The sequence below is a fragment of the Pseudonocardia alaniniphila genome, from assembly GCF_022524485.1.
In the GTDB taxonomy this organism is placed as follows: Bacteria; Actinomycetota; Actinomycetes; order Mycobacteriales; family Pseudonocardiaceae; genus Pseudonocardia; species Pseudonocardia alaniniphila.
Map to the genome: position 1 here is coordinate 1 of NZ_JAKXMK010000004.1, position 57,671 is coordinate 57,671.

Sequence of the window (57,671 nt, forward strand, 5' to 3'; positions counted from 1 at the left end):
CCCACATCCACACCGCCATGGCCCACCACGGCATCCACCCCGGCCTCAGCAACCACGACCTCAGCCAAGCCGCGCGCACGGACCACAACCGGCTGGTCCGCGCATGATCCACGACGGAGCCGACCGGGGTCTGCTGCGGCAGTTGTGGCAGTTCCGGGCCTATGGCCGCCCGCGCTTGCGGGCACTCTCGCTCGGCGTCGGGCTGCGGATCTGCGAACTGCTCGCCGACCTGGCTCAGCCCTGGCCGCTGGCGCTCGTCGTCGACGGCTTGTTCGCCGCCAACGGACCCCACGGACCGCCTGCGCTCCTCGCCTCGCTGGTCGGTGGTTCCACACGCACACTGCTGTTCGCGGCGGCCGTGGCGCTGCTGGTGGTCACGCTGGCGTCAGGCGCCTTCGACTATCTCGGCGACAGGGTGATGAACGGGGCAGGCGAGAAGATCACCGCCGCCATCCGCACGGACGCCTTCGCGAATCTGCAACGGCTGCCGATGACGTATCACGATCAGCACGCGGTCGGAGAGCTCACCAGCCGGATCTCGACGGACACCGACCGGATCGAGTCCAGCCTGACGGCCGTGTTCTCCACCCTGTTCCCGGGCGTGCTCTCGATCGTCGGGTTCGGCGCGGTGCTGGTCTCGGTCGACTGGCGACTGGGCTTGATCGCCATCGGATGCATTCCGGCCATCTTCCTCAGTTCGGCCCGGTACAGCCGCCTGACTCGCCAGTCGGCCCGCCAGCAACGGGCCGCGGAGGGGCGGCTCGCCGGGTTCGTCGCCGAGTCGTTGCAGGGCATCCGCACCATCCACGCCTTCGGCAGCCACCACCTGCACGACACGCGCTTCGCCGCGGACAACGGCGACACGCTGCGTGCCGGTCTGCGCGCGGTCGAACTGCGGGCGCGGTTCACGCCGCTGCTGGAGGGAATCACCGCGGTAGGGACGGCCGTGCTGCTCTGGGTAGGCGGCCTCGGAGTGCTCAACGGCTGGTGGACTGTGGGTCTGCTCGTCGTCGTCACCAGCTACCTGCGAGACATGATCAAACCGGTGCGGGGGTTGTCGAAGCTCTCGATGACCTTCACCCAGGGTGCGGCGTCCGCAGAACGGGTGGCCGAGGTGCTCGCCCGGACACCCCCGGCGACGCACGGAACGCAGCGACTGCCGGCCCGGGCCGATGGACGCATCGACCTGGACGACGTCGTCCTCGACTACGGACGCGGCCCCGTCCTGCACCACCTCGACCTCACCATCCGACCCGGCGAGCGGGTCGCCCTGCTCGGACCCAACGGAGCAGGCAAATCCACCGTCCTCGCCCTGATCGCCGGGCTCTACCGGCCCACGACAGGCACGATCTTCCTCGACGGCCGAAACACCGCCGACCTACCCAACCAGTGGCTCCACCGCCAGATCGCCGTCGTGCTCCAGGACACCTTCCTGTTCTCCGGAACAATCGCCGAGAACATCCGCTACGCGCGTCCCGACGCGACACCGGAAGAAGTGGCCCGGGCGGCGCAGACCGCACTCGTGTCCGACTTCGCCGACGGCCTCCCCGACGGACTCGACACGCGCCTCGGTGACGGTGGGATCGGGCTGTCCGGCGGCCAGCGTCAACGCGTGGGCGTCGCCCGCGCCCTGCTCCTCGACGCCCCCGTCGTGCTCCTCGACGAACCCACCGCAGGCTTCGACTCCCACGCCGAGCGACTCGTCGTCGAAGCCCTCACCCGCCTCGTCCAGGGCCGCACCGTCGTCATGACGACCCACCGCCCCGCACTCATCCGCCTCGCCACCCGCACCGTCGACATCCACGACGGCGTCGTCCAGCACCTCGCCCTGGCCCCCGGATCCTTCGATGACGACGATGAGGAGGCAGTGCAGTCGTCCGCTCCCGTCAGGAGGAACGGGACCACGGATTGATCACGACGCAGCCGCCGGGTGCGGCGGCAAGGTCGCGCCAAGATCGGCCGCATCCCCGCTAAGGCCGAGCAAGGGAGTGCCCTTCCAGCCGCACCAGCGCGGAGTCTCCACGGCAGATGAACTGCCGAGGGGGTCGGAAGGTGATGATTCAGGCCGGCGCGCTGTTGCTGCTCGCCGCACTCGCTGCTGTGGTGGGTGTGCTCTGCACGATGAGCGCCACCCGGCGTCGCTGATCCCGCCGTCCTCCTCGGTCGCGTCGAGCGGGCTGCCCGGGTCTGGTAGAGCCTGAACGGATGACCGCGGAGCCCGGCGCCCTGTCCCGCGTGGGGCTCCGCCGGCGCCGCCCTCGCCGCAGGCAGCATTCCGGCGCGACCAGCGGCGGAACGGAGCAGCCGGCTCGCTGATCACGGTCGCTTCAGGTTCCGTTCGATGGCTCGCCGGGCCACCTCGAGGACGTCCGCGCGGCTGGGCCGTGGGGCGCCCGGGGCGAGCGCAGCGGGTGGTTCGGGGGCTCGGGAGTGGCCGACAGCGGGGGCGTCGGGGGCGTTGTCGGCCGCGGTGGCGATGAGGGTGGCCGGGCCGTCGTCGCCGAGCCGGCGCAGCAGGTCGGCGAGGTTGCGCAGGGTGGTCCAGAGGTGGGTCCAATTGCTGGTGCGCGCGAAGTAGCCGATCACGTCCCGGTAGCCGCGGAGCGCGTCGTCGACGCGGCCGGCGTCGGCGCGCACCGTCAGCAGCCCCACGGTCGCCACGCCGACGAGGAACGTCGCCCCCGAGGTGCGGGCCAGGTCGATGGCGCGCAGGTAGTGCTGCTCCGCCGATTCGCGACGGCCCGAGGAGCTTTCGATCTCCCCGACCACGTACGCACCCCACGCGAGCATCGTGGGCGAGACGGCGCCGTCGAGTCCCTGGTCGTTCAGGGTCCGCGCCCGGTCGGGATCACCGGCGTAGGCGGCTGCCAGCGCGGCGATTCCGAGGCTCTCGCGGGGTGCGGTCGTGATCGCGGCCGAGGCGAGGGAGTGCTCGATGACCTCGTCGTACGACCCGCGGGCCAGAGCGGCCACCGACAGCGGCAGCAGGCAGTACCACGTGTCGGAGTTCTCGGTGGCCCGCTCGAGCCCGGCACAGGCGAGCCGTTCGGCCCGCGGGTAGTCGCCCCGGTGGTAGGCGGCCTCCGCCGCCGTGCCGAGTACGGCGCCGGCGCGGGGATGGGTGGTGAGCGCGGGGTCCTCGGCCAGTTCCTCGGCCCAGCCGCGGATCTCCACGAGATCGCGGTAGGTGACCGCGTCGAACAGCGCCGTGACCAGCGCTGCGGCGTCGTCGAGAGATCCCCGGTCGCGGACCAGCCGCCACGCGGCTCGCAGGTTCGGGAGCTCGTGGCGCAGGGCGGCGTCGGCCTCGGGTTCGCGCTCGGTGGTCATCGTGGCGGCGATCCAGGCGGTCAGCTCGACTGCCCACCTGATCAGGCTTGCCGTCGCGGTCTCGTCCTCGCCTGCCGCTGCCAGCCGGTCGAGGCCGAATGCGCGCAGCGTCTCCAGCATCCGGTACCGGGTGCGCCCGGTGACGTCGGCCTCGATCATCGAGGTGTCGACGAGTCGGGCCAGTGCGCTTCCCGGGTCACCGTCCACACCCAGGTCCGCGGCGAGCCGCTCGGCGGCGTCCACATCGACGCCGTCGACGAAAACGGCCAGGTGACGGAAAAGGCGGCGTTCGTCCTCGGACAGGAGCTGGTAGGACCACTCGATGGTCGCCCGCAGCGTCCGATGCCGCGCGTCGGCGCTGGGTCGGCCACCGCCCAGCAGGTCGAGCGAGCGGTCGAGCCGATGGTGCAGGTCGGCGAGGGAGAAGGTGGACAGCCGCCCGGCGGCGAGCTCGATGGCCAGGGGCATCCCGTCGAGGCGGCGGACGATGTCGGCGACAGTCCGCAGCTCGGCCGGTGTCGGTGGGGGACCGGGGCGGACCCGGCCGGCCCGGTCGAGGAAGACCGCCACCGATGGGACCTGCGGAAGGTCCCCGTCGGGGCCGGGTAGTGGGAGCGGCGCCAGCCGGAAGGCGTACTCGGCGGGCAGCCCCAGCCGCTCCCGGCTGGTGGTCAGCACGGACAGGTCGGGGCAGCCGGCCAGGACGACCTCGACGGTGTCGCGGACCGCGTCGAGCAGGTGCTCGCAGTTGTCGATCACCAGCGGACCGCGCCGGTCGCTCAGGACGGCGACGCAAGCTGCGAGGACGTCGCCCTGGACGACGGTCAGGTTCAGGGCTGCTGCCAGCGCGTGCGGGATGGCGGCCGGGTCCGTGACCGGTGCGAGCAGCAGGATGGTTGCCGCCTCGCACCGGCGCGCGACCTCGTCCGCGACACGGGTCTTGCCCACCCCGCCGGGCCCGACGAGCGTGACCAGCCGTTCGGCGGTGAGCAGCCGGTGCAGGTCCGAGACCTCGACCTCGCGGCCGATCAGCCGGCTTGCCGGCCGGGCGGGAACCGGAGCACCGCTTCTCCGGCTCGGCGTGCGCGCCGGACCTGCGGCGCCGGCCGCGATGACGCGCTCGAGCTCGCCCAACGCCGGTGACGGGTCGAGGCCGGCCTCCTCGGCCAGTCGGTGCCGGTACTCACGGCCGGTGCGCAGCGCCTCCGGTGCCTGCCCCGTCGTGGCCAGCGCGCGCATCAGCAGCAGGACGGCGGGTTCGCGCAGCGGGTCGTCGGCGTGGGCGGTCGTGGCCAGCGCGAGGACCCCGTGGCCCTGTCCCGCGTCGATCGCGCAGGCGAGCAGTGCGTCGGTCACCTCCCGGTACAGCTGGGCGCACCCCTCGACGGCCGTGGCGATCGGCGCGATGTCGGTGAGGTCGGAGAGAACCGGGCCTCGCCAGAGTGCGTGCGCCTCTCGCAGCAGGGCGCACGCGCCGGCGGCGTCGTCACAGGCGACGGCGCGCGCCCTCTCCACCAGCGACCGCGCGTGCGCGACATCCAGGCCGTCGGCCAGGAGGTCCAGCTGGTAGCCGTCCTGCCGGGTCTGCAATCGGGCCGCTGCATTGCCGAGGTGCGCGCGCAGCCGGGAGATGTGGGTGTGCAGTGCCTGGCGCCCGGACTCCGGCACCTCCGCCGGCCACAGTGCGTCCACCAGGTGGTCGATCGTCACGGTCCGGCCCTCGGCGAGCGCGAGCAGCGCGAGCACCGCTCGCCGCTTCGGTCCGGGCACGTCGACCGCTGTCGTGCCGACGACCAGCCGCAGCGGGCCGAGCACGTCGACGCGCACCGGCGGCGGTGCGTCTCCAGCTCCCATCGGTCCACCCCCGGGTGGACGGGCGGCCCGGCAACGACGGTGCGAGCGGCCGTTCGTCGTGCTGTCAGCCTGACGATAGCGCGTGTCAGAGCCGCGACAGTCCCGTCGCCGACCCTTGCCACCGACCGGCTGACACGTCGGTCGGACCAGGAGGGAGACGGGAGATGGACCAGGACAAGGTGACGGAGTTCCTCGGGCGGTTCGTGAGCGACCTGGCGGCGACCGACGCCGCGGGCTCGGTGGTCGTCGGTCACCGGCTCGGTCTCTACCGGGCGCTTGCACAGGGCCCGGCGACGCCCGAGCAGTTCGCCGAGCGGACCGGATGCCACCTGCGCTATCTCATCGAGTGGCTGCGCGGCCAGGCCGCAGGCGGGTACGTCGGCTACGACCCGGCCACCGGGGAGTTCTCGCTCAGCGAGGAGCAGGCGTTCTGCCTGGCCGACCCGAACGGCCCCAATGTGGCGGCCGCATTCCTCATCTCGCTCGGCATGCTGCGCGCCGAACCACGGATCACGGAGGCGTTCCGCACCGGCGCAGGCGTCGGCTGGCACGAGCACCACGACGACGTCGCCGTCGGCTGCGACGCGTTCTTCCGGCCGGGATACGTGGCCGCGCTGATCCCGAGCTGGATCCCGGCGCTGGACGGGGTCGACGCGAAGCTGACGGCCGGCGCCCGGGTGGCCGATCTCGGCTGTGGGCTCGGCTCCACGTCGATGCTCCTTGCGCAGGCCTACCCGCGCACCACAGTCGTCGGCTCGGACTACCACGCCGAGTCGATCGAGCTGGCCCTCAAGCGGGCCGCCGAGGCCGGTGTCACCGACCGGGTCACCTTCGAGGTGACCACGGCGCAGACCTTCACCGGAGAGAACTACGACCTGGTGACGATGTTCGACTGCCTGCACGACATGGGCGACCCGATCGGCGCGGCCCGCCGGGTGCGGCAGGCGCTGGCGCCGGACGGCACCTGGTTGCTGGTCGAGCCGTACGCGGCCGACGCGGTGGAGGGCAACCTCAACCCGGTCGGGCGGCTGTACTACAGCGCCTCCACATTCCTCTGCGTGCCCAACGGGCTCTCCCAACCAGGCGGCTATGCGCTCGGTGCGCAGGCAGGCGAGAGTGCCGTCCGCCAGGTGATCACCGACGCCGGCTTCACCCGGTTCCGGCGCGCCGCGCAGACCCCGTTCAACCTCGTCTACGAGGTCCGGCCGTAGGACGTCGGTCTGCGCACGATCACACGGTGCGCAGATCCATGTCGATGCGTTCGGCGACGATCCGCTGGAACCGCTCGCACTCCGTGAAGTCCTCGTGGTCGCACTGGAGGGCGCCGTCGACGAGCTCGAGTGATGTCTGGAGGGTGGCGATCCGGCGCGCGAGATCCGTGCGACGGCGGGCCAGGATCGCCCGCCGTTGCGCGGGATCCCGCGCGGTGAGCATCTCGTGGATCTCCGTGAGCTCCATGCCGGCCTCCTTCGCACGGAGGATCACCGCGATCCGATAGAGATCGGTGTCGCGGTAGCGGCGCCGATCACCCGCGGCCCGTGCCGGTTCCAGCAGCCCCATCGACTCCCAGTGCCGCAGGACGTGGGTGGCCAATCCGAAGCGCCCTGCGACCTCGCCGATGCTCATCCCGCCGGTGACGCTTGACTTCATGCCGACATTAAGAAGCACGCTGATCGGCATGTCCACCAGCACCCCGATACAAAGACTCATCGCGGTCCTCGACGTCGTCGACGACCTTCCGGGCGCTTCCGAGGTCAGAGAACGGACCTACGAGTTGCTCGCCGCGGCGCCCGGCGACTGCGTCGTCGACGTCGGATGCGGGACGGGCCGCGCGGTCGGCGAGATGCACCAGCGCGGCGTGCGCGCCGTCGGCGTCGACATCGACGACACGATGCTCGCGGTAGCTCGCGAGCGGTGGCCGGCGTCGCCGTTTCGGCTCGCTGACGCCCCCCACCTGCCGCTCGCTGACGGTGAAGCACAGGGATACCGGGCCGACAAGCTCTACCACGCTCTCGACGACCCTGGCCGAGCACTTCTGGAGGCCCGGCGGGTTCTCACACCCGGTGGACGGATCGTGCTCGCCGGCCAGGACTGGGACACGCTCGTCATCGACTCCGACCAGCCGGAACTGACCCGCCTCCTGGTGGCGGCGCGCGCCGACACCGTTGCGAGTCCGCGGGTGGCGCGTGCCTACCGAACGCTGCTGCTCGACCACGGGTTCGCCGACGTCAGCGTCGAGGTGCACACGGGGATCTTCACCGACTCCCGCATGTTGCCCCTGGTCTCCGGACTGGCCGACGCCGCGGTCGCCGGGGGAGTCCTCACCCGTGCTGAGGTGGACGGCTGGGTCGGCGAGCAGACCGAGCGGGCCCGCAGCGGCAGATTCCTACTCGTGGTCCCGCTGTTCGTAGCGGCGGGAACGCGTCGCTGACACGGTGGCGAGCCGGCGACCCTCGTCGATCAGCTGTGACCGGCCGGTGGCAGCGCTCGAACCGAGCGCTCCACCGCTGCGCGCCTCAGATCCGAGGCGTAGAGCTCGCCGGTCAGCGCGGAGACGACAGCAGCGGCAACGAGTCCGCCGACCACGATCGCGATCAAGAGGCCCGAATAGCCGATCGAATCGGCCACCGAAGCGATGAACTGAATGCGATCACCCATTGTCCGTTCCTTCTCCCGATTCCCCGCGCCCGCGATGGCGCCTGACGCCAACATGCCCGCTCCCACTCGCCGCGGCGATGGGGCGAGCCCCACGGTCCGGGGTCACAACCCCCCTGCCTAGGTGGGGTTTGCCTCGTATCAGGTGGCTGAGGAGATCGCCACTGAGGAGATCGTGTGGATGATCGCTATCCCGAACCCTTGCCGTTCATCATCTTCATCATCATGTTCTGGACGTTCAGAACTGCCGGCGGCATGAGGACCAGCGGCCTCATCATCCCCTCGTCCTCATGGTCGAGGATGTGGCAGTGGTACACGTAGCGGCCGGTCTTGTCGTCGAACCGACCGGCGACCGTGACCATCTCGTTCACCGGCACGCCGACGACGTCCTTCCACCCCGACTCCGAAGCGGCGATCAGCCGGGACGCCCCCAGCCCGATCGGCTTGGTCGTGCCGCCGAGCTCGGTGTCCAGCCCACTGGGGTCGAGGGCCCGGCGTTCGATCAGCTGGAAGTTCATCACGTGGATGTGCATCGGGTGCACGATCTGCCGGTTGGCCTGATCCACATTGAGGAAGTGCCACTTCTCCCAGCTTCCTGACGCGCCGAAGAAGTTGGTGGTCTCCTCGAAGCTCTGGGCCGTGACGCGGAAGGTCCTCGTACCGCCGGGGAGCGCGATCTGGATGATCCCGGCACCGGGCTTCGTGTCCGGATCCGCGTCCACGAGCTCCCACATCTTCGGCATGCCTGTCACGTCGAACGCGAGCATCACGAAGCGCTCGACCGCGTTCTTCGGCACGTCGGCGGCGGTGATCCGCTTGAAGTCGCTGAGCTTCTTCGGCAGCCGGTAGGCCGAGCCGGACCCGCGGGTGGCACCGACCCGGAACTGCATGACGTCGGGGAACGGGATGTTCACGGCCGGAGCCGCTTTACCGGCCGGCACGGAGGGGTCGGTGTTGACCAGCCGGAGCCTCCTGTTCGGGAAGCCGGCGAAGTCGATCACGATGTCGACCCGTTCCCCCGGGTTGATCGTCAGCATCTCGTCAAGCGTGCGAGCGGCGCCCAGCAGCCCGCCGTCGGTGCCGATCACGCGGATGACGTGTCTGAGCGGCCTGCCGGTCTTCTCGTCGAGGACGGCCAGCGCGTAGGCCCGCGTGAGCGAGGTGTTCACCATTCGGAAGCGGTAGGCCCGGGCCTCCACCTGGAGGTGCGGCCAGACCACGCCGTTCACCATGGTGAACGGCCCGGTGGTCCCGACGGCAGCCGGGATGGCCCCGCGCATCGCGGGGCCCAGCTGGACGCGTTTGATCAGGATCTGACCGTTGATCAGGCCTTTGGAGTCCGTGTCGAAGTTGATGTCCGAGAGCATCAGCGGGATCTCGTAGGCGCCGCTCGGCAGGCCGAGACGGTCCTCGCCCGCATCACGGACGATGTAGTTGCCGACCAGCCCGGCAGCCACGTTGACGGCGGTGATCGGCATGGCGTGATCGTGGTAGAAGAGGTGGGCTGCCGGGCTCTCGTTGGTGTATTCGCTGAGCTGCACGTCACCGGGCGTGATCCCGGACTCGGGCAACCCGTCGTACACAGCGTGCTGGCTTCCGCCGTGCACATGCACCGAGGTCCACGGTGTGAGCTCGACGAGCTCACGGCGCGCCGGGGCCCCGTCCGCACCAGGCGCGTTGGCGGCCGCGAGTCCGGGCGGTGGTCCTGAAGGCGGCACGAAGACGCCCTTCACCGGGCTCGTGCCGGTGAGTGCGTTCCGCCACGCGATGCGGATCCTCTGGCCGCGCTGCACCTCGATGGTGGGGCCGGGGTAACTACCTTCGTACGTCCACATCGGCGTCGGCGGCAGCTGGGAGTGCAGCCGAACCTTCTTTGCGACGATGTTGATCTCGTTCGTCCCGATGGTCCTGGGCTTCAGCGTGGGAGGTATCTGCAGAGGGTCCATGAACGGGGTCAGCTTGGAGACCTGCGGGCTGGTCGGCCCGGCTCGCAACGTGCCCGAACCTGGCGTGATGAGCGACGCCTCCGCCGCCGACGCCGTGCTGACGTCGCCGCTCAGCAGCTGTGTTCCTCCGTAAACGGCTGCCGCCGCGGTGCCGGCAAATCCGATGAAACTACGTCGACTGTGTTCATTCACAGTATGCAGACCTCCGCATGCGTCTACCGTATCTGTAGCTGGAAAGTGTTTCGGTGAATTGAGCGCGCTATATGCGACAAGCGGGTCGAAGCTGTGTCATCGAATGCGGCAATGCTGGGGCCCTCGCCGAATCAAGAGCAATCTCCGTTTCCGTCCCTTTGCTTGACTGCCGGGCGCGCAGGCCGCGCCGGAAGCGCCCTGTAGTTCACGTGTCCGAGCCCGTTCGAGTTCATCCGTTGCGCATGCCACGCGTCACAGTGCAGGGGCTGCTCGAGAGACGGACTCGGCGGCTGACGTCGTCTCCTTCATCGGAAGCCGTGGTTCTCCGCGGGGATCATCCGCGCGAACCACGATCTCTCGCGGGTCGTAGCAGGAATCGCCGGCGGCCGGATCACAAGGCGATGTCGTGCAATGGCTCGTCGCCCTCGCGCAAGACCTCGGTGTCGATGCGCCGGCCGGTGACCGGGCAGAGGTACTCGCGGTGGCGGATCGCCCACCCGGCACGGCCTTCGCGGGTTGCGAATTCGGGCCCGAGTTCCCGGATGGGCCGATCGAGCACAGCGCACCGTTCCTTGTAATTGGCAGCGGTCGGGCCGAGCAGTGCCCGGCCGGTGACGGTGACGAACTGGCGGGATTCGCCGTCGTGCTCGGCTGTCGCGAGTTCGCCCCCCAGCAGGCGCAGGGGCGCATCCTCGGGCAGGGTCTCGATCCGGTCCGGCAGGGTCGCCGTGGCCAGGCGGGCAGCGAACAGCGCGTCGCGCCGTGTGGCGGTGGCCGACTCGTCGACCCGGCCTGCTGTGTCGAGGACGACCCCGTAGACGCGCTCGGCGGCCGAGGCGGGCAACGAGCCCGCCGCGATGTCGGCCACGATCAGGTGCGGCTCCCGAGTCAACGGATCGCCGAAGCCGGGCGCGTTGGCGCCAGTCCACTCCCAGACGTCGTCGTCGGCGACCCGCAGCGCGGGGCCTTTGGCCTCGATCGCGGCGTCGGCTCCGGTGATGGCGGCGAAGTCCGTCGGGATCTGACCGTCCTGCATCCTCGTGCGGACGTCGCAGCCGTGTTTGAGCCGGAAGCGCCCGACCGAGCCGGGGTTGGCACCGAAACCGCCGACCGCCTTGGGAAAGGACTCGTCGACGTAGACCGCAGCAACGAGTTCCGGGACTTTCCAGGGGATCGCGGACTCGACGAACCCGCGGCCGCCGCGGTGGCGACCTGCCCCGGCGGCCCCACCCGGCAGGGCCCGCCGGTAGAGGAAGAGCATCGGCCAGAGCAGCTCGAGCTCCTCGATGTTGCTCGCCGTTCCCTCGGGAATCCAGAAATGGCCACCGAAGTCGACGCCGTCACCCGCCGATGAGGCAGCCAGTGACCCGATCATGTTGTCCACGTTGGTCGCGATGAAAGGCGTGCCGTCGGCCGTCGCTCCACCGGTGACCAGGCCGTAGAAGGCCGGATGTGCAGGACCGATCGCCAGCGCGGCGATCTCCGGCTCGGCGCAGGCCAGCATCTTGCCGATCACCGTGCCGGCGAGGCTGATCAGCGTTTCCATGGTGTACATGCCTGCCGGACTCACCGCCGCCGGGAAGTCCGCGCACGACAGCGTGCCGGGCACGGGGTCGAAGTGGACGCGCCGATACACGCCGCCGTAGGCGCCGGCCAGGTCGGCGGTGAGCGACGCCGTCAGCGCCGCGAGGAAAGCGCCGACGAACCCGGCGTAGGCGACGTTGATCGAGCCGGCCTGCGGGTCGGTACCGCGGTTGTCGACGTAGAGATGCTCGCCGGTCTTGCGGAGCGTCATCCGGTAGACGTACGTGGCGTCGTCGCCGGTACGGGCGGCCTCCGCGTAGACCCGATGGCTCCAGACCCCGTCGGGGACCTTGCGCAGGCGTTCGGCGATGGTCCGCTCCCCGGCGTCGAGCACCCGGTTCATCACCGACTTGACGACATCAGCGCCGTAGCGTCCTACCAGCTTCGTGATCTTGTCGGACGCGACCAGGTTGGCCGAGATCGCCGCGCGCAGGTCCATGTGGACGTTGGTCGGCACGCGCGACTGCCGCAGGAACATCTGCTCCAGATCCGTGCGAACAACACCCCGGCTGACCAGCTTGAACGGCGGGAACGCCGGCGGGTCGAGGAACATGTCGGTCGCGTCGACGCAGAAGCTGCCCATGACCGAGCCGCCCACGTCGGTGTGGTGCAGCACGTTCGACACCCAGCAGAACAGCTCGTCGCCGACGAACACCGGGGCGGCCACCACGGCGTCGGGCTGGTGAGGCGAACCGACGAACGGGTCGTTGGACAGGAACATGTCCCCGGGCTCGATGCCTGGGTCCTCCGCCCGGTGCTCCAGGATCCATTTGATCGTCAGCGACTGGGAATTGGAGAAGTACTGCAGGTAGGGGCCGAGGAAGACCAGATCACCCTCCTGCGTGGTGATCGACGGCTGGAAGTCACGCGTGATCATCGTGACCGGCGAGACGCACAGCCGCTGCAGCGTCCGACCGTGCTCCAGGTTGATGTTCATCAGCGAGTATCGGATGACCTCGAACGTCACCGGGTCGACCTCGTCGGACGACGCGGAGTGCAGGCGCAGCGACGAGGGGATGTCCAGCGTCGCGCCCGGAACGTACCCGCGCCGCACACCGTCCCACGCGATCGCGGGTGCATCGGGCAGTGCGTTCATCAGGTCGTCCCCTTCGACGTGGACAGCCGGAGCCGGAGTTCGCCGCGGGATCCGGTGGCAAGGGATGCGCCCGGCGGCACGGCGATGGTCGTGTGCGCGAGCTCGACGAGCGCGGGCCCGGTGACCGTTGCCGCCGGAATGCCGGGATGGACCTCGGTGGCCGTCCATCCCCGGTCCGGCCAGTAGACCTCCGTCGACGCGGGCGTGGACGACCCACCAACGGTGGCCGTGGGCGTCGGGATGGCGGCCGCGACCGAGGCCCGCGCACGGAAGGCGAAGACCTCGACGCTCTGGAACATCGCCGTGCCGCCCGAGCCGTAACGGCGGACGTACTCGGCGTCGAAGTCGGCCGGCAGGTTCGTCCCGGCGTCCGAGCCCGGCAGCGAGACGGGGATCTCCAGGCTGTGCATGAGCTGCTCCCGGAAGCGCATCAGGGCGTCGACCTCCACGACGGCGTCCTCGGCGTCGACCCCGGCCGCCTTCAGGTCGGCTCGAGCGGCCACCTCGACCTCGGCGACCGTCGCCGCGAGCACATCGGCCCGTTCGCCCTCGAACGGCGCGAGCAGCCCGCGCTCCAGCTCCCGATAGATCACGACGTCACTCGAGGCGATCCCGTAGGCCGACAGCGTCGACGCCCCGTCGCCGAGCGGAATCACCGCCTCGTGCACCTCGGACTCGGCGGCGAAGCCGAAGGCGTGCACCGGACCGGCGCCGCCGTAGGCGTAGAGGACGAAGTCCCGCGGGTCGTGCCCGTTCTCGAGAGTCTGCTGCCGGATCATGGCCGCCGCGCGCATGTTGTTGATCCGGAGAATCCCCGCCGCGGTGTCCTCCAGCGGCAGCCCGAGTTGCGTGGCGAGACCGCCGACAGCCGTCACCGCGGCGTCACGGTGAAGCGGCATCCGGCCGTCGAGGAAGGCCTCGGGGCGCAGGAGGCCGAGCACGACATCGGCGTCGGTGACGGTCGGCCGGGTACCCCCGCGGCCGTAGCAGGCGGGCCCGGGCTCCGAGCCCGCGCTCTGCGGACCGACCCGAAGCCCACCTGTCGCCCCGTCGAACCAGGCGAGTGAGCCACCGCCGCAGGCGGCGCTCCGCACGTCCAGGTGCGGCAGCCGGTACGTGTACTGATCGATCACGTTCTCCTGCGCCATCACCGGCTTACCGTCGATGACCAGGCCGATGTCGAACGAGGTGCCGCCCATGTCGGTGGCCACGACCCGGTCGTGGCGATATGTCCGCGCCAGTCCCGCGGCCCCGGCAAGGCCGCCTGCCGGCCCGGAGTCGATGGTGCCCAGCGGGGTGGCGGCCGCAGTCGCGGCCGGCAGCACGCCTCCGTGGGACTGCATGACGAGCAGCGGTTCGGCCAACCCGGCCTCACCGAGCCGCTCCGCGAGCCGGCCCAGGTACCGGGAGCACGCGGGCCCGACGTATCCGTTCATCACCGTCGCCACCGTGCGCTCGTACTCACCCAGGCGCGGCGAGACCACCGCGGAACTGGACACGAACACATCCGGCGCAACGGCAGCGAGCGCCTCCGCGAGAGCCTGCTCGTGCTCGGGGTTGGCGAACGACCAGAGCAGCGCGATCGCGACCGAGTCGAGCCGGTGCTCGGCGATCATCCGTCTGATGTCCTCGACCGCCGCGTCGGTGTCGAGCGAGACGACCACCGCCCCCGACGCGTCGATCCGCTCGTGTACCTCGATCACCGCACCGGGCACCGTGATCGGCTCCGGGAGCCTGCTGCCGTGCACCGAGAAGACCTCGTCGATCGAACGGCCTGCGACCCGGCCCGAGCCGCGCATCATCGTCAGTGCATCACTGTGACCGGCAGTCGCGACCAACCCGACCCGCGCGCCCTGCCGCTCGAGCACCGCGTTGGTGCCGATGGTCGTGCCGTGCCCGAACCGGCTCGTCCGAGCCAGGAGAGTCGGCAGATCGACGCCCGTGGCCTCCGCGAGTCGCTCGAGCGCCGCCATCACACCCGAGACCGGATCGTCCTTCGTGGACAAGGCCTTCGCCGTGCGCTGGTCGCCCCTCCGATCGACCAGTACGCAGTCCGTGAAAGTGCCGCCGATGTCCACGCCGATGAAATAGATGACCAACACTCCCGGATTCACCTCGCGCCAGAAACCGGACGCGCCACCTGTTCGAACGACTTGCTCATCAGTGGTAGGAAACGCCCGTTCGTCGCATCGCTTCAGCGACTCGGCGCCGGGCAACGCAGCCTGGCATAAATCTATTGCGGGCCGCGGACCACGTCTTCCACGGTAGATCTGCATTGAGGGTAACCAGGTGGTTCTCCATCGACAAGCCTGCGTCGGCCGCGAGGGTGGGAAAGGGGGTGCCGAATCGAACGATATATGGGTCGTTCGACCCATCCGCCTGGTTGGGCTGCTGCCGTCCGTCCGCGCGCCACCAGCCCTGAATTTCGTCACCGTCTTGACAGTCACGCGTATGGCGGGGAATTCTCGTCACTTGCAGAACGGCGGCCAGCGGTCGGGACGGGCGGAGAGGAGGTGTGCGTCAGTGGCAGCGCTACGTGCCCCACAGTGTGAACGGTCCGCTCGAGAAGTATGCGCCCGCCGAACGATCCGTACGCTGAGGATCGCCTCAGGAACGGCGCGCAACGGCCCCGATCCGCGCCACCTGCCGGGAGGCTCTGATCTAACTGATGGATCGTTCAATATACTCGTAGACGGTGACGGTCGGTCGTAGCAGCTGTTCGCAGAGGGCTGTTCGATCATTCTCGCGCAATGCCTTCAGAACGCCCATGAGAATGTTATCGTCGATCTGGCTGATCTTCACGGCCGTGAAGGAGAGTGCGCGATATGCAGACGTTCGTGCCCAAAGATCGACGACGGCCTGCACCACGAGCTGTTCGGGTGAGAGGCGGTGGACCGTCAAGAGGAATTGTTCGATCAGCGCCATGTGCTCGGCGCGATCCGCCCGTGCATCCGCAGCTCTTGCTCTGTCCACCAGTTCGGAGAGTTCCGCCATCTTGGCGTCCGACGGCCAGACGGCGGTTGCTGCAGTCTCATTTTCCAGCAGTCTCCGCATCAAGTAGAGCTGACGCATTTCATGGAGACTGATCCTCGCGACGAAATAACCTCTGTTGAGAGAGTGGTCCAAAAGTCCTTCGGATGTGAGCACCTCCAGGGCCTCCCGGATCGGCGGACGGCTCACCTGTGCCTTTTCGGCCCACTCTTGTTGACGAACCTGCTCGCCCGGCAACAGCTCGCCCTTGGCGATCGCATCGCGAATCATGGCGGCCACCCTGCTGGACGTCATGCGTCGCGTCGCACGATCCGGGCTGCGCTCCACGGCGCCGGCCGCAGCGTTCGTCGACACAGCTCACTCCGCTCTTCGCCGGAAACTTACGGCTACAGGATACAGGGGCATGATATCGGGAGGCGACAAAACTGGCGACAGCAAACAAAATCTGACGCTATGCGGCGCACCTCTTGTCGTGGCACTTGCTGTCAAGACAGGATCGTCGGACCTTGAGAAAAGGAGAAGCGGGCAGCGGCTCCGAAATCGGCCCGGCCACGGTCATTTCGGCCGGCCCTTGCCCGTTCGGCGCGCTTCTGGTCGGCTTGGCGGTGTGATGTGGGGCACCTCACCTGAACTGTGTCGAGCCGTCTGCCAGGGTCCGTCGAGCGGGGCCCTATGCGTGGACCACTACACAGGGAGCCCGGCCGGCCACCGGCAACGCGCCATCGCGCATGCCAGGAAGGAATCCGGTTTCTGTGCAAATTACCCCATTGGCCGGCGAAGCGCGCAATCGCACCGGCGTCAGCCCGGGCCATCGCCTTGACACTGGCATCGGCGGATGCCTTCAATATTGTCGGCAATCGGGAGAACGATCAATCCTTCAGGGATCGATCATGAGATGGGTGAGGGCAGCGAGCTTGCTGAGTCGGGAGGGCGTCAGGCTTCTCGCGGAGTCGAGGCCGGGCACGTCGATCGAGTGGGCGTCGTGCACCACAAGAATCATCACCTCGCTGCCGACTGCTACCGCACACGGGAGAGGGGGCGCGGCGGCCCAGGTCCCATACCTACCGGCTGAGGCGGCGTGAGCGCCGACGCTCGACGTCGACAGCTCGGCGACTTCCTCAAGGCGCGGCGCCGGCGGTTGGTCCGTGCCGAGCTGGGCCTGCGCCCTGTCGGGGGGAGAAGCACGGGACTGCGGCGCGAGGAGGTCGCGGTCCTGTCCGGCGTCAGCGTCACCTGGTACGCCTGGCTGGAACAGGGTCGGGGCCGCCAGCCGTCTCGCCACGTGCTCGACGCGATCGCGACCGCCTTGCGCCTCTCAGCTGTCGAGCGTTCGTATCTGCTGTCGTTGGCCGGATACTTGGCTGCTCAACCTGCGGGGGGCGTGATCGCACAGACGTCACCGGAGCCGGTGCTACGGCTGCTGGACCACCTGACGGACCTGCCGGCTTACGTGATCGACGCGGACTGGCAGATCCTCCACTGGACCACCGCGTTTGCGGCGCTGTACCCGAACGTGGCGGCTGTTGCCGAGGAAGAGCGGAACCTGCTGTGGCTCGTCTTCACTGATCCCTCTCTGCGTGAGATGCTGCCCGACTGGGAAATCGTGGCTCAGCATCTCCTCGCCGAGTTCCGGGCCGACGCCGGGCCCCGCCTCGTCGATCCACCACTTGCCGATCTTGCACGGAAGCTTGTCGAAGTCAGCCCCGAGTTCCGCGCTGCCTGGGACAGGCACGACGTCATCGGGTCCACTCCTTCCAAGCGCCTGATCCGACACCCCATCGGCGATCTTCACCTCGAGCGCCATCGCGCCCGGTTCTCTGACCCTCCTTCCATGCATGTGGTGATCTACACGCCGCAATCTCCCGAAACCCGCGAATTGATACGTCAATTGTGTCGCTGCTTCGACCAGTAGTTCGGTGACGGAGGGGATGTCCTGACCGTGTGGGAACAGGTGTCGTCGATGCTCGCGCCGCAACCGGGAGAACGGGTGCTCGACATCGGGTCCGGGCCGGGTCATCTGCTCGTGCCGATTGCGGAGGCGGTGGGCCCGACGGGCGCGGCGCATGGCGTGGATCCGAGTCCGGCGATGAACGCGTTGGCCGCCGCGCGCACCGACGGCATGCCGTGGGTTCGTATCGACGACGGTGATGCGGTCGCGTTGCCATATGCCGACGGTGTGTTCGATGCGGCGGTGTCCACCCAGGTCTATGAGTACGTCGCCGAAATCGCGGTGGCGCTCGGTGAGCTGCGGCGAGTTCTGCGGTCCGGTGCGGGCGTTGATCCTCGACACGGGTGTGGATTCGCCGGTGTGGCACACCGCTGATCGAGAGTTGCACGAGCGCGCTCTCGCGGCGTGGGAGGAACATCTTGTGCACCCGCGTCTGCCGAGGTCACTCGGCGGACTGTTGCGCCGCGCCGGGTTCCGCGTCACGGAGCAGCGGGTGGGCCACCACCTGCACAGCATCAACCGGTACCTGTCCCTGGAGACGGTTGCCTGACCTCCGCGCCTCCCGTCAAGCGCTGACGAGGGGTTGTTGGCGGCTCACGGGTGGGTATAGGCAGGTTTCGCCGACGTCCGGGGCTCCGGCGCGCAGATACCGCCGTTCCCAGGTGTTGTGATGGGCTCTGTCCAGAGAGGGATGATCCATGGCGGCGAAGAAGAATTTGATCGAGGCGAGCGTGGTGATCCGCAAGCCACGTGAGGAGGTCTTCGGGTTCTACCGGGATTTCGGGAACCTGCCCCGTTTCCTGGGGGACGTCATGGCGGTCGAGCAGGTGGGTCCGACGGATTCTCGGTGGACGATACAAGGCCCTCTCGGTGTTCGGCTCGCCTGGACGGTACGAGTGACCGAAGAACGCGCCAACGAGTTGATTCGTTACGAGACTGTCGGTCTGCCCCAACTGACGACCTACTGGGAGATCCACTTCGATCCGGGATCGCGGGCCGGCGAGACAGAGGTCCGTGAAGTGATGAAGGCACCTCTCGGTAGATCAGGACGTGCGCTGCTCGCCGTGATTCGGAAATTTCCCGACAAGGAAGTGGCCGCGAACCTGAACAGGCTGAAGCAGCTGATGGAGACGGGGACCGTGACCGACACCAGTTATGCGGTGGCGGGCAAGTTCGGCCGGCGCGCGCACTGACGGCTGCCGGCGGGGCGAGCACGCCCCGGCCTGGGCGGACTACAGCATTGCCCGCCCGATGTAGTCGTGAGTGTCGATGGTCGGGCGCAGCAACTCCTCGCAGAGCGCGTTCCGGTCGTTCTCATCAAGCGCCTTCAGGATGGCATCCAGGGTGCCGTCTCCTATCCGACCGTGCTCCACGGCACCGAAGGCAAGCGTCCGATACGCCGACGTCCGAGCCCAGAGGTCGATCACGGCCTGCACGATGAGTTGGTTGGAGGAAAGGCGGTGCACCGCTATGAGGAACTGCTCGACGAACGCCCTGTGAGCCGCGTGGTCGTGTCTCTCCTTCGCCGCCCTCGCTTTGGCTGCCAGCTCGGACAGCTCCGCCATCTGCGTGTACGACGGCCACACCACGCTCTCCGCCGTGGCTCTTTCCAGGAGCATGCGCATCACGTAGAGCTGATGCATCTCGTGGAGGCTGATCCTTGCAACGAAATAGCCTCGGTGGGGGGAGTGCTCCAGCAGTCCCTCGAACGCGAGCACTTCCAGTGCCTCCCGTATCGGAGGCCTGCTTACTCTCGCCTTCTCGGCCCACTCCTGTTGACGGACCTGTTCGCCGGGCAACAACGTGCCGTTGACGATGGCATCGCGAATCATGGCAGCTACGTTGCCGGCCACGGCACCGCGTGCTGTGCGCTGCGGGCTCCGCTGCGCTCCGTCGGCAGCAGCATTCGTCGACACAGCTCACTCCACTCGGTTGCGGGGCCGACAGTCAGAAAATCGCGGTTCGAACCTGAAACATCGTAGGGGACACTCGCTCGGCTGCCGGCGGTCGAGGTAATCCTTCCGCATCCCGACGGGCAGCAATGAAAATCCCGGATCGACGGCCATGCCTTCCATCCGGTGCCTCCCGCTTCCGATGCCTCCGAGGATCGTCCGGGGCCCGACGAGGGTCGGCGGGCCCGGGGGTGTGCGCTCGTCGTGGCCGCCGCTTGACACCGCGATGCAGGATAACCTTCAATATTGCCGGCAATCTTGCTGGGTGGGACGGCCCCGCCGAGATCTCGCGTCGGACGGCCAAGGGAGCGAACATGTTGAGCCCGGAGAACAACAGGCTTCTGACCGAGGTGGGGCCCGGCACGCCCATGGGTGACCTCATGAGGCGGTACTGGGTGCCTGCGCTGCTGTCCTCCGAGATCCGTGGCGAGGACGCGGACCCGGTGCGGGTGCGACTGCTGGGGGAGGACCTCATAGCGTTCCGCGACTCGAGCGGGCGCGTGGGCATCCTGCCGGAGAACTGCCCTCATCGTGGGGCCTCGCTCTACCTCGGGCGATGTGAGGGCAACGGGATCCGCTGCGTCTACCACGGGTGGAAGTTCGATGTCTCCGGTGCCTGCGTGGACATGCCGAACGAACCGCGGGGTAGCGACTTCGCGAGGAAGGTCCGGGCGAACGCCTACCGCTGTGTCGAAGCGGGTGGCGTTGTGTGGACCTACATGGGGCTGCGCGAGGAGGCCCCGCCGCTCCCCGACTTCGAGCAGTTCGACACCCCGGCCGACAAGCAGAGCAGTTGGGCTCTGCAACGCGAATGCAATTGGTTGCAGGCCATCGAGGGCGACCTCGACACGAGCCACTTCGGCTTCCTGCACACCGGGCACGCGCGTCCCGAAGACGCGCCACCGGAGACGTTCCTGCGGTACGCGATCGCTGATCGGGCGCCCAAGTACAAGCTTCGTGACACCGCCTTCGGGGTTACCTTCGGGGCGTATCGTCCTACGGAATCGCTCGAGGAGCTGTATTGGCGGATCGGCCACTTCTTGTTCCCGTTCTTCACCATGGTTCCCACCGGGGTGCTCGGCATCCCCGGGCCGGTGCGGGCCTGGGTGCCGATGGATGATTCCCACACGCTGTTCTTCCAATTCGGGTACCGGTCCGAGCTGGCGCCCGCCGAACAGGAGTTGGGGATCACGGAACGTGAGAACGACACGGTAAGGCTGCTACCCAGGACATCCGGTAGTTACGGTCGGTTCAGATTGCGGCAGAACCTCGACAACGACTACTTCATGGACCGGGACAAGAAACGTCGAGGTGAGAGCTTCACCGGAATCGACGGCATCACGGTCGAGGATCAAGCGATCACCGAGAGCATGGGGCCGATCTACGACCGGACACGGGAGCACCTGGGTAGTGCTGACGTGGTGGTCATCCGGGCCCGCCGTCGACTCGCCGCGGCCGCACGTGCGCTCCGGGAGAGCGGATCGACTCCGCCGGGTGTGGACGATCCTGGGGCCTATGCCCAGCGCTCGGGCGGAGTCGTGTTGCCCGTCGAGTCTGACTGGATCGAGGGGACGGAGCACCTTCGGAAAACCGGGGTCGAGCACGTCGGGCTCGACAGAAGTCGGTCGGCCGGTGCGTGAGCGCGCGACGAAGGGGTGTGAGCGGTAGCTGCGATATGGCCTGCAGAACGTCAGGAAACAATGATCCGACGCTGATTCCTCATACGCTCCATGTGGAGGCAGTGCCTGGCCACCATGGCTGCGGTTGGGTGTACCGGGTGGAGTACCTCGAGCTGGACAACTGCGTCGTCGAGGATCGAGACCTTCTGCGGGCGTTGGGTCGGTTGGACTCGGCACGAGAGATGTCCGAAGCGTGCGGCAACGACATGTGGCGCGAGAACGAAAGGCCGAGATGAGCAAGGATATCTACTCTGTCGATCCGAGTGTGCTGCCGTGGATCCCGGTCATCGACGGTGTCGCGGCGAAGCCGTTGCGATTCGCCGGCGGAGGCAGCGGGTGGGCAAGCATCGTGCGGATCGATCCCGGATGCCGCGTCCCGAAGCACCGGCATTCGGGCGAGGTGCAAGGTGTTGTGCTGAGCGGTCGGTGTCGCTACACCGACGGTTCGCCGTGGCTGGAACCCGGTACGTACCTGCACGAAGCGGATGGTGCGGAAGACGAGGTTCTGGCGTGCCCCGATGCCGGCGCCGAGATTCTCTTCATGGTTGCCGGCCCACGAGTCGAGTACCTCGATGCGGATGGGGCGGTGATCCACGTCGATGACCAGCGGTCCAAGGAAGCCGCGTACGGCGCTTTCTGCGCGGAGCGCGGGTTGGTGCCCAGGGATCTGAAGCATTGACGCTTCTCGACGGATGTCGCTGCTGACGCAACGGACCGTCGCCCTTTCAGTTACTCAGCTGGTCCAGCCCCCGAAGAGACCGAGTGGACGTCTACGAAGCCCTGTACACGACAAGGATGATGCGGCGCATGCGGAAGGATCCCATCCCGATCGAGACTCAATCCCGCATCCTCGACGCCGCGATTCGGGCGCCCAACGGAGGTAATACCCAACGGTGGCACTTCATCGCCGTCGACGACCCCGCGATCAAGGGTGAGCTCGCCCAGCTCTACAGGGACTGCCGTCGTCAGGAGTACGCCGACTTCACGGCGGGAGCGCTCGGCAAGCCGATCCACAATGCCGAGGAACACGCGGCGACGATGCGGAAGATCAAGCAGTCGGGTGACTACTTCGCCGAGCACTTCGCTGAGATCCCGCTCCTCCTGTTCGTGTTCTCGATCGACGACCACGGCGGAGCGAACATCTTCCCGGCGATCTGGAGCACTTTGCTCGCTGCCCGGTCGGAGGGCGTCGGCGGCGTGATCACAACCGTGCTCCGGTACGAGGCGGACAGAGTTGCGGAGATGCTCGACGTGCCCAGTGGGGAGGGATGGACGATGAACGCGATGCTCGCACTCGGCTATCCGCTCGGTCGCTGGGGTGTCGCCGCCAATAGGCGCCCGGTACATGAGGTGGCCGGCCGCAACAGCTGGAGCCGGCCCTTCGGGGTCACGATTTCACGCCCATTATGGGGCACCGAGAGCAGCTGATCCCTGCATCTCGACCAGTCATCGGGTGGATGTCACGTCGATCTCCCCCACCGCATCGCCAACATGGGGACGTCATCATGGACAGCACGCAGAGTCTGATAGAGCGCAGCATTCCGTTCCTCGCCGAGATAAAAAACCGTACGGCGGGTGAGGAGCTGGAGGTCTGGTTGAACGAGAATCGCGGACCAGGCACGGGGGTGTGGGACGACCTCGCCCGCATCACCAGAGGCGGCGTCGCCGACGGTTGGGCCGCGAACATCGAGGTGGACGGCCCCAACTACCGTCGCAGTCGCATCGCCGAGCCGAGCGAGCAGCTGAGCTACTTCAGCATCACCGCGGTCTACATGAACAGCGTTCCTGTCTACCGCGGGCAATACCACCAGCACCCCTACGGCGAGCTCAACATGGTTGTGCCGCTGGACCCTGATGCCCTTCTGGGCGGGCCGCGCGGCTGGCAGGGGGCGGGATGGACGGCCCCCGATCCCGGAAGCCACCACTACCCCGAGGTCAAGGGTGGAGCTGTGATCGCCCTGTTCTACTTGCCCGCGGGGCGCATCTCCTACGACATCACCCCGCCGGACCAGCAGTAGGCGGCTACCCCGCTCCTGAATGGTGCCGACGTCGGCACCACTGGCGTGACCACGGCAAGGACGCCGAGTACGCCGACGTCGCCCATCGAGATGCCGGGCGGTTACACGAGCTCGGACCGGAGCATGTCGGCGGTCTCCAGCAGCACGGGCAGGACACGCTCGTGCATCTCCGGTTCCGAGATCCGCTCCACGTTGGTGCCGACGTTCAGTGCCGCGATCACGGTGCCGTCCCAGCGGCGCAGCGGCACCGCGATGGAGTGGAAGCCCGCCTCCACATCGTGCGCCACATACGCATGGCCCGCCGTCGCCACCTCCGCGATCTTCGTCTCCAGCGCGCCCACTGCTTCCCCGTCGAGACCTGAATGCGTGACCAGGTACCGGCGGCGGCGCTCCTCGTCGAGACCGCTCAGCAGGACCATGCCCAACGCCGAGCGGGCGGCGGGCACCTGGAAGCCGATCCCCTGGCCGATGGGCAGAGTGTGTCGCGGCAACGCCCGCACGATCATGACGGCCGAAGGGCCGTCGAGGACCGCGGTGGTGCACGACGCCTGGAACTTCTCGGCGAGGCTGTCGCACACCGGCTGCAGCACGTGGCTCACGGGGTTCGTGGTCAGGTACGCCGTGGCGAGCGTGAGGACCTTGGGGCCCAGCCGGTAGGACCTGTCGTCGGGGATCACGTAGCCCAGGTGGGTCAGCGTGAGGAGGGCCCGGCGCACGGTTGCCCGGGGCAGCTCGAGCTTCCGGGCCAGCTGGGCCTGGGTCAGCCGTTCCTCGGAGTGGTCGAACGCGGTCAGGACGAGCAGACCGCGTTCGAGGGCTTCGGAATAGTCCGCGCGGTTGTTGCCGTCCACCTCCCGGGCCGACCGCCGGGCTTCGTCCCGTGCGTTGAGCTTGGCCACTCGCACTCCGTTCGATTAACGCACACCTTGTTCCCAAAGATAGCAGCGTGGGTCGGTGAAGCCTTGCGCCGAGCGAGTCCGGCCGCTTAAGTTGACCATATTAGGACCGAGTGTTCGTTAATTGAACACATGTGGGCTCTAGGGAGCGTCGTCATGCGCGCGGAGGACAACCAGAAGCTCACCGAGACCGGGCCCGGCACGCCCGGCGGTGACTGGATGCGCCTGTACTGGCAGCCGGTGGCGCTGTCGGAGGAGTTGGAGACGGAGCGTCCCGTCGTGCCGGTCCGGGTGCTGGGCGAGGACCTCGTGTTGTTCCGCAACGACGACGGCACGACCGGCCTCATCGACCGCCGGTGCGCGCATCGCGGTGCCGATCTGTCGCTGGGGCGGCTGGAGGACGGCGGCCTGCGCTGCTACTTCCACGGCTGGCTCTTCGACGGGGGCGGTTCCTGCCTGGACACGCCCGCCGAGCCGGAGGACAGCAGGCTCAGAAGCAAGGTGCGGATCCGCTCGTACCCGGTGCGGGAGTGCAACGGGATCGTGTGGGCCTACCTCGGCGACGGCACGCCGCCGAACCTGCCCTCGCTCGACTGCTTCATCGCGCCGGAGGAGTACACCTTCGCGTTCAAGGGTTACCTCGACTGCAACTGGCTGCAGGCGCTGGAAGTCGGCATCGACCCCGCCCACGCCTCCTATCTGCACCGCTTCGAAGAGGACGAGGACACCGGCGACAGCTACGGCAAGCAGTTCCGGGGAGCGTCGCTCGGTACCGACCTGCCGATGACCAAGATCCTCCGTGAATACGGCAGGCCGGAGATCCTCAACGCGCGTACCGAGTACGGCCAGCGGATCGTGGCGTTGCGCAAGCTCGACAAGGAGGGCCTCGACGGCTCGTCCACCCACGTGCGGATCACGCACCAGGTCTTCCCGCACGGCATCACGATCCCGCTGAGCGGGGCGATGGCGATCACCCAGTGGCACGTGCCGATCGACGACGTGTCCTGCTACTGGTACGCGATGTTCACCAGCCTCGACGAGCCGGTGGACAAGTCGACCATGCGGGCCCAGCGCATCGAGGGCATCACGCTGCCCGGCTACAAGCCGGTGCGCAACCGCGCGAACTCCTACCAGTTCGACTACCAGGAACAGCGCACGCAGACCTATACCGGGCTCGGGCGGGACATCAACGTCCATGACCAGATGGCCGTCGAGGGGCAGGGCTACATCTACGACCGCAGCCGGGAGACCCTCAGCCGGTCCGACCGGGCGATCGTGACCTACCGGCGCATGGCCCTGCAGGCGATCGACACCGTCGCCGACGGCGGCAGCCCCGAGACGCTGCTCATGGACACCGCGGACGTCGAGAGCCGTGGCCCGATCCCGCTCGACGGCATCGGCCCGACGGGGGAGTGGGAGCAGTACTGGGCAGGCTCGATCGCCGACCTGCGCAAGGCCAGCCCGTGGGCGTCCGGGCTGCAGGAGGCGCTCGTGACGGGGCCGGCCGGCGTCCCGGGGGCGGAGGTCGAGCCCGACCGGTCCCAGTCGGCCGACGCCTACGACCGCGCGGCCGGTTGAGGTGGGATTCATCGAGAAGTTCGACCTGTGGACCGAGGAACAGCAGGAGGCCGCTCGTGCCGTCCTCGCCAGGGTCGACGACGAGGGCGTGCGGTCCATCCGTGTGTCCTTCGTGGACCAGCACGGGTTGCTCCACGGGAAGACGATTCCCGCGAGCGGGTTGGCCGCCGTGTTCCGCGGCGGCATCAGCTGCGTGTCGACCCTGCTGTCGAAGGACACGTCCGGCACCACCGTCTTCGCGGCCTTCGACGCCGACGGCGGACTCGGGGTCGCCGAGATGGCCGGTGCCGCCGACATCGTCATGGTTCCGGACCCGACGACCTTCCACCTCGTCCCGTGGGCGGGCGAGACCGGCCGGGTGCTGTGCGACCTGCGCTTCCAGAACGGTGAGCAGGTGCCCTTCTGCAGCCGCGGGGTACTGCAGAAGGCCCTCGACCGTGCCGGAGCCGCCGGGTACGGCTACCTGACCGGTCTCGAGATCGAGTTCCACCTCTACCGGCGGGCCGAGCATTTCCCGAACGCCGACGGCATCGGCAGGTGCACGTTTCCGACGCCGGTGGAGCCGATCAACCAGGGCAACCAACTGCTCAGTGACGACCGCGGCGACGAGGTCGAGCCGGCCACCCGGCGGATTCGCGAGGCGCTGGACCGGATGGGGATCGAGCTGCGCAGCATCGAGGTGGAGTACGGAGCCAACCAGCTCGAGCTCACACTCGACCCGATCGCCGGGCTCGGCTCGGCCGATGCCATGGTGCTCCTGCGCAGCACGATCAAGCAGGTGGCGCGGCGGAGCGGCTACCACGCCACCTTCATGTGCCGCCCGCAGCTCACGGACAGCAAGTCCAGCGGCTGGCACCTGCACCAGAGCCTGATCAGCGCGGGCGCCGACGGCGGGCGCAACGTGTTCGTGCCGGGCGACGGCGAGGGGCCGATCTCGCCGGTCGGCCGGCACTTCGTCGCGGGTCAGCTCGCCCATGCGAGCGCGGCGTGCGTGTTCGCGAACCCGACGATCAACGGCTACAAGCGGTTCCAGCCGTACTCGATGGCCCCCGACCGGATCGCGTGGGCGCGCGACAACCGAGGCGCGATGATCCGGCTCGTCGGCTCGGCCGAGGACGGCACCACGCACCTCGAGAACCGGATCGGCGAGTCCGCCGCCAATCCGTACCTGTACATGGCCTCCCAGCTCCACTCCGGTCTGGAGGGGATCGACGCCGCGCTACCGCTGCCGCCCTCGGCCGATGACCCGTACACCACCGAAGCCGGGCGGTTGCCCGCCAACCTGCGGGAGGCCGTCGACTCGCTCGAAGCCGACGCGGGCCTGACCAGGGCGATGGGGGAGCAGTTCGTCGGGTACTACGCCGCGATCAAACGAGCCGAGATCGCCCGCTTCGAACGCACGGTCACCGACTGGGAACAACGTGAGTACTTCGATCTCTACTGAGGACCGAGTGACGACGACGAGCCTGCGCGTGACGCGAGTGACTTGGGAAGCCGAGGGAGTGGTCGGGGTCAGGCTGTCCACACCGGACGGCAGCCCACTGCCGCCCTGGGAGCCCGGCGCGCACATCGACGTCCGGCTGCCGTCGGGGCTTGCCCGTCAGTACTCGCTGTGCGGAGACCCGCAGGACCGCAGGCACTACGAGATCGCGGTGCGGCTCGAAGTCGCCGGACGAGGTGGTTCCGCGGAGATCCACGGCACCGCGCTGGTCGGCCGGGAGCTGATGGTGACCGACGTACGCAACCATTTCCCGCTCGATACCGCGGACGAGTACCTCCTGATCGCCGGCGGCATCGGGATCACGCCGCTCGTCCCGATGGCGCGGGCTCTCGCGGAACGCGGTGCCGAGTGGGCGGCGGTCTACTGCGGCCGTGGCGCGGAGACGATGGCGTTTCGCCACGAGCTCGTGGCCGTCGGCGGAGATCGGGTCCGGTTCGTCGACACGACGCAGGAATCGCGACCCGACCTCGAGGCGATGGTCGGTCGGCTCGGGCCGGGCGCTGCCGTCTACTGCTGCGGCCCGGCGGGCCTCATCGACAGCGTCACCGAGATCTGTGACGGCGTGGGCGTGCACTGCGAGAGCGAGCATTTCGGTGCCGCCACCGCGCAGCCCGATGCCGACTCCGGCGAGGAGGTCGAGCTCGAACTGCGCCGGTCCGGTACGACCGTGGTGGCAGCCGCGGACACCACGTTGCTGCAGGCGATCCGTGACGCGGGCGTCGAGATCGAGTCCGACTGTGAGGAGGGCTACTGCGGCACCTGCGAGACCCGCGTCCTCGACGGTGAGCCCGACCATCGGGACGTCGTGCTCTCGAAGGCGGAACGAGCGTCCGGGCGGACGTTCCTGCCTTGCGTGAGCCGCGCGTGCGGCCGCAAGCTCGTCCTCGATCTCTGACCCCGGAGGATGCCCCGCGCGCACTGTTCACTCACGACAGCAGCACGACGTGGTGCCGGAACCTCGACGACTGACGCGAAGGAATGGTCCATGGCCTCTGCAGCATCCTCACCCGCCGTCGTGGCCGACACGGTGTACGTGAACGGTCACGTCATCACGCTCGATCCCGGCGCACCCACGGCCACCGGGGTCGCGATCAAGGACGGCCGGTTCATGGCGGTCGGCGGCGACACGCTCGCGCGCACTCTCACCGGGCCGGACACGGAGGTCGTCGATCTCGGCGGTGCGACCGTGATACCCGGCTTCAACGACAGCCATTGCCACATCGAATGCGCCGGTCAGGCCGGGCTCGTCGTCGACCTCGCCGCCGTCCGCTCGGTCGCCGAGGCGCTGGAGGCCGTCCGGTCCTTCGCCGATTCCCGGCAGCCGGGCGAGTGGGTGACCGGAAGCGGCTGGCACCCGCTGGCACAGCTCACGGAGTCGCGCTATCTGACGCGTGCGGAGCTGGACGGGGCCGCACCCCACAACCCGGTCTACCTCCCGACCGTGGGGCACGTCGCCATGGCCAACTCATCGGCATTCGAGCACGCCGGCATCGACGACGGCACGCCCGATCCCGTGGGCGGGATCATCGGCCGTGACGAGGCCGGCCGGCCCACGGGCGTGCTCTACGAACGCGCGCTCGACCTGATCGCGAACTGCATGCCGTGCTGGTCGGTCGAGCAGCTGGAACACCAGTTCGTCACCGGTCTCGCTCACGCGAACAGGTTCGGCATCACGAGCGTTCTGCAGCCGTGGCTCTCCTCGTCGGGTATCCGAGCGGTCCAGCGACTGATGCTCGCGGGTCGGCTGACCGCACGGATGGGCGTGATGTGGATCCCCGAGCCGTTGGTGACGATCGACGAGTGGGCGAGAACCATCTCCGGGAGCGGGGTGTCGTCCTGGTTCGGCGACGAGTGGATGAAGCTCGTCGGCATCAAGCTGGTCGTCGACGGCGGCATGAGCCTGCGCTCCGCGCTGATGCGTGAGGCCTATCCCGACTGTCCGCACCATCATGGGACGGCCACGTTGGAGCGCGAGCATCTCATCGATCTGGTGCTGACCGCTCAGGAGTACGACTGGCGCCTCGGCGTGCACTGCGTCGGTGACCGTGCCGTCGACTACGTTCTCGACGCTTTCGAGGCCGCGGACCGGGTCCGTTCGCTCGTGGGCTGGAGATACGCGCTGATCCACGGCAGCCTCGCCCGGCGGGACCAGCTCGAGCGCGCCCGAGCGCTCGGCGCACGCCTGGAGCTGCAGCCGGCCTTCCTGTGGAACAAGGCCGCGACGATCGAGAAGTTCCTCGGGACCGAGACGACCAGCCGCGCCGTCCCGATGCGCACCGCGATCGACGTCCTGGGCATCGACAACGTCTCGATGGGCACGGACTACCCGACGAACGACCTGAACCCCTTCACCAACCTCTATCTCGCGGTCACCCGCAAGGACATCCGCGGTGTGACCTACGGCGCCGACGAGGCGGTGACCCGTGAGGAAGCCTTGCGCGCCTACACCGCGTCCGGGGCATTCGCCACGCGCGACGAAACGATCAAGGGCACGATCTCGCCCGGCAAGCTCGCCGACTTCGCCGTGCTCTCCGACGACTACCTGTCGGTCGACGTCGAACGGATCAAGGACATCGAGGCGGTGCGGACCGTCGTCGGCGGGCGGGTGGTCTTCAAGGGGTAGTGATCGTGACAGCCGGCGGAAGCGAACGGTGGCACGGAGGCCGACCTCAGCCGGACGACTCGCCGGGCCAGAGCGGGAACGGGACGGTGACTCCGAAATCCTGACCCCAGCGGTTCCGGCTGCTGACCTCCTGCACGGGGCGCCGGTTGGCGGCCACTCCCCAGCGTCCACGGGGGTAGCCGAGCGCGAGCATCGCGGTCATGCGCCAGCCCGCCTCGGTGGGCACCTCGAGCAACCGCATCACTCGTTCCGCCTCGTAGCGCAGCACGGTGGTGATGGTGCCGCCGACTCCTTCCGCGCGTGCGGCGAGCAGGGCGCTCCAGATGGCGGGGTAGATGTTCGCGCCACCGTGGTCGTCGATCGCGAACACGAACAGCAGCAGGGGAGTCTCGGCGAAGTGGTCGGTGAAGTAATCCCCGGACGTCGTGATCCGGCGCATCGTCTTGGCGTGCGCTTGCGGGTCGTGCAGCGGCTGCGCGAGCTCACCGGCGGCGATGTCGGCGTACTCACGGGCTCGGGAGCTGCGGTAGATGGCCGCGAGCTCGGCTTTCGTGGCCGGATCGTCGACGGCGAGGAAGTGCCAGCGCTGGGTGTTGCCGCCGTTGGGTGCCCGGATCGCGGCGTCGAGGATCCGGGCCTGGATCTCCAGCGGAATCGGATCGGGGTGCAGGCGGCGCATCATCCGCGTGGTGTACAGCGCCTCGTGAACATCCATCCCGACCCTCCCACCTGGAAGATCACCGTGCGCGTTTGTCCGTGGCGCTGCCTCGCCGTCCGGCAGCGGTTCTCTTCGCGATCAACGGCCAGAGCGTGGCGACAACCGTCTCGGGCATCTCCTTCGTATTCTCGCCGCGATAGAAGGCGGCGAAATAGCCACCGAAGCACATCGTGGCGATGGTGTGTTTGTCGATCTCGTCGTGGACGGCGCCGCGTTGCTGGAGTTGCGACAGCACGTTCTCCACGAGCGTGACGCGTGGCTCGACTGCCTGCCTGCGGAGGATCTCGAGCAGTTCCGGGGTGTGGATCGCCTCGCTGGCGAAGTTGCCCATGAGCACCATGGCGTTCGGGGTGAAGTACGCGGGATCGAGTCGGCGGACGGCCTCGACGAGGGCTTCGCGTGGCTCCATCCGGCTCGCATCGAGAGCGTATGTGTCGCGCTCCTGGCGGAAGCCGTAGTCCATCGCGTCGACGACCAGCTCGAACTTGGTGCTCCACCGCCGGTAGAGCGTGGGGCGGCTGACCTTGGCGTCGGCTGCGATGTCGCCGATGGTCATCTGCGAGTAGCCGTCGCGGACGAGGCGGTCACGGGTGGCCAGGATGATCGCCTCGTCGAGCGTTGCGTCGCGGGGTCGGCCACCGGTGCGCGGCCCGGCGGAGCCGGAGTCGGCGTGCTCGTTCGACGCTGCGCGCGCTCGGACCATGAACCCACCTCGTGGACGGTGCCAATGGCCGGACTATATCCGAGTCGTTACAGGGAATGGCTGTTACGTTTTGAATTACAGCCACGACTTGTAACGAAATTAGAATGCCTTCGTCGGAGGGCCTCTCGCTGCACGACGCGCTCGGCCGTGCCGGCGTACGTTGCCGCTTCGAGCCCTTGGCCGGTGCCGGGTACGAGGGCGCGGAGTTCGACAGCCCCGCCACGCTCGCATCGACGGCGGCCGGCCCGGCACCTGACCATGATCAGCAGATCGGGGTTGGAAACCGGGCAATACACGGCTACGAGGCCCCAATTGACGATCGTCACCGGGCAGACGGGTCGACCGAATCAGCCTCTCACCGCGTCATCGGACACCGTGTGCGGTCGTCGCGGCCGTGGTTCTTCGACCGGCCCGTCCACCTCGGCAAGCATCTCGCGCTTCCCCGCTTCGACCGCGGCCTCCCCGCCCGCCCGGGCGACGTGCTCGGCGCGGATCTCGTTCCAGGCTGTGTAGCCGGTCACCGTCGTTCTTCCTCCTCCTGGACTCGCTCCTTGAGGTAACGCTCGTAGCGCTGTTCGGCCAGCGGGATCGCTGGCGATTGTCCGACGTGGTCGATCGAGGCGCACATCCGTCTGCCAGTGGATGACCTTGCCCCGATCGACCGGCTTCGTCAGATCCGGCGCGCTCGGGCGAGCCAGGCGGGCAGGTCGACCACGTCGCCGACGTGGCGGCCGAGGGCGGCCGCGTGGGTGTCGTGGACGATGACACCGCGATACGTGCTGGGTTGCAGGTCTTCCACGACCCATCCGTCCCCGAACGCCTCCCGGATCACCGTGTCGCTGATCTGAGGTCCGAAGCCCGGACCGGTGTCGGCCAGCGCGAGGACGTGCACTCGCGCGTCCCGGCGGCAGGCGCGATGCAGACTGCGCACGTATCGGGTGCGTTCCTCGGGACCGAAGATGTGGAACAGCGCGCTGTCGACGATCGTGTCGTAGGCCGTCTCGGGTACCAGCGCCAGCGCGTCGGCGACCTCGAAGCGGGCGGTGACGCCGCGCTGCGCGGCGTTGGCGCGGGCCTGTTCGATCGCGTGCTGCGAGGAGTCGATCCCGACGACGTCGTAGCCGAGCCGGGCGAGGTGGATGGTGTGCTCGCCGGTGCCGCAGCCGGGATCGAGCACCCGTCCGCGGATTCCTCCGCTGCTCTCCAGGGTGACGATCGCCGGCTGCGGTTCGCCGATCACCCATGGCGCCGTGTGGGTCAGGTAGGCCTCGTCGAAGGTGCGGCGTGGCGGTGTCGCCCCGCCTGGTGCCGGCGCGTCGGCGACGTCCTCCCTATCGATCTGTCCGGCGGGGTTGTTGTGCTCGTCCTCGGTCAAACTCATGAGGCGACCGTAAAAGCTGAAGCGCAGTGCAGGTCAAGAGCCGGCTGCGCGGACTCGTTCTCCCTGACCGGGCGTAGCCGGTAGGTTGCGGGCCGTCCCGTTTGCGAGGAGTTCGTCTCGTGTCCGCCGAGTCCACCGAGCACGCGATCGGCATCGATCCGCGCCAGATCGCGGAGGTGCTCGTCTCGCTGCCCGGCGGCGCGGCGCGGCGGGGGTCGGGCTATCGGGTCGGCGCATCCGCGGTGCTGACCGCCGCGCATGTCGTGGCCGGGGCCGAGTCCGTCCGCGTCCGGTTCGATGCCGACCGGCCGGGGGAGTGGTGCACGCAGGCGCGGCGGGTTGTCGCCGACACACAGTCGGACGTCGCCGCGATCGTCATCGATCCGCCGCCGAGGTCCCCGTTCACTGCACCCGGCTTCGGTCACGTCGCGGACGCGGCGAACGAGCTCATGGTTCACGCGGTCGGGTTCCCGCGGTTCAAGCTCAAGGCCTACGAGCAGCCCGGCGCCCACGGCGTCTACCGCGACTCACATCAGGCCACCGGCACCGTGGCGGCACTGTCGAATCGCCGCTCGGGGACCTTCGAGGTGACCGTCCGGCCACCCGAGCGGGATCCGGATCTGATGGTCTCGCCCTGGGAGGGCATGTCCGGGGCGGCGCTGTGGGCCGGTGGCCGGATCATCGGCGTGGTCACCGACCACCATCGGTCCGACGGTCTCGCACGGCTGGCCGCCACCCGCCTCGACCGCCTCGTCCAACGGGCGACCGAGGGCTCCGAACCAGCTGTGACCGAGCTCCTGGCCGTTCTCGGCCTGCCGTCGCCGCCCCAGGAACTGCCGGGCGTCGACGCCCTGCCGGTGCCGGGTCACCTCGTGACGTCGTACCACCACCAGGTCGATGACATCGCACCGGAACGGCTGCTGGGACGGGAGGCCGAGCTCGCCGAGCTGATGGCGTTCGCCGCGAGCGACGAGTCCTACGGCTGGTGGCAGGCGGAGGCGTGGGCAGGCAAGACAGCCTTGATGGCGTGGTTCGCCCTGCACCCACCACCGGACGTCGATGTGGTCGCGTTCTTCGTGGCGTCCGCGCTCGCGGGCCAGTCGGACAGTGAGGCCTTCCTCGAGGCGGCGTCCGAGCAGCTGACGTTCCTGTCGGGGCAACCGCCGGGCGCGCCGTCGACCACCGCTGCGCGGCGGCGCAACCTGCTCCCGTTGCTGGAGAGCGCGGCGCACCGCTGCCGTGACATCGGCCATCGGCTCGTGATCGTGGTCGACGGGCTGGACGAGGACACGAGCGCCGAGAGTGGCAAGGCGAGCATCGCGTCCTTGCTGCCTCGCCGTCCGCCCGAGGGTGTGCGCGTGGTCGTCACGAGCAGGCCGGACCGGCAGCTCCCCCTCGACGTGCCTGCGGACCACCCGCTGCACCGCTGTCACCGGCGATCGCTGCGAGCGTCGCCCCACGCCCATCACGACGAGGTCTTCGCGCGACGCGAGCTCCGTGAACGCCTCCGTGCCGGCGCACTGTCGGAGGACCTACTGGGCTTGATCACCGCGTCCGGCGGCGGCATCGGTCGCGACGACCTCGCCGAGCTCACCAGCTCGTCCCCGTTCGCGATCGACGAGCTCCTCCGCGGAACGTTCGGCCACACCGTCGGGACGCGGGTGCAGCGGCTCGCCGGGTCCGAAGGGAGCGCAGGCGAGAGGCGGGGCTACCTCCTGGGTCACCGCACCCTCCGGGAGATCGCCGAGCAGGAGTTCGGCGCCCGGCTCAGCCGCTACCGGCAACGGGTGCATGCATGGGCCGACGACTACCGCCGTGACGGCTGGCCGAAGGACACCCCGCTGTACCTGTTGCGCGACTACCCGCGAATGCTCGCGATGGTCGGCGACGCCGCACGGCTCACCGCGCTCGCCGCCGACGCGAACCGCCACGATCGGATGCTGGACATCACCGGCGGGGACGCGCTCGCGCTCGACGAAATCGTTCTTGCCCAGTCGGTCAACCGGTGCAAGGGCGCCCCGGACCTCGTAGCCGCTGTGCTCCTCGCCGTGCGCCGGGAGGAGTTGGTCCGCCGCAACACCGAGATCCCGGTGCGGCTGCCGGCGGTATGGGCGTCGATCGGCCGGTTCACGCGTGCGGAGGCACTGGCGCGCGGCATCCCACGGCCCGGCAAGCGCGCCGCTGCCCTGGCCGGTGCGGCTGTCGCCGCGGCGGGCACCGGGCGTGTCGCACAGGCCGAGCAGCTCGCCGCCGGGATCGACGATCCCGAACAGCGGGACTTGGCGCTCGCGGGCGTCGCTGTGGCGACGGCCCCGCACGACGTGGACCGAGCGGTACGCATCGCGCGGCGGATGGAGGGGGAACGTCGAGACTCCGCGCTCGTCCGGATCGCCTCCGCGGTGGCGTTCGCCGACCCGGGGCGGGCGATGGACCTCGTCGCCGGGATTGCTGCCTCGCCACATGCCGTGAACGCCCGCGTCGCGACGGCGGTTGCGGCTGTGGCCGCCGGCGATGTCGCCCTCGCGGAGTCCACCCTCGATGAGATCGTGCCGGCGTCTCGACGGACCAGGGCGTGGGCTGCGCTCGCTGCCGACCTCGCCGCCGCGGGCCGCATCGACCACGCCGAGGTCATCGCGCAGCACATACGCCGCTCCGGGGTACGGGTGCAGCTCCTCGCCCAGCTCACGCGGGCCGCCGCCGACCACCGCGACGACGCCGCGCTCCAGCGACTCCTCGTCGAACTGCGGCAGGCCGCCCGTGGCGCGGCGCACCAGGGCGATGCCATCGAGGTCCTGATCGAGATCTGTGGTGTCCTGCGACGGTGCGGCCGTGCCGAAGATGCGGCAGCGCTCGACGCCGACGCCGAGTACCTCACGACCCAGCTCACCGACCCTGACCAGCGGGAATGGGCTGCGATGCGGCTCGCGGTGGCCCGGGCGGGGGCGGGGGACCCCCGGGCGGCCGACGCGATGATCGAACGACTCCCCGATCCCGACCGGGTGGCGAAGGCCCTCACCTCGATCGCCCTCACCGCCGCGCGCGACGGCCGGTTGGACCGGGCGGAGGCCGCGATCCGCCGTATTCCTGCCGGACGGCACCGGATGCACGCGCTGGCCGACGTCGCGGCGGCCATCGCGGAGGCCGGCAAGGAGGTACGCGCGTCCGTACACGCCGCCGAGGTGGAGCGCATGGCGCGCCGGACGAGCGATCCGCGCCGGCTCTCGATGCTGGCGGCGCGGGTGGCCGAAGGCCTCACCGCCGTCGGCGACCGTGACGCCGCACGTCGGCTCGCGGAGCGGATCAGCGACGTCACTCAGCGCGGAACTGTGCTGACGCGAGTGGCCGAGGCCTGCGCCGAGTCGGCGGACGTCGCCACCGCCGTGGAGATCGCCGGATCGTTGTCCGAACCCGAGCGGCGCACCTGGGTGCTGGTGAGCGTCTGCACGGCGCACGGGGCGGCCGGCAGGCGACGAGAGGCGATCGAGGCGGCGTCGGCCGCGACCGCGGGGCTGGACCGGATCAACGACCGGTACTCCCGGGTGGTCGCCCTCATCCGGCTCTACCGAGCGCTCCGTGCAGTCGGTGCGGATCGACATGCCGAGCGCGTGGTCGCGGTGGCCGGCCTCGTCCTCGACGACATCGCCGACCCGAGCCAGCGGGCGCGAGCGCTGGCCCAGCTGGCGATCGCTGCTGCCGATGCAGGGGATCGGTCCCGGGCCGACGATCTCGGCAAACAGTTCGAGGACGCTCTCGCACTTCTCGACGCAGGGCGGCGCGACCGCGTCCTCGCGCGAAGGGCCCAGATGCTCGCGGAGGCGGGGCGCGCCGAGCAGGCTGCCGAGCTCGCCGCGGTGATCGTCGACCCTGCGCGCCGGGTGCGCGCGCTGGCCGCCGCTGCCGGCACCACGCGCGATGGGGACCGCGCATGGGCGCTGCTGAGCCGCGCCGAGGCCGACCTCGAACTCGTCGGTGATCCCGACGAACGTGCAGGGGCGTCGGGGCGGCTCGCGGGCTCGGCCGTCGCCGTCCTCCGAGCGGGCGATGAGTCCGGCCCGGCCGATCAGCGGCGCACCTGGCTGCGGAACCTGGTCGCCGAGCTGCTCATCTCGGATGCGTGGATCGAGGTCGTGCCCGTGATCGCGTGGCTCGATCGCGCCGCGTTCGATGCCGTGGTGGGGTGGCTCTCGGCCCGGGTCGGAGTGCTCGAGGACGACGAACCGAAACTCGCAACTTAATTCTTTGCAAAGTCGTGAACATCACGTCGGCACCCTGCGTGTAGGTTGCAGCGGAACCGATCACACCCGAGAGGAGGCCCGCCGTGCAGCGCTCCGGTTACCGAGCCATTGCCGTGATCCACAACATCGTGGCGGTGCCCCCGTGGGGCATCGCGGAGTCGGAGAACGACGTACTGATGAACGTCGCAGTGTCCAGGCACTGCCGCGACCGGGCGTCACGACCGCGCATGAGGATGGGCTCCAAGCCGTGACAGGCGGATCGCCATCCTGGATCGGGTCGCGAAGCCCGATGACCGGTGGCGATCCGATCACCTCGAACGGAAACAAGGGTTGACCCTGCGTCGATGACACGGCGTGACCCGGGCACGCCCGTCGTCGGGCTGTCGATCGATATGAGGGAGACGGACGGAATGGCACTGGCGCTGGCCGAAGTTGTCGCGAACTTGCGCGCCGAGCTCGCTGAGGCGATGCGCGCCGGGAAGGACGAGGAACTGCGCTTCGAGCTGGGACCGGTGGAGCTGGAACTCACCGTTGGCATCGACAAGGAGGCCACGCCCGGTGCGAAGGTCAAGTTCTGGGTCCTGGAGCTGGGAGCGGAGACGAAGCTCGGCTCCACGTCGACGCAACGGATCAAGCTCGTTCTCGACCCGCGCCATGCAACCGAGCCCGACCGGCGGCCGATGATCTCCGGCACGGAGGTGCCAGGAGAGCGGTAGGGGCCGAGACGTCACGGCCCGCCCCCATCACACGATGGAAGACGGGCCGTGACGGGCCTGTTTCGCGTCCTCAGGTCAGGACCTTGCCGCAGGCGGCTGCCACGGCATCGCGGTGTTCGTCCAGCCAGGCCAGCCGGCTGTCCTCCAGGCGGATCTTGATGTGGTCGTTCTCCGACAGGAGCTCGCCACGGACGACCCGGAGGCGTCGCCCGAGACTGCGCTTGAGCCGCTTGGCCTCCAGCAGCAGGGGCAGGGCCGTGATCTCGGCCGTGGTGGGGCGCACCTCGCGGCCGTAGGCGTCCAGAAGTTCGGCGACCCTGCCGAGGTCGAGCGCCACCTTGTGGTCGGCCTCCCCGAGGCGGGTGTACACCTTGCCGACGTCATGGACGGCGACGGCAAGGTCGAGCACCCGCACGTCGGGGTGGGCGCTGTCGAAGTCCAGCACCCCCGCGACCCGGTCGCCGTCGAAGATCAGGCTGCTGCGCCGAGCCCCGCCGTGCACGGTGACCCTGGGCAGTTCCGGGAGCACGGCGGTCAGGCGCTCGACCACGCGTGCCGCCCGAGCGTGCAGCCCGGGTTCCAGGTCGCCTTCGTCGACCCGCCTGCGCAGCTCGGAGAGCAAGATCGGCTCCCGGGCTGCGACGGGCTGATCGGCGATCAGCCGGTGGTACCACCCCAGCGTCCGGCCCAGGGCTTGCAGGTGCGCAGGCGAGCCGTCGTCGAACGGGGTGCCCTCGACGCCGCGGGTCGCGACCCACAACCGGCCGGCGATCTCCACGTGGTCGGCGCCCGTGCGCGCGGGAACGATCTCCGGAGCCGGGAACCCCCGGCTCCGGAGCAGCCGCATCAGCGACAGCTGGGCGAGAAGTTCCGCACGTGGCTTGGAACGGTACGAGCGCCGCAGGTAGTGGACACCGTCGCGGGCGAACAGGCGCAGGTGCTCGTTCTTGCCGCCCGGGACGCGCTCGACCGCCGTCCAGCCCCCGAGCGGCCACATGCCGGCGAGCTCGTCCAGCGGATGCTCCTGCCCGGTGCGGTCCAGCATGCGGTCGGCGGGCAGCGTCATGCCCCCGCCCGCCCGTCCGCGATCCGTTGGAACTCGTCGCGATAGAGCTGGAACTCCGTGTTCCCGCCGTTGCGCCAGTCGGCCTCCCCGGTCTTGATCTTGCGGTTGAGGCTGTGGAAGACATAGCGCGCCCAGTGGAAGCGCAGGTTGCGCAGCGGCATGTCGCCGAGGGCAGCGCGGTAGGCGTCGAGGAACGCGGCGCACGGCGCGTCGGCCCGCCCGACGTCACCGGTCGCCGAGTGGACGCCGAGGCGCAGCCGGTGCAGGAACTCCGCCACGTCGCGAGCGGGGTCGGCGGGGGCGCTGCGGTCCAGGTCGATGACCGTCACGACGTCCTCGGTGAGGAAGACGTGGATCGGCCGGTACTGCCCGTGACTCTGGGCCAGGATGCCGTCCGTGGTGTCCCGGGTGAGGGCGTCGAGACGCTCGAGCATGCCCAGGGCGGAGTCGATGTAGCCGGGGTGGTCGACAGCCACCTTGGACAGACGCTTGGCCAGGCTGGTGAGCTCCCCGGTGACCAGCAGCGACTGCTGGGCTCCGACCCGCAGCTCCGAACCGTGCAGTCGCGCCAACCACGACCCGGCGCGAGCGCAGGCCCTCGTCAGCTCCTCGCCGCCCCCGCTGAGCAGCTCCGACAGCGGCCTGCCCGGCGCTCCCTGGCACAGCAGGACCTTCTCCTCGCCGTACCAGGCAAGGGGCTCGACCGCCTGGTAGGGAGAGCCGGCTCCCAGCCCGGCGGCGCGCAGCGCCTGCAGCTTCGCGTGGACGGCGGGACCGTCGTCGAAGGGGAAGAGCTTGGCGAAGACCGGCGCGCCACCGTCGAGCTCGACCTGCACGGTCGCGGCCCCCGTGCCGTCCAGCTGGATCACCTTCGTCGTCCACGTCCCGCCGGTGGCGGGCGCGCCCGAGCGCAGGTGCGGCCGGACGTACCGGTCGAGGAACTCCGGGGTGCACGCCCGTGCGGCGCGATCGACCTGGCGCTCCTTCACCTGGCGGCTCTGCGTGCGGCTTTCGGTGCGGTTCATGCGTTCTCCGTCAGGGTGAAAGGGTTGTCGGACAGCCAGCGCATCCGGGCGCACTCCCGCTCCAGCACCAGCGCGAACTTCACGGCGTCCTTCGGCTGCTGGGGGATCGTCGCCTGCTTCGCCAGCAGGTTGTCGCACTTCTTCGCGATCTTGATCAGCCGCTGCGCCTGGAAGACCTCCGGCATCGCGGCGAGGTCCGCCTCCGCCAGCGGGGCCTGGCTGCGGTAGTGCTGGAGGAAGGTGCGGCACATGTCCGGGTCGATGCCGACCCCGGTGCGCCGCACCGATCCGCCGCGGCAGAACGCCTTCAGCGCGTAGGCCAGGTCCAGCCCCAGGAGGTCTTGCGCGGCCCGGTCGAAGTCGAGCACCCCGGTGAGGCGGCCCTCGCTGAGCAATACCGCGGACCGCCCGTAGGACGCGTGGATCACCAAGGACGTCAGGTCCTTCTGGCGCTCGCCGAGCTCGACGTTCAGGTGCTCCATCCGGTCGGCGATGAACCGGGCGTCCTCGCGCAGCACCACCCCGGCGTCGCGCGGCAGAAGCGGCGTCGCGACCTCGACCGCCGAGTTCAGGTTCTCCTGCCCGATCCGGCCGAGGGAGGCCAGAGCCACGGAGCTGCGCTCTGCCGAGCTCGTCAGCTCGGAGACGATGGCGTGGTATCGGCCGAGGCCCTTGGCCACCTCGGCCAGGTGCGCGGGGTCGTCGTAGCCGATACCGGGCATCAAGCGCATCACCATGTGCAGCACGCCGTCGACCTGCACCAGGATCGCGCCGTCACGGGTGCGGTGCACGGGCGGCGCGGGGTAGCCGTGGCCCCGCAGGTGGTCGATGAGCGCGCACTCGAACTCCGCCGCCTCCACCGTCTTCAGGTTGTGCGAGCGGCGCAGCACGACGTCGCCTGCGTCGGTGCGGACGAACCAGCTGGTGTTCGAGCTGCCCTTGTCCGTGCGGCGCCACGCGTGCCAGCGGCCCAGGTCGTAGGCCTCCTCCAGCACTGCGAAGAGGTGACCCTCGTCGACCGCAGCACACGGCAGCCTGCCGCCCTGGCGGTGGACCGGGCTGTGCAGCAGTGGTTCGGGGGTCGGTGCGGCGACCGGCTCCGTGACGGAGACGGCCGCGAGGACGCTCCCGACGGATCCGGTGGATCTGGCCTCCGGGTCGTTCGGCGCTGTCCCGAGCGCTGTCATGGTGCGACTCCCATCAGGTGGGTGAGGGCTGGGCTGGTTCGGTCTCGAGCTGACGGGCGGAGCGGTGCTCGTAGCTCGTCTCTTCGTCGTGCAGAGCGGTGGAGGGACCGGTGAGTCCCTGGAGCCGGCACATCTCGGTGTAGAGGCCGCCTGCGGCGATCAGCTGGTGGTGCTTGCCGCGCTCCACGACCCGGCCCGCGTCGAGGACGACGATGTCGTCCGCGGTCATCGCGGCCGCCATCCGGTGGGTGATGATCACCGTCGTGCGACCGGAGCTGACCTGCTGCAGGGCGCGCAGCACGGCGTCCTCGGACCGGGCGTCGAGACCGGTCGTCGGCTCGTCGAGCACGAGCACGCAGCAGTCCTGCAGCACCGCGCGTGCCAGCGCCAGCCGTTGCCGCTGTCCTCCGGACAGGGTCGCGCCGCGCTCGGCCAGGACGGTGTCGTAGCCGTCGGGCAACGCCAGCACGAAGTCGTGGGCCTGCGCCACGCGGGCGGCGTGCTCGATCTCGGCCGCGGACGCTCCGGGGCGCGCGTACGCGATGTTCTCCCGAACGGACGCCCGGAACAGCATCGCCTCCTGCGGAACCAGCCCGACATGGGTGTGCAGGCTGTCGCTCGTGAGGTCGCGCAGGTCCTCGTCGTCCAGGAGGACCCTGCCGCTGGTGGGATCCTGCAGGCGGCACAGCAGGGCGGCGATGGTCGACTTGCCCGCGCCTGTGGGTCCGACGACCGCGAGGGTGGTGCCCACAGGCACGGTCAGGTCGACCTCCCGCAGGACGGGATGGCCCGGGGCGTAGGCGAAACCGACCCCTTCGAGGGCGATGCGGTGGCGCGGCGGGTCCGCCACGCGGGCATCGGGGCGGTCCACGACGTCCGGAGTGCGCTTGAGGGTGTCGGCGATCCGCGCCGCGCGGACGCCTGCGCGGGTCAGCTGCGCCGGCAGCTTCGACAGCGCGCGGGTGGGGCCGAAGAAGTCACGGAGGTAGGACGTGAAGATCACCAGGTCGCCCGGGGTGAGGGCGCCCGCCAGCACGCGCTGGGCCCCGAGCCCGACGAGGCCCGCGACGGCCACGGCCACCACCGCGTCGACCGCGCCGCCGAAGAAGGTGCTGGTGCGAGCGGTGCGGAGCACGGCCGCAACGGAGTCGTCGGAGCGGCCCCGGAAACGCCGGGACTCGTGCTCCTCCCGGCCGGTGGCCTTGATCAGCTTGACCGCCACCAGCGACTCCTGCGCCACCGCGGCGAGGTCGCCCTCGACCTCGCGGGCGTTCTCCTCCACTGCCCGGATGCGCGCCCGGAAGCTGGCGACCGTCAGCATGAGCAGGGGCAGGACCAGCAGAAGCGCCACACTGAGCTGCCAGTCCAGCACCAGCAGCACGCCCACCATGCTGAGGAGCGTCAGCGCGTTGGTCGAGGCGTCGACGAGCGTGCTGGTGAGCAGCCCGCGGACCTTGTCGACGTCTCCGGTGAGACGCGTGGTCAGCTCACCGGTCGGCGTCCGCTCGTGGTAGCTGAGGGACAGCCGCTGCAGGTGGTCGTACAAGCGCGTGCGGATGGCGGCGGCCACGCGCTCGCCGACGTAGGTGAGGGCGTAGGAGCGTGCGGCGCCGACGAGGGAATCCAGGAGCGCCACGCCGGCCAGGGCCACGACGATGAGAAGGAGGATGCTCTGCACGTCCGGACGGACCGGGCCGCCGCCGGGCAGGAGCACCTCGTCGAAGAGGTATTTCAGCGGCCACGGCTTGAGCAGAGCGACGCCCGTCCCGGCGACGGCGAGCAGCCCGGCCAGCACGCACCCGGGCCACTGGGGTCGCAGGAACGGCCCGAAGGTCCGCAGGATCGTGCGGGCGGGCATCACCGTCACGGAGGAGGTGCCCGAGTGCTGCGGAGCGGGGTCGGGCCCGGAGTCGGTTCCGCTCACGGGCGCTCGCCGTCCAGCGCGGCTTCGACGGCGGCCTCCCAGGCGTCGAGCCACTCCGGCACGAACGACGTGCTCCCCACCGGGCGGACCACGAGGCGGTAGAAGAGGACCTCGGCGAAGGTGCGGGCCACGTACGCGTGGGCGGAGCGGACGGCACCCGGGTCGCCGCCGGCTGCGGCGTAGCCGCGCAGGAACGCCTCCACCCAGGACGCCGCAGCGCCGAGGTGCCCGTGCCGGGAGGCGCCCATGGTCAGGGTCTGCCCGATGAAGTGGCCCAGGTCGCGCGCGGCGGGTGCGTAGGCGGCCCGGTCGAAGTCGATGACCACGATCCGGCGGCGGTCCAGGTGGATGTTCTTCGGCTGGAAGTCCCCGTGGGTCACCACCCGGGGGCCGTCGGCCCGGGAAAGGCCGTCGAGGGTGCCCGTGGTGAGCCGGTCCAGCCGGGCGGCTGATGCCGGCAGCTCCGCGGCCAGCGCCGCGGCGTACTCGGCGAGCTTGACCTGTTCGAAGTCCTCCGCCAGGCGCGGCACGTCCGCGCCTCGGACGGCGTGCAGGCGGGCGAGCCAACGTCCGGCCCGCTCGGCGTCGGGCGCCGCCGCAGCGGGGTCACCGTCCAGCAAGGAGTGCAGGGTCGTGGACGGCGCCTCCTCCTGAGCGAGCAGCTGGCGGGTCGGGTCGAAGCCGAACGGTGCGGGCACCTGCAGTTCGGGATCGTCGAAGCCGACGTGGCGCAGGCGCGACAGCAACCGCCAGGCCGCCTCGCCCCCGCCCTTGAGGTAGCCCTTGCCGATCACCGCCAGCGGCGACGAGGGGCCGGTTCCGGAGTGCAGGGCGACGGTCCACCGCACCACCGGGCGGCTGCGGGAGGCGTGCACGACCGAGCGCATGAGCACCTCCACCCGTGCTGCGGGCAGGGCATCCAGCGGGGGAGGGGCGTTCAGCATCGACTCGGCGATCGCGAGCCGCTCGGCCTTGCGGGAATTGCCCTCCGTGTCGGCCATCGCGCCGGTTCCGGCGCTCACTGCGAGGCTCCCGCCGGGACGAGGTCTGTCAGCCGGTCGAGTCGCTCACGCCGGGCTTGCACTGCCTGGCCGGCCTCCTCGTCGTCGATGTCGCCGACGCCGAGGAGCAGATGGAACGATCGCGTCTCGGCGCGCAGGTGGACGAGCACGCCGTGCCCCGGTTCCGGACGGGTTGGCCGGCACCAGGCGGTGTCCTCGTCGGGGGCCAGGGCAACCCATGCCGTGACGTCGCCGTTGCACACGCCACGCAAGTTCCGTTCTCCGCGGCGCTCCAGGTCGGCGGCGCCGTGGCGGAGCAGCCGGTAGTAGTCCGGCGACAGGCACGTCTCGACGGTGACTCCGGGTGCGGCTGCGGGGAGGTCGTAGCCCACCAGCAGCGACGTGCTCCCGTCGTCGATGACGATCCGCTTGCGGAGCCCGTACAGCGGGCTGTCCTCCTGCACGTTCTCCAGCTCCACCATGACGGTCCCGTCCTCCGGGTGGACGGTGACCTCGTGGCGGTCGTGGACGCCGCCCTCGTCGGCGAGCGCGCCGGGATGGTTGGGCGGTATGTCCATGTAGCGGTTCAGCTCCTCCTGGCGATTCCAGTCGTCGGTCGGGTTGCCCACCACGAGGGCGCCACCGTCCCTGCCGCAGCAGGCCAGGTAGACCAGGCGCCCCCCGAACGCCGGGGCGAACACGGCGAACAGGTGCTCGTTGCGCAGGACCAGCTCGTCGGTGCCGTCGTCGTCGATGTCGGTCAGCTCCACCTCGAGCGGGCGATCGGACCGGGCGAACCACTGGGCGGCGGTCACCAGCACGGTGGCCGCGCGCGCATGGCTGGCCACGGCCTTGGCCCAGGCCGCAGGCGGGCGTCCCGGGTGGTCGGTGTCGTGCCACGCCGTCTCGTAACCCGAGGCCAGCAGGTGTTTCCAGGCGAGTGCGGTGAGCCGTGGCTCCGCTCCGGAGCTCTCCGCCCGGCTGACGGCCTCTCGTGCCCGGACGAGGTGCTCGCGGTACGGACGCCAGGCCTCGTCCTGGTCCCAGCCCCGGTAGTCCTCACCCGCGTGCCAGTCCTGGGCGAGCTCCACGAAGGTGCCGCGCTCGACGACGCGGACACCGGGGATCCGCCGCCGTCCCTGCAGCCAGTTCCGCAGTGACACCGGGGCCAGGTTCGGCTGCGCGGCGAGCCAGCGCAGGAAATGCTCGTACCGGCCCAGGGCACTGGGGTGCCAGGGCCCCACCCCGGCGGCCCGCTCCATGTCGTCCGCGTAGACCAGCACCGTGTCGTCCCCGGGAGCCGTGGGGAGCTCGGCCGTGCGGGACAGGCTGCGCCAATGAGCGTTGTCCTCCGGGGGGATCCAGTAGCGCAGGCGGGTCGACATCGGCACGACCTGCAGGCCGTGGCCGCCGGCGATGCGGTACGGCCGCAGTGCGTCGGCAGGCGGAGGAGTGGCCGGGTCGGCGCTGTCGAAGTCCGCCCGGTCGCTGGTCGCGTAGTCGCCGCCCGTCGGGTAAAGCACCCGGTCGTCGAGCAGGACGTACTGATACCCGCCGTTGGGCAGCTCCGGGTCGGTCAGCACGTCGGAGACGCGCTCGGTGTCCCAGACCCGCTCCGGGACCCAGCAGATCTCCATCTCTTCCGGGCCGCATCCGAGGTGACGCCGGTACAGCCAGAGCGCCTCACGCAGCTGGCGGCGGTTGAACTCGGGGTCGAAGGCGGTGAGGACGTTCTCCGCGTACGTACCGCCGATGAGCGAGAGCAGCCCGACGTCCCGCATGCGGCGGATGTCGTCGAGGAACTGGGGGTAGTGCCAGGCGGCCGCCTCGATCAGGGTCCCCGACAGGTGCAGGTTGACGGGGATGCGGTACTTCTCGTGCAGTCGCAGGAGAGCGGCGTAGCCCGTCATGAGGGACGTCAGGCCTTCGCGGTCCGGATAGCCGTCGGTGACCAGGAACTGGTTGGCGTGGTGGACCAACGCCAGCGGCAGGGCGCTCGAGCGGGGCCTCGGGATGTCGGGCGCCGCCACTCCGGGACCCTCTGCGGTTCGGCGCGCGCGCACGGCCTGCTGGTACATGGCGAGGTACTCCAGGGCGGGCGCCCGCCACGAGAAGTCCGCCGCCATCGCCCGCTGCTGCAGGCGCTGCCACTCGGCAGGCCGTCCGTAGACCGCGAGCGCGGTGTCCACCGCCGCCAGCATCGACGCGACCCGGCGGTGGGCGAACACGAACCCGAGACCGGTGGCCGGGTCGGAGGCGTAGTCGCGCACCGTGTCGGCCAGCCCGCCGGTGCGACGGACGACGGGGATCGTGCCGTACCGCAGGGCGATCAGCGGGGTCAGGCCGCACGGCTCGAAGACGGACGGGGCCAGGAACAGGTCCGAGCCCGCGTACACCTGCCGGGCGAGCCCTTCTTCCGCGGTCGGGTGGTAGGCCACGCTGCCGGGGAGCCGACGCGCGGCTGCCTGCAGTTCACGCCGGTAGCGGGGCGCCCCCTCTCCCATCACGACCACCTGAGCGCCGCGGTCCACGATCTGGTCCAGCGCAGAGGAGAGCAGGCCGACGCCCTTCTGCGGCACCAGCCGGGCGACCATGCCGAGCAGCGGACGGTCCGGCGCGATCTCGAGGTCGCTGAGCTTCTGCAGGACCTCCTTGTTCATCCGCTTGCCGGTCACGAAGGAACCGTCGTACTGGGTGTCGATCCAGGGGTCGTGCTCGGGAGTGAACTCCGCGTAGTCGACGCCGTTGAGAATTCCCCGGACGGCCTTGCCCCGGGAACGCAGGAGCCCGTCGACCCCGGCTCCCTGCGCCGGCGTGAGGATCTCCTGCATGTAGCGGGGGCTGACGGTGTTGACCCGGTCCGCGAAGGCGATGCCCCGCTGGAGCAGGGTGCCGGCAGGGGGGAGGCCGATCAGCTGGTCGGTGGCCACGCCGACCTGCCCCTGGTAGGCGATGTTGTGGATCGTGAAGACGACGCCCGTGCGATCGAGGGCGCGCCGGTGGGGACCCTGGCGGGCCTCCTGGGCGATCAGGCCGCAGTGCCAGTCGTTGCAGTGGATGACGTCGGGGCGCCACGAGTCCTGCGCCGCCAGGGCGGTGACGGCCTTGGAGAAGAGCACGAAGGGCAGCACGTCGTCGTCCTGGTAGCCATACGGGGTGGCCCGGTCGAACCACTCCCGGACGCTGAGGGTGAACACCTCGACACCGTCGAGCCCGGTCAGGCGCTCGACCACGATCTGCTCGGCGACCTGGCCGAACGGAACCTCGAACGTCGTCACCGGGGTTCCCTCGAGCCCGCTGTATCCGGGAATCACCAGGCGGACGTCCAGGCCCGACTCCGCCAGCGCTTTGGGCAGCGCACCGCTGACGTCGGCCAGCCCACCGACCTTCACGAATGGGTAGGCCTCAGCGCTGGCGAACAGCACCCGCTGCGGTTCGGACGGCGCTGCTTCTTCCACTGCTCGTCTCCTTCTTCGGGTACAGCTGCGCCCCACGGCAGTGGACTCGCGTCTGCCCACGCCGGTGCATGGCTATGGCTCGCCGATCCATCGGGGCGAAGCGGTGCCCACCCCCGCGACGGCGCGGGGGTACTCAGCCCAGGGAAGACGGCGACTGAACGTCAGAAAAATCTTTGCGGAACGGAGAGTTGCGAAATTACTGATCCCGCAGGTCCAGCTCCAGTGCTTGCTGAACGAATCCCTCAACCGGGGACGACCATCCCCTGAAAGTTGGGTAAACTCTTGCTGAACCAGGCATTGCGAAGTTACTGATCCGGCAGGCCCGGCTCCAGTGTCGGATCGTCGAATCCCTCAATGGGGTCGGCGTCCTCGAAGGAGCGACGGCGTCGTGTGAGTCCTGTGACGGCGGCGACGAACGCCGTCGTGCCGATCCGGATGCTCCGCGTCCACAACGGGGTTCAGCGGGCCTGATGCGCCCCGCCCGGCCGTCCTCGTCGGCGGCCCCGCGGACTCGGCGGCGGCGCGCGGGAGCGGGTGGCGGCTGCCCGCCTCGAACACGCCTCGCTCGGTCGGGCGGCCACGATCGGCGTGGTTGATCAGTTGAGGAGAGTCGCCTGTTTCGCGGGACGGACGTTGTGATCGCGGTGTCGATCAGTTGTCACGGGAATGGGGGAGAAGAACTCCTGGCGGTCCGGGTCGTATTGTCACGGCACGGATTCCGCGGATTTTCCCGGTGCGGTCGACCACCTGTTCCATCGGTAACCCGGTGGGATGGATTGGTCCGCCGAAACGAATTGACCCGAAGTGTGGCTGACGTGGAAGGCCGGCGCAGGGTGCTGGCCGGGCTGGGTCGGAGGGGTGAATGACTGCCGGCGAGCTGTTCGTGCGCAGGCCGATGACGTGGAGGTTGCGGGGCAACCCCGGGTAGGGGAAGAGAATCGGAAGCGATTGCCGGGCGGTCGTATCGCGCTAGGGCTGTGAAGATCCCCCGCCTATCAGTGCACGTGCGGCCGGAACGACCTCGCCCGCAAACAGTTCGACCTGTTCGATCGATTGGTGCTCGGGCCAGAACACGAACCCGGTGAACGGCTGTTCCACGGCGAGGCGCGCGATCTCGGATGCCCACTGTTCCGCGTCGGCTCGCAGTGGCGCGGCACCGGTGCGAAGTGTCGTGGTGCCCGAGACGTCGCCGATCGTCCCGACGATCTGAGCGATCCGGCGCAGGTCTGCGGGATTGCGGCCGGCCTCTCGTGCGGCGTCGTCGATGAGCTTGTTGGCCGGCGCCCATTCTTCGTACGGCTTGTACATCGCCAGGGGAGCCGCCCAGCCATCGGCGATTCTCCCGGTGAGCGCGAGGGCGCGTGGGCCTTGGGCCCCGGTCCAGATCTCGATCGGATGTGCGGGCGCCGGCCCGGAATGCGTGCCTGAGATCGAGTAGTAGCGGCCGGTGTGATGGATCGGCTTGTTGTCGCCACGCCAGAGCGCCCGGATGATCGTGATCGCTTCTTCGAGGGCGACGTTGGCTTCGCCGGGCGTCCGTCTCGGGGCGCCCATTGCGGTGATGGCGTCCCAGTAGCCCCCGGCGCCTAGCGCCAGTTCGAACCGGCCACCAGATGCGAGATCGAGCGTCGCGGCGGACTTGGCGAGCATGGCCGGGGAGCGCAGGGGCAGGTTCGCCACGTCGGGGAAGACGGCGATGTTCTCGGTCGCAGCGAGCAGGACGCCGGCGAGGGTGAAGGTGTCGACGAAGTCGGCGATGTAGGGGTGGTCCTGGATTCCCACCATGTCGAGTCGCAGCGCGTCGGCTGCTGCGGCGAGTTCGCGGTGGGCCCCGATGTCCGTCGTGGGCTGCAAGGAGAAGCCGAACGTCAGATCCTGCACGGAGTGACCTCCCTGGTCGTGGCTGGTGCACCAGAGCCCACTCTAGTCATCAAGGATGACGATCACAGAAAATGACGATCCGGCGTGTCCTCCCGGGCGGAAGCTCACATCGTGTGTTCGACGTGCAGCGAGTAGATGACGACCTGGCCCTCGGCGTCGGGGCTGTCGCCCTTGTCGGGGTTGGACAGGACGTAGGCCCCGGCCTTGAAGTACCACCCCGAGCCACTCATCGGGATGTTCGCGGCGAGGTTGCCGTTGTAGAAGATCTGGATGTGGCTGTCGGCGGCGACGATCTTGAGGTCGTACGGGGTGCCGAGCTTGTATGCGGGATCGATGGTGATCCTCGTGGAGTCCCTGCCGTATTCGGCGACGAGACGCTCACCGTTGAGCCGGATCAGCACGACGTCGTTCTTGGCGTCGTGAATCTGGGCGCCCACCACCTGTGGCTTGTTCGGGGGCAGCTCGGTGAAGGCTTCGCGGACGGTCATCGTGTGGGTGCCGCTGGTGTTCGACCAGCTGGCCATGTCCTGACCGGACATCTCGCGGAGCTCGGAGCGCGGGTACTCGCTGCCCTTCGTGGTCGCGCCGCCGGCATTGGCGGTGAAGACCACGCCGTCCTTGGCGTCGTCGAGGTGGAGCGCCGGGCCGCTGTACGTGGCGAGTTCCGGCTGGTGGACCAGGTCGGGGTCGCCGTCGTCCCCGGTGGGCAGCGTGAGGTACCAGTTCGAGAGGTCGATGAGATCGGCCGGGTACTGCGCGTTCGGCTTGGGCGTCCCGCCCGGCTCCGGGGGCGCCGTGGTCGAGGTGGTGCCAGGCGGCGGTGGTGGTGCGGAAGGACCGCCGCACGCGGTGGCGATCAGCAGCAGCGCCAGCGCCGCGGTCATCGGCAGTATCCGACGTGCGAACACCTTCTCACTCGCCTGGGCACGTCCCGGTCGTGACGCGGGAACGGAACGCTGCTTGCTGTACGCCTTCATCGGTCGGCTCTCCTTCCGGGCATCGGTCGCGGGCCGTCCCGTCGAGCCGGCCATGTGAGCACAGCGTCGGGTCGGTCCGTCGGCGATGGGCGGCGGAGGTCGTGTCCGGTGCGAGCCGGCAATGGCTACGTCAGGTGCGCCCGGTGCCGACAGTGCTGCTTCTCGTGCTCCTCACCGGAGTAACGAGCTACGGGCGCCAGTGGTTTCAATCGACTGATGATCCTCCACACCAGTTCTACCGATTGTTCGCCCCGGACCGGCCGGTGGTGCTTCTCGCGACACTTCGGGTATCGATGCGCCGGAGCACTCCGCGGGACTATTCAGGCGCGTCCTTGATGTCGTCCTCCTGGTTGTCGAAGACGCTGTTGTCCTTCGTCGGACCGGTTGCGGTGCCCTTCAACAGGATGCCGGTGCGGTTCTGGACGATGGTGTTCTTCGACAGGGCGAAGCCGCCCTCGGAGTCGACGTACAGGCCGTAGCGGACGTTCTCCCCGATCACGTTGTCGCTCACGGTGGTGTGCGCGGAGTCGGTGACCAGCCGGATTCCGTCCTGCTGGTTGCCACGGACCTGGTTCTGGGACAGCATGTTGTCGTCCCCGAGGGAGACGCCGACGCCGCTGCCGTGGTTGCCGTAGATGCGATTGCCGCGAACGGTGTTGTTCGACGATTCGTTGATGTTGATGCCCTGGTCGGCGTTGTCGAACGATTCATTTCCTTCGACGACGTTCCGGTTGGAGTTGAGATAGAGCACTATCCCGTGGTCTGCGTTGTTGTAGACCACGTTGTTGCGGATGACGCTGTCTGTGCAGTCCTGGGCCAGGATGATCCCGTGTTTCCCGTTGTCGTGCACCGTGTTCCCCTCGATGCGTAGATCATGGGAGTTCGTGTGCGGGTCGATGGCGTACAGCTGGTTGTCGTAGAACTCGTTGTTCTGCACCACGAGGCCGCTGACCTCGAAGGTGTAGAGCCCGTAGTACAGGTTGGAGACGACGCTGTCGGTGATCCGGCCACCGGTGCCCGGCGTGCGCCAGGACAGCCCGTATGACTCGACCTCGCCGTAGCCCAGGAAACGCAGCTCGGAGTGGTCGATCGTCATCTGCGAACCGTCGCGGGCGAGCAGGAAGCTGCGGCCGTCGGTGTTGTCGGTGTCGGCGCGGTTCTGCGCCACGTTCCAGGAGGTGACGCAGGAACCGCTGATGTCGAGGCCGCCGCCGAGGGCCCTGACGGACACGAACCCGGCAGGGTCGCTGGACAGCTTCAGCCAGTGGACGGCCGGCGCGGCGATCCGCAGCGAAGCGCCGGCGAGCACCTGGATGTTCGCGCCGAGCAGCCACTCACCGGGAGCGACCTCCTGCAGTGCTTTCGGTCTGTTCACCGCCGCGCTCAACGCGGGAAGCGTGACCTCCTCGCCGTGATCGAGAGTGATCGTGTTCATGGCGCTGTCGTAGCTGGCATCGAGGCCGACCGGCGCGTCTCGGCTGGCCAGAGCCGCCACCGGGGCCGGCTTGCTACAGGGCCGGGCCGGATCGACCGCCGCTGTCGCCGGGACGTGCCGAGGGACCAGAGGCTCCGGCAGGGGCCTGGCGCAGGCGCTGCCCAGCAAGGCGAACGCAGCCACGACGAGCACCACACGGGCCACGGACCTGATCATCACGAGAGATCCCTGCGGTCGGTGTCGTTCAGGGTGACCACTCCGGTTGTTCCGGCCGTCGCGGTCATGGGCACAGTTCCTGATGCGACCCGCGTCCGCTGAGGGTCCTGCCGGCGAGCCCTGTGGGCCCCGCCCTGCGACTGGGGACGCCCGGTCGGTGGTCCGGGCCGGTACCGCGGTCGGAGGGCGGTGACACGCCGTTGGCGTATGGCGTGCACCAGCTCCAACGCGATGGCAAGCAGGATCACGGGCACTCCGATCGCCCCGAGCAGGTTGAGGGGCGGCAGGCTGAGGTCGTTGACCCCCTGCTGCCCGACCACGCCGCGTATCGCCTCGAGCGCGTGCACGCGGGAGTTGCTCAGCACCACAGAACTGCCGGTGGAGGCGTTCACCCCGACGTCTTCCGCATCGATGCTGACCCTGTCGGCGTGCACGGAGCCGGTCGGTCGTACGGCGAGTCCCTGGGTGGATTCGATGGATGTGCCGGAGATGCTCGTGGCTGCTGCGGCGTCGATGCCCGTGCTGCCACCGACGATCCGGCCGCCCGTGATCCGGGAGTTCGGACTGAACGTCCGGACCCCGTCGGACACGACGTCGTTCACCGACATGTCGGTCACGACCACTCCGCTCGTCCCCTCCGCCATGACGATCCCGTCGTGTCCGCGGTTGACGACGATGCCCGTGATCGCGACATCGGTCGCGCCCCGTTCGACACGCACACCGGTGCGGCAGTCGTTGATCTGCACGCCGTCGAGCTGGACCTGGTGACCGCCGATCGCGATGCCGGCGACCCTGGTGCCGGCGAACGTGGACTCCCGCACCTCGAGGCCGTGCGTGGTCTTCTCGATCACCATGCCGCGGAGGCCACCGGTGCTGTGCATCCGGTCGATCACCGTGCCGGTGCTGTTGACGTTGGTGAAGACGCCGATCGGTTCGTCGGTTGCGGTGAGGTCGGTGACGACGGTGTCGGCCGACTGGCTGATGCGCAGCCCTCCGCTCTGGTCGGCGGCGGTCGTGATCCCGTTGATCCGCGCGCCGTTCTGCTTGTCGACGGCGACCCCGTAGTCGCCGTTGCCCGTTGTCGAGATTCCGGTGATCGGCCGGTTCGAGTTCATCCCGGTCACGTCCACTCCGCTGCCGGCGTTGCCCATCGCGCGGATCCCGCTCATCGTCGTGCCGCGGTCGCCCCGCAGGACGATCCCGTCCTCTGCCGAGTCGCTCGCGGTCACGTCCTGGAGGCGCACGTTCAGCGATTGGGAGAGTTCGAGGCCGGTGCTGTTGCGGGTCAGCGTGGTGCGGGTCAGGAAGCCGCTGCTGTTCGGGTTGAACAGCACGCCGGCCTGGCCGTCGTCGGCCCCCGTCGGCAGCGTGCCGAGGTCGCTGATCGTGACGTCGGTGCTCTCGAGCCTGCCGTTCGACGAGACCACGATGACCGGTCGACCGGCAGCCGAGGGAGGCAGGGCCGCCTGGGACCTGGGGTCCGCGGACGTGACCGTGATGCCGCGCAGGATGAGATGGCCACCACCGGTGTAGAGCGAGGCGGCGTCGGGCTGCGTCGCTCCGCCGACCAGCCTCAGGGTTCGCACGTCGCCGCCGGAGTCCAGCAGGGCGCCCGGCGTCAGAACCACGGCGGCGTTGAGCGTCGCCGTGGTACCGGAGACCGACATCCAGGAGCTGGGCAGGTAGCGATCGAGATCCATGACATCGGCGCGTCCGAAGAACGGTTCTCTGCTCAGGAGTTGCCCGTCGACCACCAGGTCGACGGCCGTGGGCCGGAGGATGGCCATCCGGTGCGGCCGGCCGTGAGACTCCCACGATGCCCGGACCTGGCCGGCAGCCGCTGCCAGATCAGCTGCTCTCTCGGCTGCCTGGGCCTGGGCGCTCTCCTGGGTCGGCGGGACCACGGTGGGAGAGGGGGCCGGCGCGGGTGCTGCCGGTTCGCGGGGCGCCCTGATCGAGGGGGGTGCCGGGGCAGGCTGCGCGCCGGCGTCCGGTGCGGTGGGGACCGGCGGCTCTGCGGGAACGGCCGGTGCGGGGACCGCTGCCTCGGCGTTCGTCGGTATCGAGGATGTCGAGGGTGTCGCCGCGGACGGGGCCGGTAGCGACGGTGTCGCGGCGGAGGGGACCGGTAGGGCGGGTTCGGCCGCGGTGGCGGTCGGCGTGGAGGGTTCCGACGTCTCGCCGGGCGGCTGAGTCTGACGTGGACCAAGCGGTCCCTGCGGGATCGCGTCCTGCCGGGGTGGTCGGCGGCGAAGCCTCAGCGGCCGCGATGGATCGAACCCACGTCCTGGTCTCGCGGTGGACTCCGGTTCGGCCGATTCCGTGCCCGGCGTGTCCGCTGCCGGCGGCATCGCCGCAACCTCGGCTGCCGGTACCACGGCAGCCGAGGAGGCCACGGCCGCCGCACCGGGCGTTGCCACCAGGGCGAGCAGCGCGGCGGTCGCGCAGCAGGAGAGCAGTGGGCCGGCCCGGTGTCGGTTCGGTCGGGTACTTGTCATGCGGGTATCCCCTGCGCAGTTGACCCTGGTTGCTCAGTGCGGACGACCTCGCCGTTCTCGACGGCCACCTGCCGCGTCAGCCAGCGCTGCCGGCGGATGGTGAACAGGGCCTGCAGCTTGATCAAGGCCATGATCCACGAGACGAACACGTACCCCGGGATGAAGAAGAACGAGGACGGCCGGCGGCGAAGGTGAGGTAGCAGCTTCGCCGACCGGCTGATCTGCCACCAGAGCGCCAGTACAGCGGCGAACACCCAGTTCCCGATCACCAACGAGTGGATCATGAACGCAGGTCCGAGCAGCAGGGTGAAGCTGCTGACGCCCTTGTCGATCATCGTGTAGGCGAGGAAGGGGCGTCGCCACACCCAGCGTCGCGACAGTGCGCGCAGGTCGGAACGCCAGGTGTTGCGTGCCCACCGGAGCCGCTGGCGGAGGAAGATCCGCCAGCGGTTGGGGAAGGTCGACCAGACCTCGGCCGTCCGTTGCATGTACGTGAGATGGCCGCGTTCCAGGATGAGCGTCGTCAGGCGCTTGTCGTCGCCCGACAGACACGGCACGCCCCAGAACGTCTCGTGCATGAACTCGTCCTCGATCTCGAGCAGCAGCGCGCGGCGGTAGATCGCGGTGCGCCCGGACAGGCACGACACTGCCTGCCCGAGCAGGGTCTGGCTGGCGTTCTCGTCGAAGTACCGGTGATCGAGGAACATGTCGGTGATGCGGGCCAGGAAGCCCGTGGACCCGTAGACGTTCTGCCGGGTCCCGACGCCTCCGATCCGGGGGTCCGCGAACGGCTTGCACACCTCGTCCGCGACGTCCGGGGCCCAGATGGTGTCGGAGTCGACGAGGGCGACCAGCTCGGTGTCGGCCGCTCGCCATCCCCGTCGCAACGCGTCCCGCTTTCCCGGTACGTCAGTGATCAGCACCCGCACCGGGTAGCGGTCGGCGACCTCCTGACAGTCCTTGTCGGAGACGTCGATGACGAGGATGACGCCGACCCTGTTCGCCAGCCAGGACTCGATCGCGGTGGCGAATATCTCCGGATCCTCCTGGTACACCGGCACGACCACGGTGATCGGCAGTCTGTGGTCGTTCATCACCGGCTTGTACAGCACCGCCGGGATGCGCCGTACGAGCCAGCATGCCCACCGGACCAGGCCGAGCACGCCGAGCGGCGTGCCCAGTACGTAGTAGTAGAACGGGAGTGTCATGCCGTCGGGATGCCGGACGCTGCTTTCCCGGCGGCTTCGACCTCCTGCTTGACCACGCTTTCGAGCCGATTGTTCGTCTCGACCACGGCTTGCAGCAGTGGCATGTCGACGCCGATCGCATCAGAATATCCGAGGAATCCGCAGGTGTCCTTGGGCAGGCAAACCCCGCCGTAGGGGGCGCCGCCGCGGATTCCGTACTGCGGGTTTATCGAGCCTTCGGCGGACTTCGCGACCGTCGCCGCGATCGGGTCGAGATCAAGACCGATCTTCTGGGCGATGAGCCACATCTCATTCCAGAAACTGATCTTCGTTGCGTTGAAGATGTTGTGCGCGCATTTGATGAACTCGGCTTCGGCCGGGTCGGAGAATGTGCGCATCTCTCCGCCGAATGGTTCGAGCAGTCCGCGCAGCCGGGCAACGGCTTGCGGGTCCCGGCTGGCGATCACCGTCATCCATGGGTGGCTGAAGTCCTCGGCTGCGGAGACCGCGCGCAGGAACTCCGGATTCGAGGCCAGGCGGAATCCCTCGCCGGCGGTCATGCCGGAGTTCTCCTCGAGCACCGGTCGCACCAATCCTTCGGTGGTTCCCGGGGACACCGTCGACCGCACGACGACGGTGTGCTGTGCGCTCGATCCGGCCAGGGCTCGACCGACGGCCGCGGTACCTGCCGTGAAAGCCCCCAGGTCGTAGCGCCACCCGACGTTCGGCGTAGGCAGTGTCAGGAAAATGAAGGAGTCGGGCTCGGAGCTCAGGTCCAGCTCCGTCCGTGCGTCCAAACCCTGGGCTTGCAGGTGACGTACGCGTGGCACGGAGATGTCGATGAAGGTCACTGTGTTACCGGCGGCCAGGAGTCCTGTGCCTGTCGCTGTTCCGACGACGCCGGAACCAACGATGAATACCCTCGATGGCTGCATTAGCACGCCTCTCGCTCGGCACCGTGATCGATCACTTGGGAGTGTGATTCTGCGGACCGGGTCTAAGAGGTCGCACACCGGTCTCGGGTCGCGGACGGGTGCCGATCGAGCGAACCGCGCAGCGCCTAGATCGTTTCTTCCCAGGTCAGGGGCCTCGCACGGCTGCCGCCCTTGGCGGAGCGCCATCTCGTGATGACGAGGTGTATATGACTGGCCAAAGTCAAGAGTGATCAACGCCATCCTAATTGGCGATCATTGCACAATGGGAATGTTTCAGATCACCAAGTTGATTGTTCCGGCTGCCCCCTTTGTCCTGGATTTCGTCCCATTCCCGACGTATTTGCTGTCCGGAGTTATTCTCCTGCGCTCGGCCGCACCCTGCGCGTCGCGCGGAAAAGGTGATCTGTCCAAGATCGTATGGCGGGCCACGAGATGTGCCGGATATCCACCCCGAATCCGGGTGGCCGGCAGGCCTGGATGGAGGTCGGGACGCGACCGTGCCGGGCCGGCCGGACGACAGGGCGAGCGTCCCGCGAGCAGGCCCACGGCCTGGGACGACACGATCCGGCGCCGATCATGGGCTGCTCGCACGCACCGACGATGTGGCCGAGGCCGAGGTCGGTGAAGCCTGTAGGCCGCCGGCCAACCGATGGATACCGGGAATTGTCAGTGATCGTGATGGCGGCAGCGGAAATCGACAGCGCCCGCTGCTGATTGCGGTGCCGTCCCGCACCACTGCGGTATGCGATCCCGGCGACTGCTGTGCGGCATGCCCTCCTTGCGATCGGTCAAGCCGCGGAACGAAACGCGCGATAGATGGTCTTGGCGGACACCCGTAGCCCCCCGTGCCCGTCAGGTCGTGCGGGCCGAGAATCGGGTGATCCACTGTGCAGACTACTTGATCTTCGGCTCGCCGGCGCCAAGCCGCGCAGCATGGCGACAGGCTTCGTGCACCGGCGCCGCAGAACCGCCATACTGTGCACCCATCACGGCTGCGGCTCCCGTCGGGATTGCAGTTGTCGCGCCGCTCGCGGTGGATGGTCTGAATCGACTTACTGATCTCGTCGAGGATCTACTCTTTTGACAGCCGTGTACACGGACTCCCGGCGAGCATGATCCGGTCATCGTCCTGTGCCGGGAACCGCAGTGTTCGGCTGGGTGTCAGCGCACTGCGGCGGCTGGATCTGTGTGACGAAGTTTCATTCGATTTCGGGATGACATGTGTCACTCGGCAGTGATGCCACGATCGAGGTAGGCGGTGTACGAACAGCGCCGATCCGGTTGC

General features: G+C 69.1%; 44 protein-coding genes. 19 read left to right on the forward strand and 25 right to left on the reverse strand.

Annotated features, from left to right (window positions below; all coding sequences use genetic code 11):
• The first annotated feature begins 103 nt into the window (after window positions 1-103).
• Window positions 104-1,912 (forward strand): ABC transporter ATP-binding protein, encoded by a 1,809-nt coding sequence (locus MMF94_RS04925; RefSeq protein ID WP_241035055.1) that lies wholly within the window; start codon window positions 104-106, stop codon window positions 1,910-1,912.
• 404 nt (window positions 1,913-2,316) lie between these two features.
• On the opposite strand, the gene MMF94_RS04930 is transcribed toward MMF94_RS04925, so the two are convergent.
• Complete coding sequence (locus MMF94_RS04930) at window positions 2,317-5,184, reverse strand: AfsR/SARP family transcriptional regulator (RefSeq protein WP_241035056.1); 2,868 nt, start codon at window positions 5,182-5,184, stop codon at window positions 2,317-2,319.
• A 164-nt stretch (window positions 5,185-5,348) separates the two neighbouring features.
• On the opposite strand from MMF94_RS04930, the gene MMF94_RS04935 reads away from it, so the two are divergent.
• Window positions 5,349-6,395 (forward strand): class I SAM-dependent methyltransferase, encoded by a 1,047-nt coding sequence (locus MMF94_RS04935; protein WP_241035057.1) that lies wholly within the window; start codon window positions 5,349-5,351, stop codon window positions 6,393-6,395.
• A gap of 19 nt (window positions 6,396-6,414) precedes the next feature.
• On the opposite strand, the gene MMF94_RS04940 is transcribed toward MMF94_RS04935, so the two are convergent.
• Window positions 6,415-6,834: a MerR family transcriptional regulator gene (locus tag MMF94_RS04940; RefSeq protein ID WP_241035058.1), complete on the reverse strand. Its 420-nt coding sequence runs from the start codon at window positions 6,832-6,834 to the stop codon at window positions 6,415-6,417.
• Window positions 6,835-6,862: 28 nt separating this feature from the next.
• On the opposite strand from MMF94_RS04940, the gene MMF94_RS04945 reads away from it, so the two are divergent.
• Complete coding sequence (locus MMF94_RS04945) at window positions 6,863-7,615, forward strand: methyltransferase domain-containing protein (protein ID WP_241035059.1); 753 nt, start codon at window positions 6,863-6,865, stop codon at window positions 7,613-7,615.
• Window positions 7,616-7,644: 29 nt separating this feature from the next.
• Here the strand turns inward: MMF94_RS04945 and MMF94_RS04950 are convergent, their stop codons facing one another.
• From MMF94_RS04950 to MMF94_RS04970, 5 genes are all read right to left on the reverse strand, one after another.
• Window positions 7,645-7,842 carry a hypothetical protein gene (locus tag MMF94_RS04950; RefSeq protein WP_241035060.1) on the reverse strand — a complete coding sequence of 66 codons (198 nt, stop codon included), beginning with the start codon at window positions 7,840-7,842 and terminating at the stop codon, window positions 7,645-7,647.
• 185 nt (window positions 7,843-8,027) lie between these two features.
• Window positions 8,028-9,977 carry a multicopper oxidase family protein gene (locus tag MMF94_RS04955; protein WP_241035061.1) on the reverse strand — a complete coding sequence of 650 codons (1,950 nt, stop codon included), beginning with the start codon at window positions 9,975-9,977 and terminating at the stop codon, window positions 8,028-8,030.
• Between the two features lie 391 nt (window positions 9,978-10,368).
• Window positions 10,369-12,657: a hydantoinase B/oxoprolinase family protein gene (locus tag MMF94_RS04960; RefSeq protein ID WP_241035062.1), complete on the reverse strand. Its 2,289-nt coding sequence runs from the start codon at window positions 12,655-12,657 to the stop codon at window positions 10,369-10,371.
• Window positions 12,657-14,759 (reverse strand): hydantoinase/oxoprolinase family protein, encoded by a 2,103-nt coding sequence (locus tag MMF94_RS04965; protein ID WP_241035063.1) that lies wholly within the window; start codon window positions 14,757-14,759, stop codon window positions 12,657-12,659. The genes MMF94_RS04960 and MMF94_RS04965 overlap by 1 nt, the downstream gene beginning before the upstream one ends.
• Before the next feature lie 559 nt (window positions 14,760-15,318).
• A complete protein-coding gene (locus MMF94_RS04970) occupies window positions 15,319-16,002 on the reverse strand; it encodes a GntR family transcriptional regulator (RefSeq protein WP_241035064.1) in 684 nt (227 codons plus the stop codon).
• Between the two features lie 724 nt (window positions 16,003-16,726).
• On the opposite strand from MMF94_RS04970, the gene MMF94_RS04975 reads away from it, so the two are divergent.
• The 4 genes from MMF94_RS04975 (at window position 16,727) to MMF94_RS04985 (ending at window position 18,789) form a co-directional block, all read left to right on the forward strand.
• The gene (locus MMF94_RS04975; RefSeq protein WP_241035065.1) at window positions 16,727-17,560 is read left to right on the forward strand and encodes a helix-turn-helix transcriptional regulator; all 834 of its coding nucleotides are present in this window, start codon (window positions 16,727-16,729) and stop codon (window positions 17,558-17,560) included.
• A gap of 48 nt (window positions 17,561-17,608) precedes the next feature.
• On the forward strand, window positions 17,609-17,971 hold the full coding sequence (locus MMF94_RS04980; RefSeq protein WP_277398650.1) for a methyltransferase domain-containing protein: 363 nt from the start codon (window positions 17,609-17,611) through the stop codon (window positions 17,969-17,971).
• Between the two features lie 46 nt (window positions 17,972-18,017).
• Window positions 18,018-18,146, forward strand: a complete 129-nt coding sequence (locus tag MMF94_RS43265; protein ID WP_277398651.1) for a hypothetical protein — start codon at window positions 18,018-18,020, stop codon at window positions 18,144-18,146.
• A gap of 148 nt (window positions 18,147-18,294) precedes the next feature.
• Window positions 18,295-18,789 carry an SRPBCC family protein gene (locus MMF94_RS04985; protein ID WP_241035067.1) on the forward strand — a complete coding sequence of 165 codons (495 nt, stop codon included), beginning with the start codon at window positions 18,295-18,297 and terminating at the stop codon, window positions 18,787-18,789.
• Window positions 18,790-18,828: 39 nt separating this feature from the next.
• On the opposite strand, the gene MMF94_RS04990 is transcribed toward MMF94_RS04985, so the two are convergent.
• A complete protein-coding gene (locus MMF94_RS04990) occupies window positions 18,829-19,512 on the reverse strand; it encodes a GntR family transcriptional regulator (RefSeq protein ID WP_338104162.1) in 684 nt (227 codons plus the stop codon).
• A 350-nt stretch (window positions 19,513-19,862) separates the two neighbouring features.
• Here MMF94_RS04990 and MMF94_RS04995 point away from each other — a divergent pair, with 350 nt between their 5' ends.
• The 4 genes from MMF94_RS04995 (at window position 19,863) to MMF94_RS05010 (ending at window position 23,245) form a co-directional block, all read left to right on the forward strand.
• The gene (locus MMF94_RS04995; protein WP_241035069.1) at window positions 19,863-21,188 is read left to right on the forward strand and encodes a Rieske 2Fe-2S domain-containing protein; all 1,326 of its coding nucleotides are present in this window, start codon (window positions 19,863-19,865) and stop codon (window positions 21,186-21,188) included.
• Between the two features lie 271 nt (window positions 21,189-21,459).
• Window positions 21,460-21,906, forward strand: a complete 447-nt coding sequence (locus MMF94_RS05000) for a cupin domain-containing protein (protein ID WP_241035070.1) — start codon at window positions 21,460-21,462, stop codon at window positions 21,904-21,906.
• 119 nt (window positions 21,907-22,025) lie between these two features.
• Complete coding sequence (locus tag MMF94_RS05005; RefSeq protein ID WP_277398660.1) at window positions 22,026-22,655, forward strand: nitroreductase family protein; 630 nt, start codon at window positions 22,026-22,028, stop codon at window positions 22,653-22,655.
• Window positions 22,656-22,732: 77 nt separating this feature from the next.
• Entirely contained in the window at window positions 22,733-23,245 is a 513-nt protein-coding gene (locus tag MMF94_RS05010) for a DUF4863 family protein (protein WP_241035072.1), read from the forward strand.
• A 101-nt stretch (window positions 23,246-23,346) separates the two neighbouring features.
• On the opposite strand, the gene MMF94_RS05015 is transcribed toward MMF94_RS05010, so the two are convergent.
• Complete coding sequence (locus MMF94_RS05015; RefSeq protein WP_241035073.1) at window positions 23,347-24,144, reverse strand: IclR family transcriptional regulator domain-containing protein; 798 nt, start codon at window positions 24,142-24,144, stop codon at window positions 23,347-23,349.
• A gap of 153 nt (window positions 24,145-24,297) precedes the next feature.
• Here MMF94_RS05015 and MMF94_RS05020 point away from each other — a divergent pair, with 153 nt between their 5' ends.
• From MMF94_RS05020 to MMF94_RS05035, 4 genes are all read left to right on the forward strand, one after another.
• Window positions 24,298-25,719 (forward strand): aromatic ring-hydroxylating dioxygenase subunit alpha, encoded by a 1,422-nt coding sequence (locus MMF94_RS05020; protein ID WP_241035074.1) that lies wholly within the window; start codon window positions 24,298-24,300, stop codon window positions 25,717-25,719.
• Window position 25,720: 1 nt separating this feature from the next.
• Entirely contained in the window at window positions 25,721-27,163 is a 1,443-nt protein-coding gene (locus tag MMF94_RS05025; RefSeq protein ID WP_241035075.1) for a glutamine synthetase family protein, read from the forward strand.
• Between the two features lie 28 nt (window positions 27,164-27,191).
• The gene (locus MMF94_RS05030) at window positions 27,192-28,115 is read left to right on the forward strand and encodes a PDR/VanB family oxidoreductase (RefSeq protein ID WP_241035076.1); all 924 of its coding nucleotides are present in this window, start codon (window positions 27,192-27,194) and stop codon (window positions 28,113-28,115) included.
• Window positions 28,116-28,205: 90 nt separating this feature from the next.
• Complete coding sequence (locus MMF94_RS05035) at window positions 28,206-29,843, forward strand: amidohydrolase (RefSeq protein ID WP_241035077.1); 1,638 nt, start codon at window positions 28,206-28,208, stop codon at window positions 29,841-29,843.
• Between the two features lie 46 nt (window positions 29,844-29,889).
• Here MMF94_RS05035 and MMF94_RS05040 read toward each other — a convergent pair whose 3' ends face one another.
• The 4 genes from MMF94_RS05040 to MMF94_RS05055 form a co-directional block, all read right to left on the reverse strand.
• Window positions 29,890-30,558 (reverse strand): nitroreductase family protein, encoded by a 669-nt coding sequence (locus tag MMF94_RS05040; protein WP_241035078.1) that lies wholly within the window; start codon window positions 30,556-30,558, stop codon window positions 29,890-29,892.
• Between the two features lie 22 nt (window positions 30,559-30,580).
• Complete coding sequence (locus tag MMF94_RS05045; RefSeq protein ID WP_241035079.1) at window positions 30,581-31,264, reverse strand: TetR/AcrR family transcriptional regulator; 684 nt, start codon at window positions 31,262-31,264, stop codon at window positions 30,581-30,583.
• A 347-nt stretch (window positions 31,265-31,611) separates the two neighbouring features.
• A complete protein-coding gene (locus tag MMF94_RS05050) occupies window positions 31,612-31,785 on the reverse strand; it encodes a hypothetical protein (RefSeq protein WP_241035080.1) in 174 nt (57 codons plus the stop codon).
• A 149-nt stretch (window positions 31,786-31,934) separates the two neighbouring features.
• Window positions 31,935-32,645, reverse strand: coding sequence for a class I SAM-dependent methyltransferase (locus MMF94_RS05055; RefSeq protein ID WP_241035081.1), 711 nt, complete (start codon window positions 32,643-32,645; stop codon window positions 31,935-31,937).
• A gap of 119 nt (window positions 32,646-32,764) precedes the next feature.
• Here MMF94_RS05055 and MMF94_RS05060 point away from each other — a divergent pair, with 119 nt between their 5' ends.
• The 3 genes from MMF94_RS05060 (at window position 32,765) to MMF94_RS05070 (ending at window position 37,596) form a co-directional block, all read left to right on the forward strand.
• Window positions 32,765-36,880 carry a trypsin-like peptidase domain-containing protein gene (locus MMF94_RS05060; protein WP_241035082.1) on the forward strand — a complete coding sequence of 1,372 codons (4,116 nt, stop codon included), beginning with the start codon at window positions 32,765-32,767 and terminating at the stop codon, window positions 36,878-36,880.
• Between the two features lie 83 nt (window positions 36,881-36,963).
• A complete protein-coding gene (locus tag MMF94_RS05065; RefSeq protein ID WP_241035083.1) occupies window positions 36,964-37,131 on the forward strand; it encodes a hypothetical protein in 168 nt (55 codons plus the stop codon).
• A 93-nt stretch (window positions 37,132-37,224) separates the two neighbouring features.
• Complete coding sequence (locus tag MMF94_RS05070) at window positions 37,225-37,596, forward strand: trypco2 family protein (protein WP_241035084.1); 372 nt, start codon at window positions 37,225-37,227, stop codon at window positions 37,594-37,596.
• A 70-nt stretch (window positions 37,597-37,666) separates the two neighbouring features.
• Here the strand turns inward: MMF94_RS05070 and MMF94_RS05075 are convergent, their stop codons facing one another.
• The 10 genes from MMF94_RS05075 to MMF94_RS05120 form a co-directional block, all read right to left on the reverse strand.
• Window positions 37,667-38,662, reverse strand: coding sequence for a phosphotransferase enzyme family protein (locus tag MMF94_RS05075; protein WP_241035085.1), 996 nt, complete (start codon window positions 38,660-38,662; stop codon window positions 37,667-37,669).
• Complete coding sequence (locus MMF94_RS05080; protein WP_241035086.1) at window positions 38,659-39,687, reverse strand: phosphotransferase family protein; 1,029 nt, start codon at window positions 39,685-39,687, stop codon at window positions 38,659-38,661. Before MMF94_RS05080 ends, MMF94_RS05075 begins: the two co-directional genes overlap by 4 nt.
• Window positions 39,684-40,874: a phosphotransferase gene (locus tag MMF94_RS05085; RefSeq protein WP_241035087.1), complete on the reverse strand. Its 1,191-nt coding sequence runs from the start codon at window positions 40,872-40,874 to the stop codon at window positions 39,684-39,686. The genes MMF94_RS05080 and MMF94_RS05085 overlap by 4 nt, the downstream gene beginning before the upstream one ends.
• A gap of 13 nt (window positions 40,875-40,887) precedes the next feature.
• Complete coding sequence (locus tag MMF94_RS05090) at window positions 40,888-42,798, reverse strand: ABC transporter ATP-binding protein (RefSeq protein ID WP_241035088.1); 1,911 nt, start codon at window positions 42,796-42,798, stop codon at window positions 40,888-40,890.
• A complete protein-coding gene (locus MMF94_RS05095) occupies window positions 42,795-43,820 on the reverse strand; it encodes a phosphotransferase family protein (RefSeq protein ID WP_241035089.1) in 1,026 nt (341 codons plus the stop codon). Before MMF94_RS05095 ends, MMF94_RS05090 begins: the two co-directional genes overlap by 4 nt.
• Window positions 43,817-47,257 carry a glycogen/starch synthase gene (locus tag MMF94_RS05100; RefSeq protein ID WP_241035090.1) on the reverse strand — a complete coding sequence of 1,147 codons (3,441 nt, stop codon included), beginning with the start codon at window positions 47,255-47,257 and terminating at the stop codon, window positions 43,817-43,819. Before MMF94_RS05100 ends, MMF94_RS05095 begins: the two co-directional genes overlap by 4 nt.
• A gap of 969 nt (window positions 47,258-48,226) precedes the next feature.
• Window positions 48,227-49,138: an LLM class flavin-dependent oxidoreductase gene (locus tag MMF94_RS05105; protein ID WP_241035091.1), complete on the reverse strand. Its 912-nt coding sequence runs from the start codon at window positions 49,136-49,138 to the stop codon at window positions 48,227-48,229.
• Window positions 49,139-49,242: 104 nt separating this feature from the next.
• Window positions 49,243-50,115 carry a polysaccharide lyase family 7 protein gene (locus tag MMF94_RS05110; RefSeq protein ID WP_241035092.1) on the reverse strand — a complete coding sequence of 291 codons (873 nt, stop codon included), beginning with the start codon at window positions 50,113-50,115 and terminating at the stop codon, window positions 49,243-49,245.
• 316 nt (window positions 50,116-50,431) lie between these two features.
• The gene (locus MMF94_RS05115; RefSeq protein ID WP_241035093.1) at window positions 50,432-51,766 is read right to left on the reverse strand and encodes a right-handed parallel beta-helix repeat-containing protein; all 1,335 of its coding nucleotides are present in this window, start codon (window positions 51,764-51,766) and stop codon (window positions 50,432-50,434) included.
• Window positions 51,766-53,553 carry a right-handed parallel beta-helix repeat-containing protein gene (locus MMF94_RS05120; RefSeq protein ID WP_241035094.1) on the reverse strand — a complete coding sequence of 596 codons (1,788 nt, stop codon included), beginning with the start codon at window positions 53,551-53,553 and terminating at the stop codon, window positions 51,766-51,768. The genes MMF94_RS05115 and MMF94_RS05120 overlap by 1 nt, the downstream gene beginning before the upstream one ends.
• A gap of 118 nt (window positions 53,554-53,671) precedes the next feature.
• On the opposite strand from MMF94_RS05120, the gene MMF94_RS05125 reads away from it, so the two are divergent.
• Window positions 53,672-53,959: a hypothetical protein gene (locus MMF94_RS05125; RefSeq protein ID WP_241035095.1), complete on the forward strand. Its 288-nt coding sequence runs from the start codon at window positions 53,672-53,674 to the stop codon at window positions 53,957-53,959.
• Window positions 53,960-54,260: 301 nt separating this feature from the next.
• On the opposite strand, the gene MMF94_RS05130 is transcribed toward MMF94_RS05125, so the two are convergent.
• A complete protein-coding gene (locus tag MMF94_RS05130; protein WP_241035096.1) occupies window positions 54,261-55,472 on the reverse strand; it encodes a glycosyltransferase in 1,212 nt (403 codons plus the stop codon).
• On the reverse strand, window positions 55,469-56,626 hold the full coding sequence (locus MMF94_RS05135; protein ID WP_338104163.1) for a 2-dehydropantoate 2-reductase N-terminal domain-containing protein: 1,158 nt from the start codon (window positions 56,624-56,626) through the stop codon (window positions 55,469-55,471). The genes MMF94_RS05130 and MMF94_RS05135 overlap by 4 nt, the downstream gene beginning before the upstream one ends.
• Window positions 56,627-57,671 lie beyond the last annotated feature (1,045 nt).

What these genes read in the sequence shown, in the direction of transcription:
- MMF94_RS04925 (WP_241035055.1), top strand. Translation starts at nt 104, where the DNA reads ATGATCCACGACGGAGCCGACCGGGGTCTGCTGCGGCAGTTGTGGCAG.
- MMF94_RS04930 (WP_241035056.1), bottom strand. Translation starts at nt 5,184, where the DNA reads ATGGGAGCTGGAGACGCACCGCCGCCGGTGCGCGTCGACGTGCTCGGC.
- MMF94_RS04935 (WP_241035057.1), top strand. Translation starts at nt 5,349, where the DNA reads ATGGACCAGGACAAGGTGACGGAGTTCCTCGGGCGGTTCGTGAGCGAC.
- MMF94_RS04940 (WP_241035058.1), bottom strand. Translation starts at nt 6,834, where the DNA reads ATGAAGTCAAGCGTCACCGGCGGGATGAGCATCGGCGAGGTCGCAGGG.
- MMF94_RS04945 (WP_241035059.1), top strand. Translation starts at nt 6,863, where the DNA reads ATGTCCACCAGCACCCCGATACAAAGACTCATCGCGGTCCTCGACGTC.
- MMF94_RS04950 (WP_241035060.1), bottom strand. Translation starts at nt 7,842, where the DNA reads ATGGGTGATCGCATTCAGTTCATCGCTTCGGTGGCCGATTCGATCGGC.
- MMF94_RS04960 (WP_241035062.1), bottom strand. Translation starts at nt 12,657, where the DNA reads ATGAACGCACTGCCCGATGCACCCGCGATCGCGTGGGACGGTGTGCGG.
- MMF94_RS04980 (WP_277398650.1), top strand. Translation starts at nt 17,609, where the DNA reads ATGCTCGCGCCGCAACCGGGAGAACGGGTGCTCGACATCGGGTCCGGG.
- MMF94_RS04985 (WP_241035067.1), top strand. Translation starts at nt 18,295, where the DNA reads ATGGCGGCGAAGAAGAATTTGATCGAGGCGAGCGTGGTGATCCGCAAG.
- MMF94_RS04995 (WP_241035069.1), top strand. Translation starts at nt 19,863, where the DNA reads ATGTTGAGCCCGGAGAACAACAGGCTTCTGACCGAGGTGGGGCCCGGC.
- MMF94_RS05000 (WP_241035070.1), top strand. Translation starts at nt 21,460, where the DNA reads ATGAGCAAGGATATCTACTCTGTCGATCCGAGTGTGCTGCCGTGGATC.
- MMF94_RS05005 (WP_277398660.1), top strand. Translation starts at nt 22,026, where the DNA reads ATGCGGCGCATGCGGAAGGATCCCATCCCGATCGAGACTCAATCCCGC.
- MMF94_RS05010 (WP_241035072.1), top strand. Translation starts at nt 22,733, where the DNA reads ATGGACAGCACGCAGAGTCTGATAGAGCGCAGCATTCCGTTCCTCGCC.
- MMF94_RS05020 (WP_241035074.1), top strand. Translation starts at nt 24,298, where the DNA reads ATGCGCGCGGAGGACAACCAGAAGCTCACCGAGACCGGGCCCGGCACG.
- MMF94_RS05035 (WP_241035077.1), top strand. Translation starts at nt 28,206, where the DNA reads ATGGCCTCTGCAGCATCCTCACCCGCCGTCGTGGCCGACACGGTGTAC.
- MMF94_RS05040 (WP_241035078.1), bottom strand. Translation starts at nt 30,558, where the DNA reads ATGGATGTTCACGAGGCGCTGTACACCACGCGGATGATGCGCCGCCTG.
- MMF94_RS05045 (WP_241035079.1), bottom strand. Translation starts at nt 31,264, where the DNA reads ATGGTCCGAGCGCGCGCAGCGTCGAACGAGCACGCCGACTCCGGCTCC.
- MMF94_RS05055 (WP_241035081.1), bottom strand. Translation starts at nt 32,645, where the DNA reads ATGAGTTTGACCGAGGACGAGCACAACAACCCCGCCGGACAGATCGAT.
- MMF94_RS05070 (WP_241035084.1), top strand. Translation starts at nt 37,225, where the DNA reads ATGACACGGCGTGACCCGGGCACGCCCGTCGTCGGGCTGTCGATCGAT.
- MMF94_RS05075 (WP_241035085.1), bottom strand. Translation starts at nt 38,662, where the DNA reads ATGACGCTGCCCGCCGACCGCATGCTGGACCGCACCGGGCAGGAGCAT.
- MMF94_RS05080 (WP_241035086.1), bottom strand. Translation starts at nt 39,687, where the DNA reads ATGAACCGCACCGAAAGCCGCACGCAGAGCCGCCAGGTGAAGGAGCGC.
- MMF94_RS05085 (WP_241035087.1), bottom strand. Translation starts at nt 40,874, where the DNA reads ATGACAGCGCTCGGGACAGCGCCGAACGACCCGGAGGCCAGATCCACC.
- MMF94_RS05110 (WP_241035092.1), bottom strand. Translation starts at nt 50,115, where the DNA reads ATGAAGGCGTACAGCAAGCAGCGTTCCGTTCCCGCGTCACGACCGGGA.
- MMF94_RS05115 (WP_241035093.1), bottom strand. Translation starts at nt 51,766, where the DNA reads ATGATCAGGTCCGTGGCCCGTGTGGTGCTCGTCGTGGCTGCGTTCGCC.
- MMF94_RS05120 (WP_241035094.1), bottom strand. Translation starts at nt 53,553, where the DNA reads ATGGCCATCCTCCGGCCCACGGCCGTCGACCTGGTGGTCGACGGGCAA.
- MMF94_RS05130 (WP_241035096.1), bottom strand. Translation starts at nt 55,472, where the DNA reads ATGACACTCCCGTTCTACTACTACGTACTGGGCACGCCGCTCGGCGTG.
- MMF94_RS05135 (WP_338104163.1), bottom strand. Translation starts at nt 56,626, where the DNA reads ATGGCGTTGATCACTCTTGACTTTGGCCAGTCATATACACCTCGTCAT.